General features: G+C 66.3%; 55 protein-coding genes and 1 pseudogene (1 of these 56 cut by a window edge). 34 read left to right on the top strand and 22 right to left on the bottom strand.

The annotated features are described in order from the left end of the window. Together BAC01S_RS05690 and BAC01S_RS05695 are read right to left on the bottom strand one after the other, a co-directional pair. Positions 1 to 958: the 5' portion of an MmgE/PrpD family protein gene (locus BAC01S_RS05690; protein WP_027793889.1), read on the bottom strand. 410 nt of this gene lie to the left of the window's left edge; the window shows 958 of its 1,368 coding nt (coding positions 1-958); its start codon is at positions 956 to 958; its stop codon lies off the left edge, out of view. Next, complete coding sequence (locus tag BAC01S_RS05695) at positions 955 to 1,863, bottom strand: NAD(P)-dependent oxidoreductase (protein WP_027793890.1); 909 nt, start codon at positions 1,861 to 1,863, stop codon at positions 955 to 957. Before BAC01S_RS05695 ends, BAC01S_RS05690 begins: the two co-directional genes overlap by 4 nt. Positions 1,864 to 2,229: 366 nt before the next feature. Between BAC01S_RS05695 and BAC01S_RS05700 the strand changes: the two genes are divergently transcribed. Both BAC01S_RS05700 and BAC01S_RS05705 read left to right on the top strand, forming a co-directional pair. Then, on the top strand, positions 2,230 to 3,006 hold the full coding sequence (locus tag BAC01S_RS05700; RefSeq protein WP_027793891.1) for a substrate-binding domain-containing protein: 777 nt from the start codon (positions 2,230 to 2,232) through the stop codon (positions 3,004 to 3,006). Positions 3,007 to 3,019: 13 nt separating this feature from the next. Beyond that, the gene (locus BAC01S_RS05705; protein WP_027793892.1) at positions 3,020 to 4,135 is read left to right on the top strand and encodes a DUF1176 domain-containing protein; all 1,116 of its coding nucleotides are present in this window, start codon (positions 3,020 to 3,022) and stop codon (positions 4,133 to 4,135) included. A gap of 63 nt (positions 4,136 to 4,198) precedes the next feature. Here BAC01S_RS05705 and BAC01S_RS33250 read toward each other — a convergent pair whose 3' ends face one another. Together BAC01S_RS33250 and BAC01S_RS05715 are read right to left on the bottom strand one after the other, a co-directional pair. After that, positions 4,199 to 5,419 carry a hypothetical protein gene (locus BAC01S_RS33250; protein WP_052408697.1) on the bottom strand — a complete coding sequence of 407 codons (1,221 nt, stop codon included), beginning with the start codon at positions 5,417 to 5,419 and terminating at the stop codon, positions 4,199 to 4,201. Positions 5,420 to 5,680: 261 nt separating this feature from the next. After that, positions 5,681 to 7,069: an aminotransferase-like domain-containing protein gene (locus tag BAC01S_RS05715; RefSeq protein WP_027793893.1), complete on the bottom strand. Its 1,389-nt coding sequence runs from the start codon at positions 7,067 to 7,069 to the stop codon at positions 5,681 to 5,683. 180 nt (positions 7,070 to 7,249) lie between these two features. On the opposite strand from BAC01S_RS05715, the gene BAC01S_RS05720 reads away from it, so the two are divergent. The 3 genes from BAC01S_RS05720 to BAC01S_RS05730 all read left to right on the top strand — a co-directional run bounded on the left by BAC01S_RS05720 (position 7,250) and on the right by BAC01S_RS05730 (position 10,509). Then, complete coding sequence (locus BAC01S_RS05720; RefSeq protein ID WP_027793894.1) at positions 7,250 to 8,536, top strand: hydroxymethylglutaryl-CoA reductase, degradative; 1,287 nt, start codon at positions 7,250 to 7,252, stop codon at positions 8,534 to 8,536. 75 nt (positions 8,537 to 8,611) lie between these two features. Continuing rightward, a complete protein-coding gene (locus BAC01S_RS30420; protein WP_043201310.1) occupies positions 8,612 to 9,130 on the top strand; it encodes a hypothetical protein in 519 nt (172 codons plus the stop codon). Then, entirely contained in the window at positions 9,127 to 10,509 is a 1,383-nt protein-coding gene (locus tag BAC01S_RS05730) for a tripartite tricarboxylate transporter permease (protein ID WP_027793895.1), read from the top strand. Before BAC01S_RS30420 ends, BAC01S_RS05730 begins: the two co-directional genes overlap by 4 nt. Positions 10,510 to 10,546: 37 nt before the next feature. Here BAC01S_RS05730 and BAC01S_RS05735 read toward each other — a convergent pair whose 3' ends face one another. Further along, positions 10,547 to 11,419, bottom strand: coding sequence for a LysR family transcriptional regulator (locus BAC01S_RS05735; protein WP_027793896.1), 873 nt, complete (start codon positions 11,417 to 11,419; stop codon positions 10,547 to 10,549). Between the two features lie 231 nt (positions 11,420 to 11,650). Between BAC01S_RS05735 and BAC01S_RS05740 the strand changes: the two genes are divergently transcribed. From BAC01S_RS05740 to BAC01S_RS30425, 6 genes are all read left to right on the top strand, one after another. Beyond that, entirely contained in the window at positions 11,651 to 12,616 is a 966-nt protein-coding gene (locus BAC01S_RS05740) for a sugar ABC transporter substrate-binding protein (RefSeq protein WP_027793897.1), read from the top strand. An 86-nt stretch (positions 12,617 to 12,702) separates the two neighbouring features. Then, complete coding sequence (locus BAC01S_RS05745) at positions 12,703 to 14,322, top strand: sugar ABC transporter ATP-binding protein (RefSeq protein ID WP_027793898.1); 1,620 nt, start codon at positions 12,703 to 12,705, stop codon at positions 14,320 to 14,322. 2 nt (positions 14,323 to 14,324) lie between these two features. Next, a complete protein-coding gene (locus BAC01S_RS05750; RefSeq protein ID WP_027793899.1) occupies positions 14,325 to 15,326 on the top strand; it encodes an ABC transporter permease in 1,002 nt (333 codons plus the stop codon). Positions 15,327 to 15,362: 36 nt separating this feature from the next. After that, the gene (gene rbsK, locus BAC01S_RS05755) at positions 15,363 to 16,301 is read left to right on the top strand and encodes a ribokinase (RefSeq protein ID WP_156954327.1); all 939 of its coding nucleotides are present in this window, start codon (positions 15,363 to 15,365) and stop codon (positions 16,299 to 16,301) included. Positions 16,302 to 16,467: 166 nt separating this feature from the next. Next, entirely contained in the window at positions 16,468 to 17,208 is a 741-nt protein-coding gene (locus BAC01S_RS05760) for an acetoacetate decarboxylase (protein WP_027793901.1), read from the top strand. A gap of 186 nt (positions 17,209 to 17,394) precedes the next feature. Further along, positions 17,395 to 18,006, top strand: a complete 612-nt coding sequence (locus BAC01S_RS30425; protein WP_052408698.1) for a thioredoxin fold domain-containing protein — start codon at positions 17,395 to 17,397, stop codon at positions 18,004 to 18,006. On the opposite strand, the gene BAC01S_RS34435 is transcribed toward BAC01S_RS30425, so the two are convergent. The 5 genes from BAC01S_RS34435 to BAC01S_RS05790 form a co-directional block, all read right to left on the bottom strand. Next, positions 18,000 to 18,143 (bottom strand): hypothetical protein, encoded by a 144-nt coding sequence (locus BAC01S_RS34435; protein ID WP_156954328.1) that lies wholly within the window; start codon positions 18,141 to 18,143, stop codon positions 18,000 to 18,002. The two genes, BAC01S_RS30425 and BAC01S_RS34435, sit on opposite strands and share 7 nt — an antisense overlap. A 113-nt stretch (positions 18,144 to 18,256) precedes the next feature. Further along, a complete protein-coding gene (locus BAC01S_RS05775) occupies positions 18,257 to 19,285 on the bottom strand; it encodes an alpha/beta hydrolase (protein ID WP_027793902.1) in 1,029 nt (342 codons plus the stop codon). Positions 19,286 to 19,322: 37 nt separating this feature from the next. Beyond that, a complete protein-coding gene (locus tag BAC01S_RS05780; RefSeq protein WP_027793903.1) occupies positions 19,323 to 19,748 on the bottom strand; it encodes an organic hydroperoxide resistance protein in 426 nt (141 codons plus the stop codon). A 241-nt stretch (positions 19,749 to 19,989) separates the two neighbouring features. Continuing rightward, positions 19,990 to 20,211 (bottom strand): hypothetical protein, encoded by a 222-nt coding sequence (locus BAC01S_RS05785; protein ID WP_027793904.1) that lies wholly within the window; start codon positions 20,209 to 20,211, stop codon positions 19,990 to 19,992. Positions 20,212 to 20,329: 118 nt separating this feature from the next. Continuing rightward, positions 20,330 to 21,157, bottom strand: coding sequence for a phosphate/phosphite/phosphonate ABC transporter substrate-binding protein (locus BAC01S_RS05790; RefSeq protein WP_027793905.1), 828 nt, complete (start codon positions 21,155 to 21,157; stop codon positions 20,330 to 20,332). 279 nt (positions 21,158 to 21,436) lie between these two features. Between BAC01S_RS05790 and BAC01S_RS30430 the strand changes: the two are divergent. Then, positions 21,437 to 21,928 (top strand): annotated as a pseudogene (locus BAC01S_RS30430) (fatty acid desaturase); the annotation flags it as partial. Positions 21,929 to 22,099: 171 nt separating this feature from the next. After that, entirely contained in the window at positions 22,100 to 22,612 is a 513-nt protein-coding gene (locus BAC01S_RS30435) for an SRPBCC domain-containing protein (protein ID WP_245616513.1), read from the top strand. A gap of 4 nt (positions 22,613 to 22,616) precedes the next feature. Here the strand turns inward: BAC01S_RS30435 and BAC01S_RS05805 are convergent, their stop codons facing one another. From BAC01S_RS05805 to BAC01S_RS34440, 4 genes are all read right to left on the bottom strand, one after another. Then, positions 22,617 to 23,963, bottom strand: coding sequence for an MFS transporter (locus BAC01S_RS05805; protein WP_027793907.1), 1,347 nt, complete (start codon positions 23,961 to 23,963; stop codon positions 22,617 to 22,619). Positions 23,964 to 24,652: 689 nt separating this feature from the next. Beyond that, the gene (locus BAC01S_RS30440) at positions 24,653 to 24,883 is read right to left on the bottom strand and encodes a hypothetical protein (RefSeq protein ID WP_043201317.1); all 231 of its coding nucleotides are present in this window, start codon (positions 24,881 to 24,883) and stop codon (positions 24,653 to 24,655) included. A 175-nt stretch (positions 24,884 to 25,058) separates the two neighbouring features. Continuing rightward, positions 25,059 to 25,250, bottom strand: a complete 192-nt coding sequence (locus BAC01S_RS05815) for a hypothetical protein (RefSeq protein ID WP_027793908.1) — start codon at positions 25,248 to 25,250, stop codon at positions 25,059 to 25,061. A 69-nt stretch (positions 25,251 to 25,319) separates the two neighbouring features. Next, on the bottom strand, positions 25,320 to 25,472 hold the full coding sequence (locus tag BAC01S_RS34440; RefSeq protein WP_156954329.1) for a VOC family protein: 153 nt from the start codon (positions 25,470 to 25,472) through the stop codon (positions 25,320 to 25,322). Positions 25,473 to 25,578: 106 nt separating this feature from the next. On the opposite strand from BAC01S_RS34440, the gene BAC01S_RS05820 reads away from it, so the two are divergent. The 7 genes from BAC01S_RS05820 to araD all read left to right on the top strand — a co-directional run bounded on the left by BAC01S_RS05820 (position 25,579) and on the right by araD (position 34,292). After that, positions 25,579 to 26,517: a dihydrodipicolinate synthase family protein gene (locus tag BAC01S_RS05820; RefSeq protein WP_027793909.1), complete on the top strand. Its 939-nt coding sequence runs from the start codon at positions 25,579 to 25,581 to the stop codon at positions 26,515 to 26,517. A 37-nt stretch (positions 26,518 to 26,554) separates the two neighbouring features. Continuing rightward, complete coding sequence (locus BAC01S_RS05825; RefSeq protein ID WP_027793910.1) at positions 26,555 to 28,135, top strand: aldehyde dehydrogenase (NADP(+)); 1,581 nt, start codon at positions 26,555 to 26,557, stop codon at positions 28,133 to 28,135. A 275-nt stretch (positions 28,136 to 28,410) separates the two neighbouring features. After that, a complete protein-coding gene (locus BAC01S_RS05830) occupies positions 28,411 to 29,523 on the top strand; it encodes an ABC transporter substrate-binding protein (protein WP_245616524.1) in 1,113 nt (370 codons plus the stop codon). A 76-nt stretch (positions 29,524 to 29,599) separates the two neighbouring features. Next, on the top strand, positions 29,600 to 30,679 hold the full coding sequence (locus tag BAC01S_RS05835; RefSeq protein WP_027793912.1) for an ABC transporter ATP-binding protein: 1,080 nt from the start codon (positions 29,600 to 29,602) through the stop codon (positions 30,677 to 30,679). Then, positions 30,676 to 31,557 carry an ABC transporter permease gene (locus tag BAC01S_RS05840; RefSeq protein ID WP_027793913.1) on the top strand — a complete coding sequence of 294 codons (882 nt, stop codon included), beginning with the start codon at positions 30,676 to 30,678 and terminating at the stop codon, positions 31,555 to 31,557. Before BAC01S_RS05835 ends, BAC01S_RS05840 begins: the two co-directional genes overlap by 4 nt. Before the next feature lie 146 nt (positions 31,558 to 31,703). Then, a complete protein-coding gene (locus BAC01S_RS05845) occupies positions 31,704 to 32,483 on the top strand; it encodes an ABC transporter permease (protein WP_245616525.1) in 780 nt (259 codons plus the stop codon). Between the two features lie 57 nt (positions 32,484 to 32,540). Next, positions 32,541 to 34,292, top strand: a complete 1,752-nt coding sequence (araD, locus tag BAC01S_RS05850) for an L-arabinonate dehydratase (protein ID WP_027793915.1) — start codon at positions 32,541 to 32,543, stop codon at positions 34,290 to 34,292. Positions 34,293 to 34,390: 98 nt separating this feature from the next. Here araD and BAC01S_RS05855 read toward each other — a convergent pair whose 3' ends face one another. After that, the gene (locus BAC01S_RS05855) at positions 34,391 to 34,780 is read right to left on the bottom strand and encodes a VOC family protein (RefSeq protein WP_027793916.1); all 390 of its coding nucleotides are present in this window, start codon (positions 34,778 to 34,780) and stop codon (positions 34,391 to 34,393) included. Positions 34,781 to 34,925: 145 nt separating this feature from the next. Between BAC01S_RS05855 and BAC01S_RS05860 the strand changes: the two genes are divergently transcribed. Next, positions 34,926 to 35,252, top strand: a complete 327-nt coding sequence (locus tag BAC01S_RS05860; RefSeq protein WP_027793917.1) for an antibiotic biosynthesis monooxygenase family protein — start codon at positions 34,926 to 34,928, stop codon at positions 35,250 to 35,252. A gap of 55 nt (positions 35,253 to 35,307) precedes the next feature. Here BAC01S_RS05860 and BAC01S_RS05865 read toward each other — a convergent pair whose 3' ends face one another. Further along, positions 35,308 to 36,135 carry an NAD-dependent epimerase/dehydratase family protein gene (locus BAC01S_RS05865; protein ID WP_027793918.1) on the bottom strand — a complete coding sequence of 276 codons (828 nt, stop codon included), beginning with the start codon at positions 36,133 to 36,135 and terminating at the stop codon, positions 35,308 to 35,310. A gap of 62 nt (positions 36,136 to 36,197) precedes the next feature. Further along, on the bottom strand, positions 36,198 to 37,502 hold the full coding sequence (locus BAC01S_RS05870) for an MFS transporter (RefSeq protein ID WP_027793919.1): 1,305 nt from the start codon (positions 37,500 to 37,502) through the stop codon (positions 36,198 to 36,200). A gap of 385 nt (positions 37,503 to 37,887) precedes the next feature. On the opposite strand from BAC01S_RS05870, the gene BAC01S_RS05875 reads away from it, so the two are divergent. From BAC01S_RS05875 to BAC01S_RS05890, 4 genes are all read left to right on the top strand, one after another. Then, positions 37,888 to 38,625, top strand: coding sequence for a ribonuclease activity regulator RraA (locus tag BAC01S_RS05875; protein ID WP_027793920.1), 738 nt, complete (start codon positions 37,888 to 37,890; stop codon positions 38,623 to 38,625). Positions 38,626 to 38,644: 19 nt separating this feature from the next. After that, positions 38,645 to 39,589 (top strand): SMP-30/gluconolactonase/LRE family protein, encoded by a 945-nt coding sequence (locus tag BAC01S_RS05880; RefSeq protein ID WP_043201320.1) that lies wholly within the window; start codon positions 38,645 to 38,647, stop codon positions 39,587 to 39,589. Between the two features lie 58 nt (positions 39,590 to 39,647). Then, positions 39,648 to 40,337, top strand: coding sequence for a FadR/GntR family transcriptional regulator (locus tag BAC01S_RS05885; RefSeq protein ID WP_027793922.1), 690 nt, complete (start codon positions 39,648 to 39,650; stop codon positions 40,335 to 40,337). Between the two features lie 73 nt (positions 40,338 to 40,410). Then, the gene (locus BAC01S_RS05890) at positions 40,411 to 41,466 is read left to right on the top strand and encodes a hypothetical protein (protein WP_043201459.1); all 1,056 of its coding nucleotides are present in this window, start codon (positions 40,411 to 40,413) and stop codon (positions 41,464 to 41,466) included. A gap of 130 nt (positions 41,467 to 41,596) precedes the next feature. Here BAC01S_RS05890 and phaP read toward each other — a convergent pair whose 3' ends face one another. The 3 genes from phaP to BAC01S_RS05905 all read right to left on the bottom strand — a co-directional run bounded on the left by phaP (position 41,597) and on the right by BAC01S_RS05905 (position 43,064). After that, the gene (gene phaP / locus BAC01S_RS05895) at positions 41,597 to 42,148 is read right to left on the bottom strand and encodes a TIGR01841 family phasin (RefSeq protein ID WP_027793924.1); all 552 of its coding nucleotides are present in this window, start codon (positions 42,146 to 42,148) and stop codon (positions 41,597 to 41,599) included. 309 nt (positions 42,149 to 42,457) lie between these two features. Beyond that, positions 42,458 to 42,727, bottom strand: a complete 270-nt coding sequence (locus BAC01S_RS05900) for a helix-turn-helix domain-containing protein (RefSeq protein WP_407667910.1) — start codon at positions 42,725 to 42,727, stop codon at positions 42,458 to 42,460. Between the two features lie 4 nt (positions 42,728 to 42,731). Continuing rightward, positions 42,732 to 43,064 carry a type II toxin-antitoxin system RelE/ParE family toxin gene (locus BAC01S_RS05905; protein ID WP_027793926.1) on the bottom strand — a complete coding sequence of 111 codons (333 nt, stop codon included), beginning with the start codon at positions 43,062 to 43,064 and terminating at the stop codon, positions 42,732 to 42,734. A gap of 252 nt (positions 43,065 to 43,316) precedes the next feature. Here BAC01S_RS05905 and BAC01S_RS05910 point away from each other — a divergent pair, with 252 nt between their 5' ends. The 3 genes from BAC01S_RS05910 to BAC01S_RS34445 all read left to right on the top strand — a co-directional run bounded on the left by BAC01S_RS05910 (position 43,317) and on the right by BAC01S_RS34445 (position 45,777). Beyond that, entirely contained in the window at positions 43,317 to 43,934 is a 618-nt protein-coding gene (locus tag BAC01S_RS05910; RefSeq protein ID WP_027793927.1) for a cytochrome b, read from the top strand. An 18-nt stretch (positions 43,935 to 43,952) separates the two neighbouring features. After that, positions 43,953 to 45,455: a glycosyltransferase family 2 protein gene (locus tag BAC01S_RS05915; RefSeq protein ID WP_027793928.1), complete on the top strand. Its 1,503-nt coding sequence runs from the start codon at positions 43,953 to 43,955 to the stop codon at positions 45,453 to 45,455. A gap of 136 nt (positions 45,456 to 45,591) precedes the next feature. Beyond that, a complete protein-coding gene (locus BAC01S_RS34445; RefSeq protein ID WP_043201322.1) occupies positions 45,592 to 45,777 on the top strand; it encodes a hypothetical protein in 186 nt (61 codons plus the stop codon). Positions 45,778 to 45,832: 55 nt separating this feature from the next. Here BAC01S_RS34445 and BAC01S_RS30450 read toward each other — a convergent pair whose 3' ends face one another. Then, positions 45,833 to 46,552, bottom strand: coding sequence for a DUF2459 domain-containing protein (locus BAC01S_RS30450; protein WP_043201324.1), 720 nt, complete (start codon positions 46,550 to 46,552; stop codon positions 45,833 to 45,835). Positions 46,553 to 46,829: 277 nt separating this feature from the next. Between BAC01S_RS30450 and BAC01S_RS05930 the strand changes: the two genes are divergently transcribed. The 6 genes from BAC01S_RS05930 (at position 46,830) to BAC01S_RS05955 (ending at position 54,477) form a co-directional block, all read left to right on the top strand. Beyond that, complete coding sequence (locus tag BAC01S_RS05930) at positions 46,830 to 48,236, top strand: circularly permuted type 2 ATP-grasp protein (protein ID WP_027793929.1); 1,407 nt, start codon at positions 46,830 to 46,832, stop codon at positions 48,234 to 48,236. Between the two features lie 74 nt (positions 48,237 to 48,310). Then, on the top strand, positions 48,311 to 49,264 hold the full coding sequence (locus tag BAC01S_RS05935; RefSeq protein ID WP_027793930.1) for an alpha-E domain-containing protein: 954 nt from the start codon (positions 48,311 to 48,313) through the stop codon (positions 49,262 to 49,264). Between the two features lie 50 nt (positions 49,265 to 49,314). After that, positions 49,315 to 50,115 (top strand): transglutaminase family protein, encoded by an 801-nt coding sequence (locus BAC01S_RS05940; RefSeq protein ID WP_027793931.1) that lies wholly within the window; start codon positions 49,315 to 49,317, stop codon positions 50,113 to 50,115. Between the two features lie 63 nt (positions 50,116 to 50,178). After that, positions 50,179 to 51,045, top strand: a complete 867-nt coding sequence (locus BAC01S_RS05945) for a proteasome-type protease (protein ID WP_027793932.1) — start codon at positions 50,179 to 50,181, stop codon at positions 51,043 to 51,045. A 138-nt stretch (positions 51,046 to 51,183) separates the two neighbouring features. After that, entirely contained in the window at positions 51,184 to 52,896 is a 1,713-nt protein-coding gene (locus BAC01S_RS05950; protein WP_027793933.1) for an acid phosphatase, read from the top strand. 216 nt (positions 52,897 to 53,112) lie between these two features. After that, positions 53,113 to 54,477 (top strand): sugar efflux transporter, encoded by a 1,365-nt coding sequence (locus tag BAC01S_RS05955; RefSeq protein WP_027793934.1) that lies wholly within the window; start codon positions 53,113 to 53,115, stop codon positions 54,475 to 54,477. 71 nt (positions 54,478 to 54,548) lie between these two features. Here BAC01S_RS05955 and BAC01S_RS05960 read toward each other — a convergent pair whose 3' ends face one another. After that, positions 54,549 to 55,028: a hypothetical protein gene (locus tag BAC01S_RS05960; RefSeq protein WP_027793935.1), complete on the bottom strand. Its 480-nt coding sequence runs from the start codon at positions 55,026 to 55,028 to the stop codon at positions 54,549 to 54,551. Positions 55,029 to 55,326: the final 298 nt, after the last annotated feature.

Raw genomic sequence — 55,326 nt, forward strand, 5'->3', positions numbered from 1 at the left:
GCTTGTTGCACAGATCCTTCACGAGCGGCGCGACGCGCAGCCGGATCGCGGCGATCTCGTCGGCTTTCAGCGCATGCTCGCGATGCAGTTGAATGCACGCGTCGATGGTCGGATGGATCACGATGCCGCAAGGGAACGGCTTATAGGCGTTGTACGAAAGATCGAACTCCGTACCGAAACCGTCGGTCACTTTGGCGAGGTCGTAGGCGCTGGCCTCGACCGCCGCGAAACCGCGCGGCCCTTCCAGCCCGTGCAGGCCCGCCGTGAAGTCGCGCTGCGCGAGCAGCGCCGCCATATAGCCGCTCTGCGCCGCGCGGCCGGGATGGAACGACTTCGCCATGGACCCGAACATCTCGCGTAGTCCTGAAGACTGGGTGGCCGCGAGGCCGATCGCATGGATCATCTGCGGCTTCGAGAGTCCGAGCAGACGCCCGATCGCCACCGCCGCGCCGAATACGCCGATCGAGCCCGTGCTATGCCAGCCGGCTTCGTAATGCGCCGGGTACGTCGCATTGCCGATGCGCGAGCTGACTTCGAAGCCAAGAACGAACGCATGTAGAAAGTCGCGTCCGCTCACCGGGTTCACGCTCGCATAGGCGAACAGCGCGGACGCCACCGGCGAACTGTTGTGAATGTAGTTGCGCGGCGTCGTATCGTCGTAGTCGTGTACATGAGTGCTGATGCCGTTCAGCAGGGAAGCGAACAGCGGATCGAAGCGCTCGGTGCGGCCGGGCACGCTGGCCGTGGGCGCCCCCGCATAGGTGCCCAATGCGCCGATGGCGATGTCCATGGCCGGATGCGTGCAGCCACCCAGCGCGCAGCCGGTGATATTGAGCAGGGCGCGCTTCGCTTCCGCGACCGTGGCCGCGGGAAGCGCGTCGGGGGTACTGTCGACCACGCAGGCCGCCAGTTGCGCGGTCACGTCGCGGGCGACGGCAGGCTGGGTCCTCGCATTCATGATCGACGGATCTCCACGCCGCCCAGGCGCTCGCTCATCAACGCCACGGCCGTATGATCGGTCTGCGGTCCCAGCAGCGCCGAGGCGCCGCCCCACAGCTCGCGGCACAGCGAAGCGAACGGCACGTTGATGCCGCGTTGCTGCGCGATATCGAGCGCGATCACGAGATCCTTCACCATCAGCTCGATCGAGAAGCCGGAATTGAACCCGCGCGAGATGACGTACTGCTTGAACTTCTTCTGCGTGCTGTTGTTGACGCCGGTGGAGGCATTGAGGATATCGACCATGTTTTCCGGGTCGATGCCGAACTTCGTGCCGATCAGCAACGCCTCGATGCCGATCAGGAAGCCGCCTGCCGAAACGAGATTGTTCAGCGACTTCATCGCGTGGCCGGAGCCGAGCGGCCCGGTGCGCATCACCGACCCCATCGCATTGAGTACAGGCATCATGTCGTCGATCACCGCGCGCTCGCCGCCGGCCATGATGGTCAGCTCGCCGCTCGTTGCGCGCGGCACGCCGCCGGACACCGGCGCGTCGAAGAGGCGGATGCCGCTTTCCGCAAGGCGCTTCGCAAACGCGATCGTCGCGTCCGGACGGCCCGACGTCATGTCGACGACCGTCGTGCCGGGCCGCATCGTTGCGGCCACGCCGTCGTCGGCGAACAGTACCTGCTCGACGACGGAACTGTTCGGCAGAATGTCGATCACCACGTCGCAACGTTCGCCGATCTGCGCGAGCGACGCGAGTTCCACGCCGCCGACTTCGGCGAGAAATTTCGCGCGATGCGGGGCGCGCACGTCGTACGGCGCCACCGGGTAGCCTGCTTTGATCAGGCACGAGGCCATGGGCCAGCCCATGGCGCCGAGTCCGATGAATCCGATCAACGGCCGGGTCTGCTCATTCATGGAGTAATCCCTATTTGCTTAGCATTGCTTCATAAAAACAGCGGAGATTGCAGACTCCGCACGTCACCGCTCAATTGCGGGCCCGTCGCGACGGCACTTCGTGCGTCGACCCTCACGATCTCCTGGGGGTGTCGGCCCGGCGGTCATCGAACTGGTGTTCGGAAACAATCATAGTCTTCGCCCTTGCCGTGGGGATGCTCATTTTCGGCATATCAGACTCGCCAGTTCCGGCATAGCTTGCGGCGGGCCGGCGGCACACCCCTCGGTCGGGCTTGGCGCTAGAATTGCCGCGAAACGGAAGTGATCCGGCTGGCCTCGCGGAACGTCTTGCAGGAAATGCCTTTCAATTTCTTCTTTGCCTCGAACATGAAAACTTTGCTAAAGAGTTTTGCCGCGCTGCTCTATGTTGCCGCTCTGCTGTCTCACGCCGCGCAGGCGGAAGAACTGCGCGTCATGACGTCCGGCGGTTTCACGGCCGCTTACGAGTTGCTGGGCCCGAAATTCACGGCGGCCACCGGCGACACGCTCGATACGATCCGCGGACCCTCGATGGGCAAGACGCCCCAGGCTATTCCGAACCGGCTCGACCGCGGCGAATCGGCCGACGTGGTGATCATGGTGGGCTATGCGCTCGACGACCTCATCAAGCGCGGCATGGTGGTTCCGTCATCGCGCGTGGAACTGGCGGACTCGCGCATCGGGATGGTGGTCAAGAGCGGGGCGCCGGTGCCCGACATCAGCACCGTGGAGGGCCTCAAGAAGGCGTTGCTCGATGCGCAATCCGTTGCGTATTCGGACAGCGCGAGCGGCGTCTACGTGCAGCAGCAGCTTTTCAGCAAGCTCGGCATTGCAGACCAGATGAAAGGGCGGGCCACGATGATCCCGCGGATTCCCGTGGCCAGCGTTGTCGCGAAAGGGGAGTATCAGTTGGGTCTGCAACAGGTGAGCGAGTTGCTGCCCGTTCCCGGCGTGACCTTCGTTGGACGGATTCCCGAGTCGGTGCAGTCGGTGACGCGCTTCGCGGCGGGCATTCCTGTCAACGCGCCGCATCCGGCCGAGGCCAAAAAGCTGCTCGACTTTCTTTCTTCGGCTGACGCCCAGACGGTGGTCAAGTCGACGGGCCTCGACCCTGTTGCTCACTAATCAGAACACCTACATGATCGCATTTTGCCGGTTGCTCATTCTCATCGCGTTGGCGGGGGTGTCGACGGTGGCGACGGCCGCCGCCAAAGGCGCTTCGTCCGGGCGCGATTTCAAGGGCTGGGAGGTCGTTTGCGACAACGTGAAGCGCTGCGCGGCCATAGGCGCCGATGAGGACAACACCCGTCTCGTCGTATGGCTGTGGCGCGACGCCGGCCCGGATGGCGCGATGAAGTTGCAGGTTGCGGCAGACAAGCCGCTGCGCGCGGATCAGATGCGGCTCGACGGTCACGCGTTCCGCTTCGACCCGTCGAAAGCGAAAGCGTGGCAGGACAAGACGGCGCAGACCTACGCATACCGGCTCGCCACGGAAGACCCCGCCACGATCTCGGCCTGGATCGAGGCCGCTCACGATGCGCACATGATGAGCTTTGGCGATCCGGCGGCATCGGGCACGCCGGGCGTTTCGCTGGCCGGCTTGAGCGCGGCGCTGCTGGCCATCGACGACATGCAAGGCCGCGTGGGGACCGTGACCGCGTGGCGTCGCGCGGGCGCGGCGCCCGCTTCGTCGGTGCCGGCCGCAAATCCGCTGCCCGTCGTCAAAGCGGCGCCGCCCGTACCCGATCTCTCCGCAGCCGAACAGCACCGGCTGATCGACGCCACCTACGCGAGCGTACATGCGGACGTCGAGCAATGCGACGCGGACAACGGCGCAACGGACGACACGAAGGGGCTCCATGACGGCAGCCGCGCCGTCGCGCTTTCGGCGAGCGAGGCGCTGGTCTCGCTCGCATGCGGCGACACCTCGGCGTATAACGACGTGAGCCTCTGGTACCGCGTGCGCCGCGCGCCGCCGTTTGCCGCGAAGCCGCTGGCGCTGCCCGGCAACACCGGGACCGGCGACGACGGCGATTCTGTGCCGCGGAACCAGTTGACGGGCGCGTTCTACAACACGAGCGAGGGCGGCCTCATCAGCTTCGATCGGGCTCGCAGCATGGGCGATTGCGGCGATTCGACGACGTGGGCTTTCGACGGTACGAATTTCGTGTTGGCGTCGGACCGCTTTGAAGGTGCTTGCATCGGTCTCCTGATGAATGACTGGCCGTCGGTGTATCGCACGAAGACGCAGTGAGGGCGCGAAGTGCATGCGTGTGCTTGCACGCACTTTCCGGTGCCGAAGTTAGTGAAAACGCACCTACTCCCATTCCTGATACCCGGCCGGCTGCGGCGAATTCCCGTAACCGGCGGGGTACGGCCGCCGCAGTTCAGGCGGCGTGTACATCTGGTTATATTCCTGCCAGCCAGGCGGGGGGGCTACGACGACAACCCGCTGGGCCACGGCTTGAGTGGGCGGCCTGGGTACGTAGGCGGGCTGCGCGTAAGCCGGCTGGTACTGGGCGGGCGGATACTGCGCAGGCCCGTACTGGTTGGCCTGAACGGTGCGGGGCGGCGGTGGCGGCGGCGCGTATTCCCGCCCGCCGTACTCCCCTGATTCCTGGGACTCGGTCGACGCCTGGTTGTAGGCCGGCGCCGCCGCGTATTGCTGGGGCTGCCGATTCTGATATTGCCGAGCTTGCCCATTCTGCGCCGCAGGAGACGGCTGAGTTTCCTGCTCCGCGCCGTATTGCGGCGCCTCGTCGGCCTGCCGATACTGCGGCACCGCCCGCCGGGCATTCTGCAAATCGTGGCTCTGCGTTACCTGCGCATTGTCCGTGTCTGATTTCGACTCCGGCAATGCCGTCACGGCTTGCGTCGGAACCAGTATCGGCGGCTCGGATTCGGGGCCAAACAGCTTCGACGGCCTGGCCCGCGTCGAAGCCTGCTTCAGCGGCACAGGTTGCGCCTCGGCCCGCCTGGTCGGTAAAGGCGGCTTTACCAACGCGACCGGCACCAGGACGTGTTTGGGCGGCACAGATTCGACCTGCGTGGAAACGCGCTTTACCGGCACAGGCTCGGCCCGCGCCAGGACTTGCCTTGGCGGCGTGGCTCGCGCCGCGGCAACCCGCTTCGGCGGCGTGGCCGGCGCGGAAACCTGCTTCAGCGGAGCCGCTTGCACGGCGACCCGCCTGGCAGGCGCAACCCGCGCGGCAGCCGGCTTTGGCGATACCGGCAGGGGCGCCGCGGCAAGCTGCTTCTGCGGATGCTTCACCTCGTCAGCCAGGTTCGCATAGGACTTCGAGTCTTCTCTGGCGCGCGCGTTATAGCCGATGAAATACGCATAGCGCAGGTCTTTCAGGCGCGCCTGATCGTTTTCATAAGTGGAGATGCGCTCTTCGCCGGGATCGAGAGAGGCGTCGACGCTCGAGTCCTCATAAGCTGAGGCCGCGGCATCGGCGGCGCGGGCGGATTCGAGATGCAGGGCGCCGAAAGAAGACATCAGCACGGCGGTTACCGCGACGAGCGTTTTCTTTTCCATACTTTCACCTCGGGATTCCGTGCGACCGTTCGCTCAGGATTCTCCAATCGCCGGATCGGACTTTCAGTGGTGCTTCCGGGATATCGGTTCTTTCTAGCACGTCCTGAAGGACCTGGAATAGTGTTTCCGGGTATAACCCAGGCGAAAAAGGCCATGCCAAACAACGCCGGCAGCACCGACGTCGTCGATCCGGAAATTTTTGCCTGCCCGGGCGGTCACATGGCACGCACCCGGCCCACATCCGGCCCACATCCGCCACGCTCAAGCCGATTCGATCGCCCTCAGCGCAGCGGCGAAGCGCGGGTCGTTCAGATACGCGACATTGAATCGAAACCACGGCGAGGGATGATCGCTCTGCGGGGAGAACACGGTGCCCGGCGCGAGGATCACACTGCGGTCGAGCATCGCGCGCGCGAGTTCGATCGAATCGTCGTGCCCCGGCAGCCGCGCCCATAGATACAGGCTTTGCTCGGTCGGCCGATAGATGGCCGCGCCCACTTCTTCGAGCGCCTTGATGCCGGCCGCCGTGGCGCGGCGCAGTTTGTCCTGCATGCGGTTGGTGTGCCGCAGAAAATGCCCTTCGCTCAGAATCACCTCCAGCGTGCGTTCGCAGTACTCCGAACTGCTGACGTGGGTGAGCATCTTGACGTCGGCGAGGTCGCTGGCCAGCTCCGCGTCGCAGGCGAGAAAGCCCACCCTGAGCGCGGCGGAAACGGACTTCGAAAAGCTTCCGATATAGATCGTGCGGCGCAGCTGGTCCAGCGTGGCGATGCGCGTCATGGGGCGCGGCTTGAAGTCGGCGAGCGCGTCGTTTTCGACGATGACGAGGTCGTGCGCCTCGGCCAGTTGCAGGATGCGGTGGGCCTTGGCGGCGCTCGTGTCGGTCGCGGTGGGGTTGTGTCCCACCGACTGCGTGAAAAAGAGCTTCGGCCGGTGTTGCTTCACGAGCGCCGCGAGCGTGTCGATGTCGGGGCCGTCCGTCATGCGCGGCACGCCCAGCATGACGGCGCCGCTCAGCTTGAGCTTGCCGAACAGCGTGTAGTAGCCGGGATCGTCCACGAGCACGGTGTCGCCGGGCCGCACGAAGTAGCGCAGCACAAGGTCCATTGCCTGGTTCGCGCCGTGCGTGAGGACGATCTGCTGCGGCGTGGCGTGAATCTCGTAGCCCGCCAGCTTGTGCTGCAGATGCTGGCGCAGCGGCAGGTAGCCGTAGCGGCTGCCGTAGCGGAACAGCGAACCCACGCCGGTTCGCACCACGCGCTGGTGGAACTGGTCCAGCCGCGTTTCCTCCAGCCACTTGATGGGCGGAAAGCCTTCGCCGAGATTCAGGTAGTCGGTCTTGCTCTGCAACTGCTCGCGCATGAGCCACACGATGTCCATGGCGTGATCGAGCGTCGACGCTTCGACATCCTCGGCTTGCGGGCGCGCCGCGCGGGCGACGAAGAAGCCGGCGCCGCGCCGCGGCTCGATCAGGCCGTTCGCCGTCAGCAGGTCGAATGCGCTGATCACCGTGTTCTTCGAGCAACCGTTTCCCTCAGCGTATTCCCTGATTGAAGGCAGCTTGTCGCCGGGCTTCAGGAGCCCGTCTTCGATCTGTCTGGTCAGATTGTCCGCGATGGAATGCACGAGGCTCGGTCCCGAGCGTGCCATGTCTGAGTCCTCGCTACGCAAAGGGGCGGGTGTCCAGGGTACACCTGCCTAACTGTTTGGCAAAAGTGTACCTTTCGTATGGGTACAGTCGGCCTATTATTCGCCCATTCCAATGTCATCCGCAAGCGGCCTCGGCAGCGCCGCCGCCGGGGCGACGGCCAATCCAGTCAGAGGATTCCGATGGGCATCGATTCGAAACTCCCCAATTTCCGCAAGCTCACGCCCACGCAGCGGCTGCAGCACGTCGCCACCGTCGCCGGCCTGTCCGACGCCGACCGGGTGCTCCTGTCCCGCCCCGGCGCGCTGCCGCCCGAGACGGCGGACGGCATGATCGAGAACGTGATCGGCACGTTCGAACTGCCGCTCGCGGTGGCGGGCTATTTCCAGGTCAACGGCCGTGACGTGCTGGTGCCGATGGCCGTGGAAGAGCCCTCTATCGTTGCGGCCGCATCGTTCATGGCGAAGCTCGCGCGCGAGAACGGCGGCTTTCGCACCTCGAGCACCGGGCCGCTGATGCGCGCGCAGATCCAGATCGTCGACGTGAGCGACCCTTACGGGGTGCGCCTGTCGATCCTCGCTCACCGGCAGGAGCTGATCGAGCTCGCGAACAGCCGCGACAAGGTGCTGGTCGATCTGGGCGGCGGCTGCCGGGACATCGAGGTGCACGTGTTTCCGGACACGCCGCGCGGCGCGATGGTGATCGCGCATCTGATCGTGGACGTGCGCGACGCGATGGGCGCGAACACCGTCAACACGATGGCCGAAGCCCTGGCGGGACGCATCGAGCAGATCACGCGCGGCAAGGTTCGCCTGCGCATCCTGTCGAATCTCGCCGATCTGCGCCTCGCCCGCGCGCAGGTGCGTTATCGGCCCGAGACGCTGGGCACGAGCGAATACTCGGGCCCGGAGGTGATTGCCGGGGTGATGGACGCGTACCTCTTCGCGGCGATCGACCCGTACCGCGCCGCGACCCATAACAAGGGCATCATGAACGGCATCGATCCCATCATCGTGGCGACCGGCAACGACTGGCGCGCCGTCGAAGCCGGCGCGCATGCCTATGCGAGCCGCAGCGGCCGCTATACGTCGCTGACCACGTGGGAGACGGCGGCCAACGGCGACCTTGTCGGCACCATCGAGATGCCGATGCCCGTGGGGCTCGTGGGCGGCGCGACGAAGACGCATCCGCTCGCGCGGCTGGCCTTGAAGATCATGGACGTGAAGTCGGCGCAGGATCTCGCCGAGGTCGCCGTTGCCGTGGGGCTCGCGCAGAATCTCGGCGCCTTGCGCGCGCTGGCCACCGAGGGCATCCAGCGCGGCCACATGGCGCTGCATGCGCGCAATATCGCGCTCGCGGTGGGCGCCACGGGTGCCGATATCGACCGGATCGTGCACCGCATGGTCGAAGCGAAAGACGTGCGCGTCGACTTTGCGGCGCGGCTGCTCGCGGAGCAGCGCGACGCGTAAGACGGACGGACAAGCAGTACGGGAAGGACCCCCGGCCCGCTCCGGGAAGACAATAACGCCCTCGATGGAGGAGACATGACAGCAGCAAGGGATCGCGGCCGCGAGGCCGCCGCGGGCGCTCGTCCGCGCTATGTGGAGGTATGGGGCGACACGGTCGATGCGGCGCAGCTCGGCTGGTCGGTGGTGCTGGGCGTCGTCATCAGCTTTGGGGCCTTTGAGCTGGCTCTGTGGCTCTTGCAGCCGGTCGTCGCCGAGGCAGCGATGGCGCGCGCGTATGCGATGCTCGCGGGTCTCGGCGGTTGTCTCCTGGCCGGCGCGGTCTGCGCGAAGCTCTTCAAGCCCAAGCGCATCGTGGTCGAAGAGGCCTCGGACGAAGGCCGGCGCGCGGAGCTGATCGAGCGGCTCGTCGCCGAGTCGGGCCCGCAGGGCGCCATCGAAACGCTGCCTCCCTACGTGGCGGCCGAGATGAAGGAAGTGGGCCTCTACGATCTCTTCGCCGGCGTCGAGGCGCGCCGCGCGGCGGCCCGGCCGACGGCCTCGCCGCAGGTCTCGCATGAAGCCGCACCCAGTCGCACCGGCGAGGTGGCACGATGACACCGCTCATTCACGACATCTGGGTCGCCGTGGCGATGGGCGTGACCGGCGCCATCGTGTTCGCGGCCATCGGCCTCGTTTCCGGCACCGACGAAACCACCACGATCGCGCCGCTCACGCTGCTCGTCGCGCTGCTGGGCGTGCCGCCCGCCGGCGTCTTCACGTTCTTCATGGCGGGCGCCGTGTCCAAGCACATGACGCATGCCATCCCGACCGCGCTGCTCGGCATTCCCGGCGACACGATGGCCGTGCCGCTGATGGACGAGGCCATCGCCTTGCGCAATCTCGGCGTGCCGCATATCGCGCTGCGCAAGATGGTCTCGGGCGCGATCGTCGCGGCCTTCGTCGCCGTGCCGCTCGCGGTGGCGTTTGCCTGGGTGCTCGCGCCGTTCGGCGCGAAGATCACGCCCATCGTGCCGTGGGTGTTCCTGATCGCCGCCGTCGCTATCGCGTATCTTTCGGCGGGGCGCTGGGCCGCGGTCGCGGCGCTCGTGCCGTTCGTGTTCGTCATCATGGGGCTGCAGGCCGTCACGGCGCACTATCACGTGAAGCTAGGCGTGAGCTACTTCCTCGGCATTGCGGTGGGGCCGCTCGTTACCGACCTGTTCGCGCTGCTCTCGCCCATGAGCCGCACGGCGATGCGGCGCGACGGGCCGCGCACGTTCTCGCTCGCGCCGGACATCAAAGGCTGGCGCGGGTACTTCCCGAATCCGCTGAAGGTGCTCGACCCGAGGCAGGCTCGCTTGACCGTAGGTGCCGCCGCGGTTTCGAGCGCGACCTTCGTCTTCAGTCCCGTCGCCATGACGGTCGTGCTGGGCGAAGCGGTGGCCTCGCGCATTCACCAGGCCTACCACCGGCTCACGACGGTCATCGCGGTGCGCAACGGCGTGACCGAAGCCACCTATATCGCCGAAGCGCTGATTCCGCTCATCGCGTTCGGTCTGCCGCTGAGCCCGGTGGCGGCGGGCCCGGCGGCGCCGCTGTTCAATGCGCCGCCGCGCTTCACCGTGAGCGGCGCGGACGGGCAGATCCACAACCTCCACACGCTGCTCACGCCGGGCGCGTTCCTTGGCTATGGCCTGCTGGCGATCGTGCTGGCGGCGGTGATCGCGTATCCGCTCTCGATGAACTTCGCGCATCGGGCCGCTTCGTTCGTTGCGCGGCGCCTGAGTCACGAGGCCATCATCGCGACCTTCGTCGGTCTGATCGTCGTGATCGGCTTCTGGGAGGGCCAGCTGGCCGGGCTGCTCGTCGTGGTGACGGTCGGGCTCGTGGGCGGCCTGCTGTCGCGGGCCTTCGGGCTCAATACGGGCGTGCAGTTCATGGGCTATTACACGGCCGTGCTGAGCGTGCCGGCTCTCACGAAGCTTTTTACGTGAGCCTCGGCGCCTCGGCCCGGCGGCGCGTTCACCGCCGTTAGCGGAAAATCTCCGCGAGCAGGTTCGCCACCGTGCGCATCCGGTCGCTGTCGCGCAGTGCCGGGTGCTGCACGAGCCACACGTCCTGGTCGAGCGACCGGATGTGCTTCTCCACGCAAACAAGATCGTTCGTCGTGCTGCCCGCCAGTTGCGCGAGCACGCCGAGCCCGGAGCCGCCCAGCACGCCGTCGAGCACGCCCATCCCGTAGCTCGTGCGCAGCGACGGCGCGCTCGCTCCCGGCAGGCTGCCCAGCCATTGCGCGACCGGGTGGTCGGCCTGGCGTTCGTCGGGCCCGACGAACGAGAGCTTCTCCCATTCCCGCCGCGCGATCGCCTGCTTGTGCCGCAGGAAGTAGTCGCGCGACGCATAGAGCCCGAAGCGGATCCGGCCGATGCGCCGCACGTAGAGGTCGCCTTCGTCGGGGCATTCCGTCCAGAGCGCGATGTCCGCTTCGCGCCGCGCGAGGCTGTAGCGCCGGCGCGAGGTCAGCACTTCGATCGCGAGGCCGGGCAGACGGTCCTGGAACGACCCGAGCAGCTTGAGCAGCATGTACGACGGCCATTCGGACGCGTTGATGCGCACCGTCCCGCGCGGCCCGGCGTGGCCCGTTGCGTCGCCCGCGCGCGCAATCTGGTTCGCGAGGTCTTCCATCTGCTCGGCCGCGGCCAGCACCTTCGCGCCGAAGGCCGTAGGGGTACACCCTGAGGGCACGCGGTCGATCAGGGGTTCCCCGAGGCGCCGCTCGAGTTCGGTGAGGCGGCGCGAGAGGGTGGGCGCGCTCAGGTCGCAGGCCTGGGCGGCCGCGCGCATCGTGCCTTCGCGGGCGATTGCCACCAGCAGCCGCAGATCGTCCCAGTCGATGTGTTCCATTTTTGTAACGGCAAGTTTTGAAATTTGGCATAGCATAACCCGATCCGCGGCGATAGGATTCAGTCCGGGGCGCCCTCATGCCGTTGCCGCCGCACGTGCTTTCGAGCGGGTTTGTGCAGAGGCAGCAGGCGACACGCCCGTGAATGGAAACGAACGCCAACAAACGGAAAACCGCCAGACGACTCGTCGGCTACCCCCGGGTAGAGACGCACGGGCGACACGGAGACAACCATGACTCAATCCTTCAAAGCCTCACGCCGCCGCGCCATCGTGGCCACCGCAACGCTCGTCGCCTGCGCGGTCCTGCCCGCGGCGCCGGCTCTCGCACAGACGCCCCACAAGCCCAAAGTCGCGCTCGTGATGAAGTCGCTCGCCAACGAGTTCTTCCTGACGATGGAAACCGGCGCGAAGGACTACCAGGCGCACAACAGCGGCAAGTTCGACCTCGTGACGAACGGCATCAAGAACGAGACGGATACGGCCGCGCAGATCCAGATCGTCGAGCAGATGATCGTCTCGAAGGTGGACGCGATCGTGCTGGCGCCGGCCGATTCGAAGGCGCTCGTGCCGGTGGTGAAGAAGGCGGTGGACGCCGGCATCATCGTCGTGAACATCGACAACCGGCTCGACCCGGACGTGCTCAAGTCGAAAGACCTGAACGTGCCGTTCGTGGGCCCGGACAACGCCAAGGGCGCCGAGAAGGTGGGCGACTACCTGGCGCAGAAGCTCAAGGCCGGCGACGAAGTGGGCATCGTCGAAGGCGTTTCGACCACCACCAACGCGCAGCAGCGCACGGCGGGCTTCAAGGCCGCGATGCAGAAGGTGGGCGCGAAGATCGACTCGGTGCAGTCGGGCGAGTGGGAAATCGACAAGGGCAATGCGGTGGCGTCCGCCATGCTCAACGAGTATCCGAACATCAAGGCGCTGCTGTGCGGCAACGACAACATGGCCATCGGCGCCGTGTCGGCGGTGCGCGCGGCGGGCAAGCAGGGCAAGGTGTACGTGGTCGGCTATGACGACATCGACGCCATCAAGCCGATGCTCAAGGACGGCCGCGTGCTCGCCACCGCCGACCAGTACGCGGCGAAGCAGGCCGTGTTCGGCATCGATACGGCGCTCAAGGCCCTGGCCGATCACAAGAAGCAGTCGGAGCTCGCCGGCGTGGTGGAAACGCCGGTCGATCTCGTGACGAAGTAATCTCCCCCTGGGTCCTGGCCGCGCCGCCACGCGGTGGCCGCCGTCCGGACCCTGTCTGAGCGCCATTCGTGCGCAGCGGTTACGCGATGTCCCTTCCTCTCAAGCCTTCCCACGACGCCGTGCCCGTGCTGAACGTGCAGGGTGTCGGCAAGACCTATGCCGCGCCGGTGCTGGCCGGCGTATCGCTGCAACTCCATGCGGGCGAAGTGCTCGCGCTGACCGGCGAGAACGGCGCCGGCAAGAGCACGCTTTCGAAGATCGTCGGCGGTCTCGTGACGCCGACCGAGGGCGCGATGACGCTGGGCGGTGAGGCCTATGCGCCGGCCAGCCGCAGCGAAGCGGAGGCGCTTGGCGTGCGCATGGTGATGCAGGAGCTGAACCTGCTGCCCACGCTGACGATCGCCGAAAACCTGTTTCTGAACCGCCTGCCGCGCCGCGGCCTGCTGGGTTCGCTTGGCGGCCGCATCGACCGCGCGACGCTGCGCGAGGACGCGCGCCGCGCGATGGCGCAGGTCGGGCTCGAGGCGATCCATCCGGACACGCTGGTCGGCGAGCTCGGCATCGGCCATCAGCAGATGGTCGAGATCGCGCGCAACCTGATCGGCGACTGCCGCGTGCTGATACTCGACGAGCCCACGGCCATGCTGACCGCGCGCGAGGTCGACCTGCTGTTCGCGCAGATCGCGCAGTTGAAGGCGCGCGGCGTGGCGATGATCTATATCTCGCACCGTCTCGAAGAACTGCAGCGCATTGCGGAACGTGCGGCGGTGCTGCGCGACGGGCGGCTCGTGCACGTGGGCGCGATGCGCGAGCTCACGAGCGAGCGTCTCGTCACGCTGATGGTGGGGCGCGACGTGGGCGAAGAGATCGACCTGGGCGAGCGGCGCCTGGGCGGCGCCGCGCTCAAGGTCGAGCACATGACGCGCGGCCATGCGGTGCGCGACGTGTCGTTCGAGGTGCGGGCCGGCGAGATCTTCGGCATTAGCGGCCTGATTGGCGCGGGCCGCACCGAGCTCTTGCGCCTCATCTTCGGCGCGGACCGCGCGGACGCCGGCACCGTGTCGATCGCGCACGGCGGCGCGCCGCTCGCACCCGTCACGCTGAACTCGCCCGTCGATGCGGTGAAGCGCGGCATCGCGCTGATCACCGAGGACCGCAAGGGCGAAGGGCTGCTGCTGCCGCAATCGATTGCGGCCAACGTGTCGCTCGGCAACGTGGGCGCGGTGGCGAAGCGCGGCGTGATCGACGGCGGCCGCGAGGCCGCGCTCGCGCAGAAGATGATCGACGCCATGCGCATCCGCACGTCGGGCCCCGCGCAGGCCGTGGCGGAACTGTCGGGCGGCAACCAGCAGAAGGTCGTGATCGGCCGCTGGCTTGCGCGCGACTGCACGGTGCTGCTGTTCGACGAGCCCACGCGCGGCATCGACGTCGGCGCGCGCTTCGACATCTATACGCTGCTGGGCGCGCTTGCGCGCGAGGGCCGCGCGATCGTGGTCGTGTCGAGCGACCTGCGCGAGCTGATGGCGATCTGCGACCGCATCGGCGTGATGTCGGCGGGACGATTGACCGGCATCTTCGAGCGCGGCGGCTGGACCCAGGACTCGCTGCTCGCCGCGGCTTTCGCGGGCTACGCAAGCAGCGAATCCATGACGCAAGCGGGCGCGGCCAATGCGGCGGCACCCGACGAGAACCTGATGGAGCATTGAGCATGACTACGCAAACGAGCCTGCCGACCGCGCAGCAAGAGCCCCCCGGCAAAACGAAGCCGGCGCGCGAGCGCGGCGGTTTTTCGAACTACCTCGGCCTGATCGGCGCGCTGGCGGGCATGATCGTCCTGTTCTCGCTGCTGAGTTCGCACTTCCTCACCTACGACACGTTCAGCACGATTGCGAACCAGATTCCCGACCTCGTCGTGATGTCGGTGGGCATGACGTTCGTGCTGATCATCGCCGGCATCGATCTCTCGGTCGGCTCGGTGCTCGCGCTCGGCGCTGCCGTGACGAGCGTCGCTTCGCTGCAATGGCACTGGCCCGCGATTCCGGCCGCGCTGTTCGGCATGGCGGGCGCGACGCTCACGGGCTGCGTGACGGGCACGATCACGGTGGGCTGGCGCATTCCGTCGTTCATCGTCTCGCTCGGCGTGCTCGAAGCGGCGCGCGGGCTCGCGTATCAACTGACGAACTCGCGCACGGCCTATATCGGCGACTCGCTCGACTTTCTCTCGAACCCGATCGCGTTCGGCATTTCGCCGGCCTTCCTGATCGCCATTGCCGTGATGCTCGTCGCGCAGTGGGTGCTCACGCGCACCGTGTTCGGCCGCTACCTCGTGGGGATCGGCACCAACGAGGAGGCGGTGCGGCTTGCGGGTGTGGATACGCGTCCGTACAAGATTGCGGTGTTCGCGCTGATGGGGCTGCTTTCGGGGCTCGCCGCGCTGTTCCAGATCTCGCGCCTCGAAGCCGCCGACCCGAACGCGGGCGACGGGCTCGAGCTGCAGGTGATCGCGGCCGTCGTGATCGGCGGCACGAGCCTGATGGGCGGACGCGGTTCGGTCACGAGCACCTTCTTCGGTGTACTGATCATTTCCGTGCTGGCCGCGGGCCTCGCGCAGATCGGCGCGAGCGAGCCGACCAAGCGGATCATCACCGGCGCCGTGATCGTGATCGCGGTGGTGGTGGACACCTATCGCAGCCGGCGCCGTGCCGCATAATCGGTCATGGGCGCAGACGCGCCAATGGACAGGAGAATGATTTTGTCTAAAGCAGAAAAAGCGGGCCGGGTCGTAGTGGTCGGCAGCATCAACACCGATCTCGTCGCGCGTGCGCCGCATCTGCCGCGTCCCGGCGAGACCATCGGCGGGCATGAGTTTTCGCAGGTGGCGGGCGGCAAGGGCGCCAACCAGGCCGTCGCGGCCGCGCGCATCGGCGCGCAGGTTTCGATGGTGGGCTGCATCGGCAGCGATGCGAACGGCGGCCAGCGGCTGCACGATCTCGAGGCCGAGGGCATCGACTGCGCGGGTGTCGAGGTAAGCCGGACGCAGCCGACCGGCGTGGCACTGATCACGGTTTCCGACGAAGGGCAGAACACGATCGTCGTCGTGGCGGGCAGCAACGGCGAGCTCACGCCCGCGCAGGTACAGCGCCACGAGGCGACGCTGCGCGCGGCCGACGTGGTGGTGTGTCAGCTCGAATCGCCGTGGGACGCCGTGCACGCGACGCTTGCGCTCGCGCGGCGCCTCGGCAAGACCACGGTTCTGAACCCGGCGCCGGCGACCGAACCGTTGCCCGCCGAGTGGATGCCGCTCATCGACTATCTCGTGCCGAACGAAGTGGAGGCCGCGATTCTGGCCGGCCTGCCGGTGGAATCCGAAAGCGGCGCGCGGCGCGCGGCCGCGGAACTGCAGCGCGCCGGCGCGCGTAACGTAATCGTCACACTCGGAGCGCAGGGCGCGTATCTGCTGCGCGAGGGCGGCGAGGGCGCGCACTTCGCCGCGCCGGAAGTGCGCGCCGTCGACACGACGGCTGCGGGCGACACCTTCATCGGCGTGTTCGCTTCGCAACTGGCGGCGCGTCAGCCGCTCGACGCCGCGATCGGGCTCGCGCAACGGGCGGCGGCGATTTCGGTCACGCGCGCGGGCGCCCAGCCTTCCATTCCGACTCGCGAAGAGGTCGATCGCTTCTCCTGAACGGGCTGGCGATATGCCCCTCGTTCTTAACATCCGTCAATTGCCGCGCTGCGGGCAGGCAACTTTACCGTTGAGGTAAAGTCAACGCAGATCACCGTGCCGGTCATGCCGGCACGGTGATCTTTGAAACCGCGTCGCATGCAACCCAGGCAAAAGGGGAATACGGATGAAGTCCAGTGAAGTGAGATCGAAAGCGTTTGCCATGCCGTTGACGAGCCCGGCGTTCCCCATGGGACCCTACCGCTTCGTCAATCGCGAGTTCCTGATCATCACGTATCGCACCGATATGGACCGGTTGCGCGAGATCGTGCCCGAGCCGCTCAAGGTGACCGATCCCTACGTGCATTACGAGTTCATCCGTATGCCGGACTCGACCGGTTTCGGCGACTACACCGAGAGCGGCCAGGTGATCCCGGTCGAATTCAACGGGGTGAAGGGCGGCTACACGCTCGCCATGTATCTGAACGACCATCCGCCCATCGCGGGCGGCCGCGAGTTGTGGGGCTTCCCCAAGAAGCTCGCCAATCCCACGCTCGAAACGCACATCGACACGCTGCTCGGCACGCTCGACTACGGTCCCGTGCGCGTCGCGACGGGGACCATGGGCTACAAGCACAAGGAACTCGACATCGTCGACCAGGCCAAGCGGCTTGCCGGTGCGAACTATCTGCTGAAGATCATTCCGCACGTAGACGGCAGCGCGCGCGTGTGCGAACTCGTGCGCTACTACCTCGAGGACATCACGATGAAGGGCGCCTGGACCGGGCCGGCTTCGCTTCAGCTTGCGCCGCATGCGCTGGCTCCCGTCGCCGATCTGCCGGTGCTCGAGATCGTGGAAGCTCGCCACCTGATGGCCGACCTGACGCTGGGGCTCGGCGAGGTGGTTCACGATTACCTCGCGCAATAACGGCCGCACAGCACGCGCCCCGCTCGTTTCGCGCGGGTGGGGCGGGCCGCATTCCCTGTCGATCCCGCCAGCTTCGCGTCATTTGTCCGCCCGGCGGTCCCTCGTAGGATAATCCGCTTGCCGCCGCCGTCTGCCATGCGGGTGGACCGGAAGGCGCATCACAACGGATTGATTTCAAGGTAGAGCATGAACAAGATTGCAGGTGCCCTGCTTGCGGCGGGCCTGATTGCGTTTTCGGCGTCGAGCCGCGCAGACAACCCCGAGCCGGCATGGCTGCCGGCCACGGCGGCAACCGGCTTCGAAAGTGCCCCGGCGATCGTCGAGGGCGCGCAAGGCAAGGACGTCAAGTCGACGATTTACGTCTTCATGGACCCGAACTGCATCTATTGCCATCTCGTCTGGAAAGCGCTGCGGCCTTACGAGGCGGCGGGACTTCAGGTGCACTGGATTCCGCTGGCGTTTCTCAAGCCCGACTCGGCGGGCAAGGCCGCCGCGCTGCTGCAGGCACCGGACAGCGCCGCGCTGCTCAAGAAGCTCGAACTCGGCTACAACGAGAAGGACGAGTCCGGCGGCATCGCCCCGCTGCCGACCGTTCCCGGCGCGACCCAGGCGAAGCTCGACGGCAACGCCAAACTCTTCCAGGACCTCGGGTTCCAGGGCACGCCGACCATCATCTATCAGGGCTCGGGCGGCCGTTGGGCCGACTACGGCGGCATGCCCAAGCTCGCCGCGCTGCCCGGCATGCTGAATCTGCCGGCTCAACCCGTTGCGGACCCGGAACTGAAGCAGTATCAGTAACGCGCGCTGTATGAGGCGGCCGGACCGTTGCTGCTCGCGACGGCCGGCGCGCCGAGCGCGGCCGTGGTTGCCACCAGCGCCACGGCAAACAGGTTTGCGCCGAGGATGAGCAGCGCGGGTAGGGCTCTCGATTTCATGGTTGGGGCTCCGTCGCTTGCCGAGGACTGGCGGGAAAAATAAGGATGACTAAACACATGCCCGCCGGACGATGCCGTTATCGCACCGCGCGGCGGGCAGTGTTCGCCGGGGCTTACTGCAGACGCGCCTTCAACTGGTCGGCGAGCTGCTTGATGGCCGTTTTCGTCGGCGCGTCGTCGGCCAGTGCGTTGAGCAGGCCGAAGTCGTGGATCGTGCCGTTGTAGCGCGTCGTCGTGACCTCGTCGCCGGCCGCATCGAGCTTCCTGCCGTAGGCCTCGCCCTCGTCACGCAGCACGTCGAAGTCGGCGACCTGGATCAGCGCGGGCGGCAAGCCTTTGAGCTCTTCCTGCGACGCGCGCAGCGGCGACGCATAAATCTGGCTGCGCTGCGCCGGATCCTTCGTATAGGCGTCCCAGAACCATTTCATCATGTCGCGCGTGAGGAAGTGGCCGTTCTGGTAGGCGAGGTAGGAACCGTCGTTGAAGTTCGCGTCCGTGACGGGCCACATCAGGCCCTGAAAGCGAATGGCCGGGCCTTGCTTGTCCTTCGCCATCAGGCTGACGACCGCCGCCATGTTGCCGCCCACGCTGTTGCCGACCACGGCAAGGCGGCTGCCGTCCACGCCGATTTCCCCACCGTGCTGGGCGACCCATTTCGTCGCGGCGTAGGCCTGGTTGATGGCCACCGGATAGTGCGCCTCGGGCGAGGGCGTGTAGTTCACGAACACGGCGACGGCGCCCGATTGCACGACGAGGTCGCGCACGAGGCGCTCGTGGGTGGGGAAGTCGCCGAGTATCCAGCCGCCGCCATGGAAGAACATGAACACGGGCAGCGTGCCGCTCGCGCCTTGCGGACGAACGATGGTGATCGGCACGCTGATGCCGTCCTCTTCGATGGTGCGGTTGGACACGTCGATACCCGAGAGATCGACCTTGACGCCGTTCTGCGCATCGATCAACACCTGGCGCGCCTTGGCGGGCGGCAGCGTATTGATGGCGGGACCGGTGCCGCTGTTCAGCGCGTGCAGGAACGCCGAGGTGACCTTGTCGGGCGTAGCGGGGGTGGCGGGCGCAGCGGCCGTGGCGAAGGCGGTATGCACGGCGAACAGCGCGGCGATGGTCAGGGGTTTGAGCGATTTCATGGTCGATTCCGTGATAAGAGGTCAGTAGTCCGTATCGTTAGGCGAGCGTGAGCGTCACGTCGATGTTGCCGCGCGTGGCATTCGAGTAGGGGCAGACAACGTGCGCCTTGTCGATCAAGGCCTGGGCGGCGTCGCGCGCCATGCCGGGCAGCGCGATCTTCAACTCGACTTCGATGCCGAAGCCGTTCGGGATCGCCCCGATTCCCACGCTGCCGTCGATCGACACGTCGGCCGGAAGCGCGATCTTGTCGCGCGCGGCGACGAACTTCATCGCGCCGATGAAGCAGGCGCTGTAGCCGGCTGCGAACAACTGCTCGGGATTGGCGCCGGCGCCGCCCGCACCGCCCAGCTCGCGCGGGGTGGTCAGCTTGACGTCCAGGCTGCTCTCCGGCACGACGGCGCGGCCGTCGCGACCGCCGGTGGCACGGGCATGGGCGCGGTAGAGAACGTTTTCGATCGACATGATGGGGTTCCTTTTTTCGATGATGGGACTGATCATGCATATCTATCTACTAGGTGATAGATATGCCGGCCTAAAAAATGGGCTTTCGCCCTCGCTTGCTTAAATTTATCTATTACTAGATAGATGTCACTGTGGAAACTCGCCGTCCATGCTTGCTTCCATGGCTCGAACTTTATCTATCGGTAGATAGAAAGTCAAGAACTATTTTTAGGTCGCCGAGCCGCCGCGAGGCCGGCCGATATCAGGCAGATGTTTGGTTCGACGCCTCGCCGCCTTGCACGCTATACCGCGCCAGCGCCGCCATATAGCAGCGGTGAGCATCGTTGTGCTCGCGGATCAACGCCATGATCCGATTGTCGTCCGGCATGTCGAAAAGCAGCGGCTGAACCTCGCGGTTCAGTTTTTCTCCTGCGAGCATCCAGGCTTCGTGGGCGGCGATAAATGCCTGCTTGTGTGAATCCATCGAATTCGGCTCTTCAGTCAGGAGCGTTAATCATTCAGTCCAGCCACGGGCCGGTGCTCTGCGGCGGACGCGATTATAGCTTGGGCCAGGCGTCCTGGCAGGGTGTTGGAGCGACCACTCAATTTAACCTGGGATAACCGAACGATGTTGCTGTATTCGCCATTGCCTCGATCGTGTCGTAGTCGTCGCGCGCGAGCCGCGCGAAGCCGCGCAGGCGCAGGAAGCGCGCTCGCTCGGGGTCGGCCGCGTGGGCCGCATCGAGTGCGTTGCGCAACAGCGCGGCTTGCCGTTCGTCGAGCGTGCGCGATGCAATGAAGGGCAGGCCAGGCGCGGACGCCGTCATGTCGACGACCTTCACGCCGGCGAGCAGATCCGGGCTTGCGTCGCGCAGCAGTGCGAGCGTGACGCAGTCGATGGCGGCGACGTCCGCCTGGCCGCCGGAGACTGCGCGCAGCGAGGCGAGGTGCGATCCGGTCCACGCAACCGAAGCGAAGAAGCGGCCTTCGCTCGCATGCGGCGCCACGGCGTGACGCAAGGCATTCATGCCGCTATGCGAGTCCTCGCCGTTGCAGGCAGCGTGTAAGCCACGGCAGGCCGCAAGGCTCGCTGCGCCGCGCGCCCACGCCGTGGCGGAGACGACGATGGCGCTGCAATAGCGCGGCCCTTCGCAGCCTTCGGCCTCGAACATGGGGGTTGCGATCAGATGGACCGTGTCGGCGAGGCCCAGCACGCGATACGGAAAGCCGCAGGTCTGCGAGAGCAGCAGGTTGTCGCGGCGCCAGAGCACCGTCAGGTCACCGAAGGGTTCGTCGAGGATCGTCGCATCTGCCACGCCGCCGCCCGTGCGAGCGAACACGTCGAGCGCATCGCGCAGCAGCGCGCGCCACGACTGCGCATGTCGCGGCGTCACGTTGTACATCGGCAGGGCGGCGATCCATGGGCTCATGCGGCCATTCTACGATGGCGGGAAAGCGGGTCGGAAGGGGCGCGATCAGTTCGGTCAGCGCGATAAGCAAATGCGAATCCGTTGTTTGGCCGGGTGACTTGTTTTGGTTATGGTGAGTGGCCCGGATTGCGCACGGTGGACCCCACGTGTTCCGACGCCTTCCGGGTTTTCCGTTTCTTCGTGCCCGTCAACAGGAACATGGCTGAGTATTTCGACGTCGATCATGCCCGCGAAATCGCCTCGCTGGCGGCGCGGTTCACCGCGCGCACCGAATGGCCGACCTGGCCCGCGCTCGGGCTCGCGATGGTCCGCTCGCTGTACGAGCATCGTGCGGCGCGCCACCCCAAGGCGCGTATCGCCATCAACGAGGCGGGGCCGCTCATGCGCCTGCTATTCCTGAACAACAACTACCACCTCGTGCACCACGACCTGCCTGCGTTGCCGTGGTTTCATCTGCCGCACGCTTATCGGATGCGCCGCGAAGCCTACCGGCGCAAGTGCGGCGGCTTCGTGATCGGCGGCTACGGCGCGCTGCTCCGGCGTTACGCGTGGCGGCCGACCGATGCGCCCGAGCATCCTTTCGCCGGCAACGCGGCGACGCTTGCCGCGGAGCGCGAGGTACGCATTGGCCCGCCGTCACGCGCCGCCCCGACGGCGTGCTGCGCGGCTATGAGACCGAACTCGCCACGCGGCGCGCGCTGGCGATGCTTGCGCGACGCTAACGCCGCCCGTTCCTTTCTACTACTAAAGGAGGTCCGATCTAACGACTGAAAACGTGCAAAAAACAGTAGTTTTCACTGTCGTGCCTGCTCTGGCATAGCCCGCACAATCACAGGCGCGGCATTGCCAGGACGTGCCGCCTTCGACCTCGGGGCAATGATGAGAACCGGCGCAGCAAGCAGGCCAGTCGCGACACCGAAGACCACCAGAACGCAAACCCGCGTGACCACCCGGCTCGCGCCAGGCTTCGGCATCGTGCTCGCGATGCTCGTGGCGCTCTCCGTGGTCGGCATGAGCGGCATGACCCGCATTCGCGACAAACTCGACGAAATCGTCCACGTCCACAACGCCGAAACGATGCGCGCCACCAACCTGCGCGACGCCGTGAGCGGCATTGCCATCGCGATCCGCAACATGGCGGTGATGACCAACGACGGCGACGTGCGCGCGGAAGTCGGGCACCGTTTCACGCTGGACATGGGCCAGTGGGGTCTGCAGCCATGCATGGTCATTGCCGTGGAATCCGAACGGTTGTTGTCCTATTCATTTGCACCCGGCATGCTGGACACGACGATCACATGGCGGCTCGCCGCCGAAGAAAGCGGAACGCGCCTGTCACTCGAACATAAAGGCTTCGATCTCGATTCGCCGCCCGGCAAGGCGGCATTTCACGGCATGGGCGGCGGCTGGCCCGCCGTCCTCGCACGGTTCGAAGGCACCCTGGCCGAGGCTTGACGGATCAGGCGGGCCGGGATGCGTGTCCGCTGTCGCCCAGCGCTCGTGCTTCGTCGTATTCCCGCGAAATGTCCTTGTTCGTGTGGTCGCCCATTCGCCAGACGGCAAAGAGGCTGACCACCGCGCACGCGAGTATATAGGCCGCGATCGCGTAGCCGGAACGGTAGTACGCGAAGAGCGCGGTCGCGATCAACGGCGCGGGACCGCCGGCGATCACGGAAGCCAATTGATAGCCCAGCGACGCGCCGCTGTATCGCAGCCGCCCCGTGAACGACTCGGCGATCAGCGCGGCCTGCGGACCATAGACCATGGCGTGCGGCACCAGCGAAAGCACGATGGCCGTGAAGATCCACGCCGGATTGCGCGTGTCGACCATGGCAAAAAAGAAGAAACCGAATACGCCGACGGCAGCGGCGCCGATCATGTACATTCGCTTGCGTCCGATCAGGTCGGACAGGTGGCCAAAGAGCGGAATGGTCACGAATTCCAGCACGGAAGCCGCCAGCACGGCCGTCAGCATGAGATCGCGCGAGGCGCCGAGCGTCCTGATGCCGTAAGTGAAGATGAAGGCCGTGAAGATGTAGAACGGCGCCTGTTCGACCATGCGCGCGAAGGCGGAAAGAAGAATGTCTTTCGGCTGGCGGCGTATGACTTCGAGGGTTGGCGTCTTTTCGATCTTGTGCTCGGCGAGGAGCCTCGCGAAAAGAGGTGTTTCTAGGATGTTCAGACGGATGTAGAGGCCGATTGCGACCAGCACGATGCTCAGGATGAACGGCACGCGCCAGCCCCAGGTGAGGAAATTGCTGCCGGAGATCTGGCTCATGGCCAGAACCGCGAGGTTGGCGAGGAACAGGCCCGCCGGCACGCCGAATTGCGGCCAGGAGGCGACGAAGCCGCGGTGCGCATTGGTGCGGGCCCACTCCATCGACATCAGGACCGAACCGCCCCACTCGCCGCCGACGCCCACGCCCTGGATGAACCGCAACACAGTGAGCAGGACGGCGCCCCAGATGCCGATCGACGCATACGCAGGAACAAAGGCCACGGCGAACGTGGCGAGCCCCATCAATAGCAGCGTGCCGATCAGCGTGGCCTTGCGGCCGATCCGGTCGCCATAGTGGCCGAACAGGGCGGCGCCGAACGGCCGTGCGATGAAGCCGACGGCGTAGATCAGGAAGGCCTGCAGGGTGCCGACGAGCGGGTCGGATTCGGGAAAGTACAGTTTGGCGAAGACGAGCCCCGTGACCGTACTGTAGAGGAAGAAGTCGTACCACTCTATCGTCGTGCCGACCGTGCCGGCAATCACCGCGCGGCGCATCTGGCGGTGGGCCTCTTCTTCCGGTAGGAGCATGGCTCCCGAGCGTTCGTCAGTTCGCTTGTCAGTCATCTGGCACCTCCAGAGCACAGGAGCCACATGATCCATAGACAGATTTTTCGGTGCATGGTTCTGGCAACGCTCAGGAGTCCGGTCTTGTCTGCAGATACCGTTCAACGGCTGTCTGCGGCAAGCCCGGAGGGCGATGCACATTTGCCGGATCGGGCAGGCCTGGGGTTTACCACCGCAATGAGCAGGAATACTCATTACTCCACGTTCCGTCGTTGCATCGCTGGCAGAGGTACTGCGGACATCCGGTAACCGTCTGGCCCGGGATGGCGCACCGGTGCACGATGGTGCTGTCCGCGACCAGGCTGCCGTCCGGAGTCTGGCAAGAGCCGGCCGGTTTGACGGCGGCGCTCTGAGAGGCTTGCGGCGCGGACCCTCCCACCTGTGCGCAAGCGGCGAGGGCGGTGCAAATGCCGAGGGTAGACCAAAGCTTCAAGCACCGAACGGATGACATGGCGCACCTCCAGTGGGTAGTCTCATCACCTACCCTGACCAACGGGATAATGCTACTCCCGCGGTGCGCTCACGGTACTTTCCGCCCATCCAAAGCGAGCCCGCAAAAAAGAAGGCCCGCCTGCTGGCGGGCCGATCCATGCTCGGGTGACATGGCGGGAAACGGGTAGGCATGCAGGACGTGCCGTGCATGCCGCTTGCACTCAGGCCGCGCTGCAAACCTCGCTACGCGTGGCGGTCAGAATGCGTTCGATCTGGTTCATCAGTGCGTCGATCGTGCGAAATTGGGCGTGCGAAAGCTGAGCGCTGTCGAGCAGGCTCGAGAGGCGCCGATACCAGTAATCCGGGGTCAAGATCGGAACGCCGCTGGCAGTCTCCAGTGACGGAATCATGACTCGCGTGATATGCGCGATTTCCTGGTCGATGAGTCTCATGAATGCCCCGCGATGCAAGTTCGGTCTTATATGTCCAGCTTCAATACCACTCTAGCCATCTGTTTCGGGCTGCATAGCTATCCGATCAGATAGGTCGGGCAATCCCCGGACGCGCGCCTTCCATTTTCTGAAAGGCGCTGTAAAGAAGATGAAAATATGGCGCGCGCGAAATTGCTTAGTGGTGCCATCCGCCGCCCCAGCCGCCGCCCCACCCGCCGACGTAGCCAACGCCGACGCTGACGCTCGGCGCCGCATAGTAGCCCGGGTAGTAACCGTACGCCGGTGCCGGCGCATAGGCGTAGGGTGGGGCAACCACGCATCCCGCGAGTCCCGCGATCAATGACAGTGCAAAGAAGAGTTTGATCATGATGTTTCTCCGACCATTCCATTCTCTGCTACCGGCCCGTTTTTATGCGCAACGATGTGTGTCGAAAAATTACTTTGCGTTTGCGCCGGTCGGGTCACACGCCTGACCTATGACGAGTCGATGACCGTCGGGTGTCGCGAGTGTCATCTCGCGCATGCCGTGGGGCTGGTCCGTGGGCGCCGCGAGCACGACGAAGCGCGGATCTTCGGCAGCGATTGTCATTCGCGCCACCCTACAAACCCTAACAAATACCAAAGTTGTTTGACAACAATGGGGGTGACTGCTACTGTGCGATCTATCGACAACCCACTAATCCGCACGAGGCCTCATGAACGTGTCCCCGATTGCCGAGAGCGAATTTGCCTCGACCGTGATGGCTGTGCCGCCGCTGGCACGCCGCTCCGACCTGACGCTCGACGTCGAAGAAAACCGTCGGCTGATCCGTCACATGGAGGCCGGCGGCATCCGCACGCTGCTCTATGGCGGCAATGCCAATCTCTATCACGTCGCCGTCAGCGAATACCGCGAGTTGCTTGACATGCTCGCCGACCTGACCGGGCCGCAAACGCGCGTGATTCCCGCCATCGGTCCTGACTTCGGCAAGATGCTCGACCAGGCGCGCATTCTCGCGCAGACCTCGTACCAGACCGCGATGGTGCTGCCGCTCGGCGGCTTCACCACGCCGGCCGGCGTCGAGGCGGGCCTGAAGCGTATCAGCGACACGGCGGGCATTCCGCTCACGCTCTATGTCAAGAGCGAAGACTACGTGGATGTCGACACGCTCGCGCGCCTCGTCGAGAGCGGCACGCTGGCCGCCGTGAAGTACGCGATCGTGCGCCAGGATCCCGCGAACGATCCTTACCTGCGCCGCCTGCTCGAGCGGGTGCCGGCCTCGAAGGTGGTCTCGGGCATGGGGGAGCGTCCGGCGCTCGTCCACGTGCGCGACTTCGGCCTCGCCGCCTGGACCACGGGCTCGGGCTGCATCGCGCCGCGCGCCGTGATGGGGCTCCTCGCTGCCGCGAAGGCGGGCCGCGCGGAAGATGCGCAGCGTCTGTACGACCACTTCATGCCGCTCGAAACGCTGCGCGACGACATCTCGCTGATCCGCGTGCTGCATGACGCCGTGACGCTCTCCGGCATCGGCAACATGGGTCCGATCCTGCCGCTCCTGAGCGGTTCGCCCGAGTCGGCGCTGCCCGCCATCGAGCAGGCCGCCCGTGCGCTGCTCGCGTTCGAAAACTCGCTCGCGCAGGCGGCGTGCGCGTAACGCGCACGTGTCCGTCAAAGGAATTCACGGAGCGAACATGCAGATATCCGGAACCATGCTGTTGGGCGCCGACGCTGTGCGCGGCACCCAGGGCGAAATGCGCGCCTTCGCGCCCGCGCTGGGCGCAGAGATCGAGCCTTCGTTCGGCCTTGGTGGCAGCGCTGATGTCGAGCGGGCCTGCACGCTGGCCGCGCAAGCCTTCGATCCTTTCCGCGCCGCGCCGCTCGAAACGCGCGCGCGTTTGCTCGAAGCGATCGCCGAACGCATTCTCGGCATTGGCGACGCGCTGATCGAGCGCGCGCATCTCGAATCCGCGCTGCCGAAGGCCCGCCTCGAAGGCGAGCGTGGCCGCACCGTCGGTCAGCTGCGCCTCTTCGCGTCGCTCGTGCGCGACGGCCGCTGGTGCGGCGCCGTGCTCGATTCGGCGCTGCCCGAGCGCAAGCCGCTGCCGCGCTCCGATCTGCGCGCGCAGCGCATCGGGCTCGGCCCCGTGGCCGTATTCGGCGCCAGCAATTTCCCGCTCGCGTTTTCGGTGGCGGGCGGCGATACCGCTTCTGCGCTCGCGGCCGGTTGCCCCGTGGTCGTGAAGGCGCATCCGGCTCATGCGGGCACCTCCGAACTCGTGGGCCGCGCGATCCGGCAAGCGGTAGCCGACGTGGGCTTGCCCGCTGGCGTGTTCTCGCTGTTGTTCGGCGGCGGCAATGCGCTCGGCGAGGCGCTGGTCGCGCATCCGGCCATCAAGGCGGTGGGCTTCACGGGCTCGCGCGGCGGCGGTCTCGCGCTCGCGCGCATTGCCGGAGAGCGTGCCGAGCCCATTCCCGTCTATGCTGAGATGAGCAGCATCAATCCGATGTTCGTGCTGCCGGCAGCGCTGGCCGCGCGCGGCGAGGCGTTGGCGAAGGGCTTCGTCGAGTCGCTGACGCTCGGCGTCGGGCAGTTCTGCACGAATCCGGGCCTCGTGCTTGGCTTCGACGGCCCCGACCTCGACCGCTTCGTAACGCAAGCCGCAGCAGCGCTCGGGCAGAAGAGCGCGCAGACCATGCTGACGGCCGGCATTGCCGCGAGTTACCGCAAGGCCGTGGAGGCGCGCGCGCAGCAGCCGGGCGTGGAGCGTGTGGCAGAGGGCACGCAGTCGGACGCGCACTGCGCCGCGTTGCCGATGCTGTTCAAGACGACGGCCGGGCAGTTCCTCGCGCAGCACGCGCTGGCGGACGAGATCTTCGGGCCGGTGTCGCTGGTCGTGGCCTGCCGCGACGAAGCGGAACTGCTGCGCGTGGCGGAACACCTGGAAGGCCAGTTGACCGCGACGCTGCATATCGACAGCGGCGACTACGCCCAGGCGCGGCGCCTCTTGCCGGTGCTCGAGCGCAAGGCCGGCCGCATTCTCGCGAACGGCTTCCCGACGGGGGTGGAGGTGTCTTACGCGATGGTGCACGGCGGGCCGTTCCCGGCCACCTCGGACGCGCGCACGACTTCGGTGGGCGCGATGGCGATCGAGCGTTTCCTGCGTCCGGTCTGCTATCAGGATCTGCCGGCCGACCTGCTGCCGCCGGCGCTGCAGGACGACAATCCGCTCGCGCTCTGGCGCTTGCGCGACGGCGAACTGGTGCGCGCCTGAGCGCACCGGCGGAGGCTGGCGGTGAGGCCGCCAGCCTGGTAACCGGGCAGCCGCCGCACCGTTGCCGACAAGGCGATGATATTCGTGACATAAAGCCCGACGTTGCTTGACAACTTACGGCGTGGTTCTGCATCCTGTGCTGCGAGCCCGCGCTGAGCGCAGTTCACGAACGGGCCGCAGAGAATAAATCCCATAATCAGATGTGAGGAGATGCGATGTTCGAAGGACGCTTGTCGGCCAGACTCCTGGCCCTGTGTGTGTCGGCCGCTGCTGTGATGACGCTCGGTACGGGCGCGGCGCAGGCCGATCCGGTTTCCCTGAACATAGTCGACGTGGCGGGCGATCTGCAGCTCACGCAGAAAGCCTTCGAAGCCTTCAAGGCGAAGTATCCGAACCTCGTCTCCAATATCACCTACACCAACGCGCCCGCGCCGCAATTGCCGGGCAAGATCAAGGCGATGCAGGCTGCGGGCCGCGCCGACATCGACCTCGTGCTGACCGGCACGGACGCGCTTGCGGCCGGCATCGAACAGAACCTCTGGGTCAAGCTGCTGCCCGACAACGCGGCCGCGCTGCCCGGTGTGCTCGACCACTACGCGCCCGGTCCGCGCAAGATGCAGGACCTGGCGCAAGGCTACGGCCTCGAAGTGGCGTACATGCCCGCCGGCCCGCTGCTCGAATACAACCCCGCGAAGGTGCCGAATCCGCCGCATACGCCCGAGCAGCTGCTCGCGTGGTGCAAGGCCAATCCGGGCAAGCTGATCTACGCTCGCCCCGCCAATTCGGGCCCGGGCCGCACCTTCCTGATGGGCCTGCCGTATCTGCTCGGCGACAAGAATCCGCAAGACCCGGTCAACGGCTGGGACAAGACCTGGGCCTTCCTCAAGGAACTGAACGCGTGCGTGCCGTACTACCCGGGCGGCACTTCGGCGGTAATGAAGGAACTGGGCGAAGGCACGCGCGACATGACCGTGACGGTGACGGGCTGGGACATCAACCCGCGCGCGCTCGGCATCGTGCCGGCCAACTTCAAGGTGCAGGCCTTCGACAACATGACCTGGGTGAACGACGCCCAGTACATGGTGATCCCGAAGGGTGTTTCCAAAGAGAAACTCGCGGTGCTGATCAAGCTCATGAACTTCATGCTCGAGCCGCAGCAGCAGGCCATGACCTATGACGACGGCTACTTCTATCCGGGCCCGGCCGTGGCGGGCGTCACGCTGAACATGGCGCCGAAGGAGAGCCAGGACGTGATCGCGAAGTACGGGCGCCCCGAGTACGCGAAGTGGCTCGCGGCCTATCCGCACGTCGTGCCGCTTTCGGCGCAGGCGATGGTGGCGGCTTTCCAGAAATGGGACCGCGAAGTCGGCGCGGCCAAGTCCCAGTAACGCAAGCGGGCGAGCACGGCGGCGGGATCGATCCTGCCGGCCGTGCCGTTCCCTCAAGGCTGATCAGGAACGTGACATGAAGCATTCTTTCGATCGTCTGCGTCTGGACTCGGTGTGCCGCAGCTTCACGAGCGCCGAGGGCGCACAGCTGGCCGCGCTGCGCGGACTCGATCTCGAGATACGCCGCGGCGAGTTCATCGCCTTGCTCGGGCCGTCGGGCTGCGGCAAATCGACGGCGCTGAACTGCATCGCGGGCCTCATGCCGCTCACGAGCGGCAGCATCTGGCTCGACGAAACGCGTATCGACGTGCTGCCGCCCGAGAAGCGCGGCTTCGGCATGGTGTTCCAGAACTACGCGCTCTTTCCGCACATGAGCGTGCTGGAAAACGTGGGCTTCGGCTTGAAGATGCAAGGCGTGCCGCGCGACGAGGCGAAGCGCCGGGCGCGCGAGGCGCTGCAGCTCGTGCAGCTCGTTGGCCACGAAAACAAGCTGCCGGGCCAGCTTTCGGGCGGCCAGCAGCAGCGCGTGGCGATTGCGCGCGCGATCGTGATCGAACCGCCGCTCGTGCTGATGGACGAGCCGCTCTCGAACCTCGACACGAAGCTGCGCATCGAGATGCGCGCCGAAATCCGCCGCATTCACGGCCAGCTCGAACGCGCGACGATCTACGTGACGCACGACCAGGACGAGGCGCTTTCGATGGCCGACCGCATCGTCGTGATGAAGGAGGGCGTCGTGCAGCAGGTGGCCACGCCGAAGGAGATCTACGGGCGTCCCGCGAACCTGCACGTTGCGCGCTTCATGGGTTATCGCAACGTGCTGCCGTTTTCCATCTCGGGCGAGCGCGGCGATCACGTTGCGTTGACGGCAGCCGGCGTCACCCTGACCGGCGTGGCGATGGACGAGGTGGACGCGAACGGCATGTCGGTGGCGATGCGTCCCGAAGATTTCGAGCGCGCCACACCGGGCGACGCGAACGCCTTCGACGTGGAAGTGGAGCTGGTCGAATACGGCGGCCGCGATTCGCTGCTGCTCGCCAACGCGCCGTTCGGCAAGCTGTGGGCGCGCGTGGCCGGCGAATTCGAGGCGGGCGAGCGTGCCACGCTGCGCGTCGCGCCGTCGCGCGTGCTCGCCTATGCGGAGCGTGCCGCATGAGCACGCTGGTTTCCACGCTCGCCCGCCAGCCGCGCGATGCACGCGGCTGGCTCGTCACGCCGGCGCTCGGCTTCATTGCCGCGCTGTTTCTCTATCCGTTCGCGTATGGCCTCGTGCTTTCGTTCAAGCCGATGAACGGCGGCGGCATGCTGGCCAACTACGTGCAGTTCTTCACCGACCTTTCGCTGTGGCCAACGGTGTTCGTCACGCTGAAGCTCGCGGTGCCGGCGACGGTGATCAACGTCGGGCTTTCGATACCGGTGGCGTTCGCGCTGCGCCGCAGTTCGCCCTGGCAGAAGTTCGCGACGACGCTGCTCGTGATCCCGGTGACGCTCGGCACGGTGCTGATCGCCGACGGCATGCTCAGCTACTTCGGTCCGAACGGCTGGTTCCCGCAGGCGCTGCATGCGGTGCATCTCTACACCAGCGAGGAAATCCGTCTCACGCACAACTACTGGGGCGTGCTGATCTCGCTGATCGTCTCGGGCTTTCCGTTCGCCTTTTTGCTCACGCTCTCGTACGTCACCGGCATCGACCCGACGCTCGCGCGCGCCGCGTCCACGCTCGGCGCGGGACCGTGGCAGCAGTTCCGGTTGATCTATCTGCCGCTGCTCGTGCCGGGCCTCACGATGGCCGCCTGCCTCTCGTTCGTGCAGGCCTATTCGGTGTTCCCGTCCGCCGTGCTGCTCGGCGCGCCGGCGGGCCCCACGCGCGTGATCTCGATTGCCGCCGCGGAAGCCGCGTTCGAGAGCTACGACTATTCGCTCGCCTCGACCATCGCGATCGTGATGGGCTTCGTGCAGCTCGTGGTGGTGGCGGCGATGCTGGCGGCGCGGCGGATGTTCTACGCGGGTCCGGTGAGCGGAGGGAAGGGCTGATGAGCGCACATCACCGCAATGCCGCCGGTCTCTCTGCCGGTGCGCCGCTCTCGGGCGATCGTCCGGCCGCGTCGTCTGCCGCCGTTTCGTCGAAGCCCCCTGTGCGCCTCGCCGACCGGCTGTGGAAATGCCTCGTCTGGGGCGGCATGGCGTTCTTCCTCCTGAACGTGCTGCTGCTGATCGCCACCGTCGGCGTGAACTCCATCGCCACGCGCTGGTTCGGCACGCCGCTGCCGCAGGGCTTTACGCTGCACTGGTACGCACAGGCGTGGCGCGACTTCCAGCTTTCGAGCGTGCTGTGGGTGACGTTCGAAGTGGTGGGCGCCGTGGTGGTGCTGTCCATCGTGCTCGGCGTGCCCGCTGCTTATGCGCTCGCGCGCGCGCAGTTCCCCGGCAAGCGCATCGCCATGCTGGTATTCCTGCTGCCGCTGATGGTGCCGCCCGTCACATACGGCATCCCGATGGCGACCGCGATGTACCGCTTCGGCCTCGCGGGCACGCTGCCCGGCGTGATCCTCGCGAACCTCGTGCCCGCGCTGCCGTTCGTGATTCTCGTGATGACGCCGTTCATCGAGCAGATCGATCCCAACCTCGAATCCGCCGCACGCATCTTCGGCGCGAACACGCTGCGCTATTTCCGCTACGTGCTGCTGCCGCTGCTCGTGCCGGGCATGCTGGCGGCGGGGCTGCTCGTGCTGGTGCGCACGATCGGCATGTTCGAACTCACTTTTTTTACCGCCGGACCCGACACGCAGACGCTCGTCGTCGCGCTGTACTACGCGGTGTTCTCGACGGGCGTTCGCGCGCCGCAGTCGATCGACGCCATGGCGATGATCTATATGGCGATTACGCTCGCGTGGGTGCTGGTGGCGCTGCAGTTCGTGAGCCCGACACAGCTCGTGTCGCGTGTGAAAGAGCAGCGCTGACCGGCAAAGGCGCCCCACCCCACAGGAACGACCTGGCAGACTCTGGAGCAAAGCAAGATGAGCAACAAGCGTAAAACCCCCGAAGAACTGCGCAGCCACCGCTGGTACGGCGTGAACGACCTGCGCTCGTTCGGCCATCGTTCGCGCACGGCGCAGATGGGCTACAGCCGCGAGGAATATGCGGGCAAGCCGGTGATCGCCATCCTCAATACGTGGAGCGAGATCAACCCCTGCCACACGCATTTCAAGCAGCGCGTGGAAGAGGTCAAGCGCGGCATCTGGCAAGCGGGCGGCTTTCCGATCGAGCTGCCGGTGCAAACGCTCTCCGAGCCGTTCCAGAAGCCCACGACCATGCTCTACCGCAACTTCCTCGCCATGGAAGTGGAAGAGACGCTGCGCTCCTATCCGGCCGACGGCGTCGTGCTGATGGGCGGCTGCGACAAGACCACGCCGGCGCTGCTGATGGGCGCGATCTCGATGGACCTGCCGGCGATCTTCCTGCCGGCGGGCCCGATGCTCAACGGCAACTGGAACGGCGTGACGCTCGGCTCCGGCTCGGACACCTGGAAGTACTGGGCCGACCTGCGCGCGGGCAAGATCACGGAGCAGGACTGGAAGGGCGTGGAAGGCGGTATCGCGCGTTCGCCGGGCCACTGCATGACGATGGGCACGGCCTCGACGATGACGAGCGCGGCCGAGGCGCTGGGCTTCACGCTGCCGGGCTTCGCCTCGATTCCCGCGGCGGACTCGCGCCACGCGCAGTACGCGGCGAAGACGGGCATGCGCATTGTCGACATGGTGTGGGAAGACCTCAAGCCCTCGGACATCCTCACGCGCAAGTCGGTGGATAACGCGGTGACGACCTGCCTCGCGCTCTCGGGCTCGACGAATGCGATCGTCCACATGATCGCGCTCGCGCGCCGCGCCGGGGTGGACCTGACGCTCGCGCAGTACGACGACATCGCGCGCCACACGCCGGTGCTCGCGAACGTGCGCCCCACCGGCAAGTATCTGATGGAGGACTTCTACTACGCGGGCGGTCTCGTGGCGATGCTCAAGGAGCTGGGAGACCTGATCGACGGCACGCAGATGACCGTGAACGGCAAGACGCTCGGCGAGAACATTGCCGAAGCGCAGATCTTCAACGACGAGGTGATCCGCCGCCGCAGTGCGCCGCTGATGCCGGACACGGGCCTCGCCGTGCTGCGCGGCAATCTCGCGCCGGACGGCGCCGTGATCAAACCGGGTGCGGCCGAGAAGCAGTTGCACGTGCATACGGGCCGCGCCGTCGTGTTCAAGGACTATAACGACATGGCCGCGCGCATCGACAGCGAAGACCTCGACATCGACGAGACCTGCGTGATCGTGCTGCAGCACGCGGGCCCGATTGGCGCGCCGGGCATGCCCGAGTGGGGGCAACTGCCGATCCCGCAGAAGATCCTCAAGAAGGGCGTGCGCGACATGGTGCGCATTTCCGACGCGCGCATGAGCGGCACGAGCTATGGCGCATGCGTGCTGCACGTTGCGCCGGAATCGTTCATCGGCGGGCCGCTCGCACTGGTTAAGGACGGCGACATGATCGAGCTGAACGTGCCCGGGCGGCGCCTGAACGTGCTGATTTCCGACGAAGAACTCGCGCGCCGCAAGGCCGCGTGGGTCGAGCCCGAACCGCGCTTCACGCGCGGCTATGGCGCGATGCATCAGATGCACGTGATGCAGGCGGACAAGGGCTGCGATTTCGACTTCCTGCAGCGTGACGGCGCGCTCGGTGCTTGCGAGAGCAGCGGCGGCGAGCCCGAGATTCACTAAGCAGGTCTTAACAAGATCACGTAGTCGTTGTCAGGTTGACGGCGGCGCCGCGAGGTGGCCGCCGTTTTTTTTTGCGGGATCGAAAACGCGAGCGAGCGTTACACGTCTTCGCGGGCGAAGTTCAGCTCGACGCCGTTGCCCGCCGGATCGGAGAAAAAGATCTGCCGCTGCCCGGTTTGCGGCACGTCGGCACAGGTGAAAGGCACGTTGAACTGCTGCAGTTTGGCCATCGTCGCCTGCAGGTCGGTGCACGCGAAGGCGACGTGATCGAACGTGTTTCTTGCCGCGATGTCGCGTTTTTCTTCCGGCCCTGCTTCCGAGAGATGGAGAACGTCTTTGGCTCCCGCATAGAGCCAGTAGCCGTAGTTGGAGAAAGGCGGGCGCTCGCCTGTCCGCAGGCCCACGACGTTCACGTAGAAGTCGCACAGCCCTTCCAGCGTCGCGCGGTCTGCACGCAGGTTGTAATGACTGAAGGCGGTGACGGTCATGGCAGAGGAGTCCCGATTGGTTCCGGACTTCCATTCTATAGCGACGAGCGTTGCCGTTTCACGGCTGCCATTCGTACCCGGATTCGTACCCGGACTTCGCAGTAAGATACCGCTCACCGGCTCCTTGCCCAGCGGAGAACGCACGATGTCGATTGCCCGAACGCCCACCCCGCCGTATTACGCCGTCATCTTCACGTCGCTGCGCACGGAGGGCGACAACGGTTACGCCAGCATGTCCGACGCCATGGTCGAGCTCGCCGGCACACAGCCGGGCTTTCTCGGTGTGGAGTCGGCGCGCGAGGGCCTGGGCATCACGGTTTCGTATTGGGAGAGTCTCGAAGCGATTGCGGCGTGGAAGAAAAACGCCGAGCATCGGATTGCCCAGCGCCGGGGCCGCGAGCAGTGGTACGAGAGCTACCAGATCCGGATCTGCCGCGTCGAGCGCGATTACGGGTTCGAGCGCGGCGAGTAGCGGGAATGGCGGCGAATAGCTGCGAATAGCGGCGGGAAAGCCCGCCGCCGGCCGTTCAGCCGCCGCGCTTGCCGCGCGCTTCGAACGGGGTGAAATCGAAGCTGGCGAATCCGCCGCCTTGGTAGCGTTGAGCCACGGCGTCGAGCGGATTTTGCTTCTTCAGGATTGCTTCCGCATAGTCCTCCGCGTTCTGCTGCGGGCGATAGCCGAGCCGTTCGGCATCGTTGTCCGCGCCGCTCTGCACCCAATAGCTGCGCGTGTTGTTCGACACGCCCCACACCACCGCGAAGCCGATCTCCGGCACATTGATGACGCGATCGATGAGCTGCAGCAAATCGTCGTGACCGAGCCATGTGCTCAGATGGCGGAACTCGGTCGGCTTCTCGACGCAGCTGCCGATGCGCACGCAAACCGTCTCGATGCCGTGCTTGTCCCAGTAGAGCCGCGCGAGCGATTCGCCCCACGCCTTGGAGAGGCCATAGAAACCGTCGGGGCGGAACGCGCAATCGAGCGTGAGCTTGTCTTCCACGGGATACATGCCGATCGCGTGATTCGAACTTGCGAACAGAATGCGCTTCACGCCGTGGCGGCGCGCTCCTTCGTAGACCTCGACGAGTCCGCGCAGGTTGTTCTCGATGATCTCGGGCAGCGGGCGCTCGACGCTCGTGCCGGCCATGTGGATCAGCACATCGACGCCGTCGAGCAGGCGATCGACCACCTCGCGCTCGCGCAGGTCGCCGTGCATGACGTCTTCGCCGGCAACGATCGGCTCGAGCGGCTTCGAGCCGGCCGCGGAACGCAGATTCACGCCGCGCGCAAGGAGCGCGCGGCGCAGCACGGTGCCAAGCTGGCCGGCCGCGCCGGTCAATGCAACTTTCTTCACGGTGGAGTTACCTCGCAGAAAAACGGCAAAAGCCGGCGCCCCGCAGGGCGCCGGCCGAAAACTCAGGCCTTCACGCTGTGCGTGCCGTCCACCCTGGCAGTCGCGGCGTCGGCTTTCTGCTGGTCGGAGACCAGCCGCCAGGCCACGATTGCGCCGACCACGTCGAAGAGCATCAGGCAGACGAACAGCGGGTTGTAGCCGATGGTGCCGGCCACCGCCCCGACGATCAGCGAAAACACCGTGGCGCCAAGATACCCGAACATGCCCGAGAGACCCGTCGCGGTGCCCACCTCGTGCTGGCCGAAGACGTCCGAGGCCAGCGTGAACAGGGCGCCCGAGATGGTCTGGTGCGCGAACGTGCCGACGCAGAAGAGCGCGATCGCGGCATAGGGGCTCGCGGCGAGGCCGACGCAGGCCGGGCCGATCATCAGGCACGCGCCGGTGGTGATGACGAGCTTGCGCGAGGTGATGAGCGAGCAGCCGAACCAGCGCATGAAGAGCGGGGCCAGATAACCGCCGACGAGGCAGCCGAGGTCGGCGGCAAGGAACGGCATCCACGCGAAGAGCGCGATCTCCTTCAGGTTCATGTGGCGCACGGTGACCATGTAGAGCGGAATCCACGCGCCGAAGGTTTGCCACGCGGGTTCGGCGAGCATGCGCGGAATGCCGATGCCCCAGAAGCGGCGCTGCCTGAGCACTTCCTTCCACGAAGGCTTGCCGGCCGGCGAGTGCTGGGCGGCCGTCTGGCCCGCGCGAATGTAGTCGGCTTCCTCGGTCGAGAGCATGGGATGCTCGGCGGGCGTGCGGAAGAACACGAGCCACAGGCCGACCCAGATCAGCGCCACGCCGCCGGTCAGCACGAAGGCGAACTGCCAGTCGTACTTGAGAATGCACCAGACGACGAGCGGCGGGGCGATCATGGCGCCCACCGAGGTGCCGGTGTTGAGCCAGCCCGTGGCGACCGAGCGCTCCTTCGCGGGGAACCACTGGCTGATCGCCTTCATGCCGGCGGGGAAGATCGCTGCTTCGCTCACGCCGAGCAGGCCGCGGAAGAACGCGAGCGAGGGCCAGCTGGTGGCGAGGCCGTGCAGCATGTTGGAGATGGCCCAGCCGAACGCGAAGATCGCGAAGCCGATCTTGACGCCCAGCGAATCGAGCACGAGGCCGGCGATGGGCTGTGCGAGCGCGTAGCAGGCCTGGAACGCCGTGACCACGTACGAATACTGCTGCGTGGTCATGTGCATGGTCTGCGTGAGCGTGGGCGCCGCCACCGAGAGCGAACTGCGCGCAAGGTAGTTGAAGATGGTGCCGATCATGATGAGGCCGATGATCCACCAACGGAGCCCCTTGATAGTCTTGCGTTGCACTGCGTGTCTCCTTCGTCTGGCGTCGCTTGTAAAACCTCGTCGGGTCGGGGGAGTCCTTTGGCCCGGCATGTAAGACATCATTCTATTTGCGGTAAAGTTGTAAAGCAAATCTGGCGTGGGTCGGGATTTGCCCTGGTGTTCGCCGAAATTCGCCGAAAAATGGGGCGCCCCATTGGCGGGCGCGCCGTGCAAAACCATGAGGAATGACTGCGGGATGGGGCTCGGCAGGCATTTCGCCCGATTCGGCGCGCGCGCCGCCTAGCCGTCGGAAAGTCGCTGGTTGACAATTTTCTGGTTGTATTACAACAATGCGGGCACACTGCTGGAAACCCGCACGGGCCGGCGGCTCGCGCGGCCCATACCCCACGACACTGGACGAGACACGATGAATTCCCCCGCTATCCCCGTGAGCGAATCCGCTCTCGAAAAACTGCGCCACGTCTCGAACGCGACGCTCACCACGCAGCTCTTCAAGCGCGGGCTGCGCAATGTGTTCCTGGAGGGCGTGAAGCCGCTCGTCGCGCCGGCGCCCGGCGCGCCCAATCTCGTCGGCCCCGCCTTCACGATGCGCAACATCCCGGCGCGCGAGGATCTCGACCAGCTGAGCGCGTTCCAGAACCCGGAGCACCCGCAGCGCAAGGGCGTCGAGACGGTGCCGGCCGGCGCCGTGCTCGTGCAGGATTGCCGCGGCGAGCGCGCGGCGGCGTCGGTCGGTTCGATCCTCGCGACGCGCCTGAAGGTGCGCGGCGTGGCTGGTATGGTCTCCGACGGCCCCGTGCGTGACAGCGCCACCATTGCCGCGCTCGGGCTGCCGGTTTTCTGCGCGGGCGCCTCGGCGCCGCTGAACCTCACGAAGCATCACACCGTCGACCTGAACGTGCCGATCGGCTGTGGCGGCGTGGCCGTGTATCCGGGCGACATCATGGTCGGCGATGCCGATGGCGTGGTGGTCGTGCCGCGTCATCTGGCCGAGGAAGTGGCCGAGGCCGCCTGGGAGCAGGAAGAGCTCGAACGCTTCATCACCGTGCGCATCGAGGCGGGCGCCGCGCTGCCGGGCACCTATCCGCCCAACGAGGCAACCCTGGCGGCCTTCGCCGAGTGGCGCAAGACCCGGCACGGCTGAACGCGGCGAGGAAGATGCGATGACGATCGAACAGGAGCGCGCGCCGGTGCGGCCGCTGGAGGCGCGCAATGCGCGCCGCTCGTCGGTGGGCGAATGCCCGGTCTGGCGCGCGCAGGAGAATGCGCTGTACTGGGAGGACATTCCGGCCCAGACGCTCGTGCGCTACGAACTGGGCGCGGGGCGGCGCACCGAATGGCATCTGCCGGAGCGCATCGGCTGCTTCGCCTTCGCGCGCGACGGCAAGGTGCTGGCCGCGCTCGAAACCGGCCTCTTCGCGCTGACGCTGCGCGAGCCGCAGGCGGCGGGTGCGGGTGAGGGGGCGCAACACGGCGCGCTCGACGCGCGCCGCCTCGCGAGCGTCGCGCACGAAGCGCCGCGCATGCGCTTCAACGACGGCCGTTGCGACCGTCAGGGCCGCTTCTGGGCCGGGACGATGGTGCAGGACGCGGCCGGGCCGCAGCCGGCCGGCAAGCTCTATCGCTACACGGCGGAGGACGGACTTTCCGCGCCGGTGGTAGAGGGCCTGTGCACACAGAACGGTCTCGCCTGGTCGCCGGACGGCCGCACGATGTATCTTTCGGACTCCCATGCATCGAGCCGCCTGATCTGGGCGTTCGACTACGACACCGACGAAGGCGTGCCCGCGAATCGCCGCGTGTTCGCCGATCTGCACGACTACGCGGGCCGACCGGACGGCGCGGCGGTGGATGCAGACGGCTGCTACTGGATCTGCGCCAACGACGCCGGCCTGCTGCTGCGCTTCACGCCGCAGGGCAGGCTCGACCGGCGCGTGGAGGTGCCGGTGTCGAAGCCGTCGATGTGCGCGTTCGGCGGACCCGGGCTGGATCAGTTGTTCGTGACGACGATCTGTCCTCCCGAAGTAGGCGACGAGGACGGCCTCGTGTTCGTGCTCGAGACGGGCGTGCGCGGATTGCCCGAGCCCTCGTTTGCCGGCGTGCTCTGAGTGCCGTATGACTTACAATTGACAACATTCCTGACAACTCGACAGCGTGCGTCCGAACATGGCTGAGCAGAAGGCGCCGAACATGCCGGCGCGGATTTACAGCGACATCCTGAACCGCATCATCGAAGGCGAATACAAGGAAGGGGAGCGCCTGCCGACCGAGCACATGCTCGCGGAGCGCTTCGCGACCTCGCGGCCGACGGTGCGCGAGGCGCTCGCGCAGCTGCGCGCGGACGGCATCATCGCAACGCGCCACGGATCGGGAACCACGGTGATGCGGCGGCCGGACCCCGACGTGCGCCGCTTCGCGCCGCTCGAAAGCTTGTCGGACATCCGCCGCTGCTACGAGTACCGCATCGTGGTGGAAGCGGGCGCGGCGGCGCTGGCTGCGCAAAAGGCCGACGACACCGACGTCGAGGCCATCCAGCGCGAGTGGGACAACCTCCAGACGATCATCGAAACCTCGGGCATCGGCGCGAAAGACGACTTCGCGTTTCATCTCGCCGTGGCCCGCGCGTCGAAGAACCCGTTCTTCATCACCGCGCTCTCGGGCATCCAGGAGCAAATGGTGTTCAGCATGAACCTGTCGCGCAATCTCTCGCTCGTGAAGTCGATCGAACGCCAGCGCGTGGTTCAGCAGGAGCATCTCGAAGTGCTCGAAGCGGTGCGCGCGCGCGATGCCGAGCGCGCGTCGCAGGCGATGCGCGCGCACCTCGAGCGCGCCGTCAACCGCATGTTCGGCTCCTGATCCGCGCGCGGAGCGGACTATTCTCTTCGGCTTCTTGAGCGTTCCGGTCGTGTTTTCGCGAGGCGTGGCGCCGATGCGGCGTTCGAAATTCCTGCGGGGCATGGCGCTGGCTGCGGCACTCGCCGCGGGGCCGGCGCTCGCCGCGGCCGCGGCCGTTCCGCCGCTTCACGCCGTCAAAGTGATCGCCTCCGCGCGCCTGCCGATCAATACCCCGCAAGGCCGCGCCGAGTTTCCGCTCTATGTGAGCGCGGACTGGACGATTCCGCAGCCGCATGTGACGCGCGCGGTGATCGTGCTGCACGGGCGTCTGCGCAATGCGGACGTCTACTTCGGTTCGCTCGAAGCGGCCCGCGCGGCCGCGCACGCCGACCCCGCGACGACGCTGCTGATCGCGCCGCAATTCCTCGCGAGCGTCGACACCCGCGCGTTTGCTTCCCCCGCCAACCTGCTGCGCTGGCATGGCGACGCCTGGATGGACGGCGGCCCGGCGGCGGGCGCCGTGCCGGTGAGCTCGTACGCGGTGCTCGACCGGATCGTCGAGCGGCTCGCCGACCGGCATCTCTTTCCCGCGCTGAAGTCGGTGGTGCTGGCGGGGCACTCCGGCGGCGCCCAGTTCGTGCAGCGTTACGCGGAGGCGTCCCGCGCGGCGGATGCCCTTGCGGCGGCCGGCATCGACGTGCGTTATCTGGTGGCCAATTCCTCGTCCTATGCCTACTTCGACGCGCTGCGCCCCGACGCGAGCGGCGCGCCGGCGCCGTTCGACGCGTCGCGCTGTCCCGGTTTCGATCGCTGGAAATACGGTATGGAGGAGCGCCCGGCATTCATACAGGACCGCACGCCGGCGCAGATCGAGGCGGACTACGCGAAGCGGCGCATCGTCTATTTGATAGGCGGCGACGATACCGACCCGGCGCAGTCCGCGCTCGACAAGCGTTGCGAAGCCGAGGCGCAGGGGCCGCAGCGCATGGCGCGCGCGCAGGGCTTTTTCCGCTATCTACAGGGGCGGCATCCGGAGGGGCTGAATCAGTCGATGGAGATCGTGCCGGGCGTGGGCCACGACGGCAGACGCATGCTCACATCCGCGTGTGCGCTGGCGACGATGTTCGATACGGGAAGTTGCGCTGACTGACTGGCGATCTGCAAGGATGGCCGGCAGACAGGCGTTGCGGGGGATGGGGAGAGGGGAGCGGGTCGCCGAGGGCCGGTTTCATGCGAAACCGGCCCGCCTCTGACGACCGCCGGTACTGACTGCTTCCGGCTTACGCCGTTTGCTTCGTGGCGCGTGCCGATGCCTTCGCGGCGACCTTGGTGGCAGCCTGGAAGTTGCTTTCGGCGAGTTCGACGGCCTGCTTCGCTGCCTTGTTCACCGACTCATAAGCCGAGTTGGCGGCGTTGAACGCCGTCTTGATCGCGGCGACGGCGCTTTCCGAGCCAGCCGGTGCGTTCTTTGCCGCGCTTTCGACGAGCGACTGGACGGAGCGCTGCTGCTCGGCGAGGTGCGATTCGGCGGCGCGGGTGAATTCCGACTGGGCGGCCGACACGATGTCGTACACGCTGCGGCCGTAAGCCAGGGCCTTTTCCGCGGCGGGCTGCGCAAGGTTGGCCTGCACGGCGAAGAAACCTTGCGGATCCTTGGCGGAGAAGGCTGCCTGAGCCTGTTCCTGGCCTTGCGCGAAAGCGTCGCGCGCGGTCTGGAGGTTCAGTTCGGCGAGCTTGACGGCGCTGTCGAACGCCTTGTTCGTGAGACCGAAAAGGGTCTCGAGGCTGGCTTTCTGGCTGGCGGCGAATTGCTCGGGAGTCGGCAGAGTCATGTCTTCGTTCCTGATGACGAACCGGCGCGGCGGTTCCGTTTGGAAAATGGGAAAACGTTCGAATCGATCGCCGTCCCGCCGGTTTGTGCGTTGCAGCAATCTGGACTCCATGATAGCGCACCAGAATGGTGTGTCAAGAAATATTTGTGCGATGCAACATTGGCCCAGATAGCTGATTTGTATGGAAAATGCGCCGTGCATGAGATGCTGGCGGCAGCACCCTGGGGAGGGTGCTGCCACTTCGTTCCGGCCGTCAGCCTGGTTTCCGGAAGGGCTTTTCGTTGGCCGATCGCTTGTGCCTGCGGCAACTCATACCAGCGAAATCCGCAGTGTCTTGCCACATGCCGCAGCGTACCGGCGGAGCGTATCGAGGGAGGGCGAGTGCTGGCCGGACGCCAGTGCGCGCTCGAGGCGTGTCACGGCGGGCGCCTTGGTGCCCATGCGCTCGGCCACCTGTGCCTGGCTAAGGCCGGCTTCATGGCGGGCTGCCAGCATCTGATCGAGCAGGGCAAACTCTTCGCGATTCAATCGGTCGTACTCGGCCCGTGCTTCGGGATCGGCGAGAATCCGTTCGCGCATTGCTTTAAACGTTCCCACTTTTGATCTCCTGCAGTCGTTTGCGGGCAATTTCCAGTTCCTTGCGCGGTGTTTGCTGCGCCTTCTTCACGAAGCAATGAAGCATTACGATGCGTCGATCCACAACGGCGCAGTAGAACACCCTGGCGATACCTTCGGGGCTCTTGAGTCGTAGTTCGAACAAGCCTTCTCCCATCGCGTTGGTGTGGGGCTCGCCGAGATTCGGCCCGTACGTTTCCATGCGCTCGGCAAGGGCAACGAAGCGAACTGCAAGCATTTTGGGGAGAGCGTAGATACTGTGCTCAACCCGTTCGCTATAGAAGTCGATCAGGTATCTCATGCCGATTATAGTAACAAATATGTTATTTCGCTAGTCGGGGCCGAAATACTCCGATTTGAGTGACGTCAAGCTTGTGAGCAACCTTCCAGCGTTTCGAACGCCCGCGGTCCGAAGCCCCTAAGGCCCGCCACCGCTTTCTGCAGCACAAACCGCCAGGGCGCATAATGCGGCTCGTCGGCGCGCGGCATGAAGGCATGGAATAAACCGCCCGCGCCGCGCGTTAACCTCACTGAACCGCCCGGGCGAGCCCACGTGAAAACCTCCCTTTCCGCTGAATCCGGCTTCAACGACGTCACCGCCGCCGCGCAGAAGTACACGCGCGTTGCCGTGCTGCTGCACTGGCTGATCGCGCTCCTGATCCTCACCAATGTCGTGCTGGGCCTCACTGCGGCGCTGTTGCCCGACGGCACGCTCTCCGACACGAACATCCGCCTCGTGATCGACACGCACAAATCGATCGGCATCACCGTGCTCGGCCTCGCGATCGTGCGCGTGCTGTGGCGCTTCACGCATCGCCCGCCGCCGTTGCCTGCGGAATTTCCGGGCTGGGAGCGCGCGGCGGCGCATGCCGCCCATATCGCGCTCTACGTGCTGATCTTCGCAATGCCGCTCACGGGCTGGCTGCACGACTCCGCGTGGGTCGCCGCGGCCTCGCATCCCATGTATCTCTACGGCCTCGTGCCCTGGCCGCGCATCGGCTTCATCATGAACCTGGACCCGGCCACGAAGGACCAGCTGCACACGCAGTTCGGCGCGCTGCATACCGCCTGCAGCTATGCGCTCTACGGCGTGCTCGCGTTGCACATTGCGGGCGCGCTCAAGCATCAATGGATCGATCGTCATTCGGTGCTGCGCCGGATGATGCCGTAAGCCACGCAAGGGAAAGTCTTGAACAACACGCTTGAACAGGCGCTCGCGCGCACTTCGCCGCGCCTTGCTCCGCCGCCCACGCCGCTCGCGAGCATCGTGATCCACCTGGGCGTCATGGTGCTCTGGCTCGTGCTGTTCGCCCGAGCGTTTTTCCTGCAGGGTGTCGTTGCGTGGTCAACGGGTATTGCCTATGTCGTGTACGACACGCTGCTGCTGCTGTTCGTGGCGTGGAAGGCCGCCGTGCTGCTCAAGCCGGCGAACGCAATTGCGGCGACCGCTGCGGCGGCCGACACGGCGACAATCGCAACCGCCGGCGGCCCGCTGCCCACGCTCGGCGTGATCGTCGCGGCCCACAACGAGGCGGCGGTGCTGCCGATCACGCTCGACGCCTTGTTCGCGCAGACGCTGCCGCCGCAGCAGATCGTGATCGCCGACGACGGATCGACCGACGGCACCGCGGCGCTGCTGACCGAACGCTACGGCCTGGCCGACCCGGGCGAAGGCCGCCTGAGCCGGCCTTCCGCGCAGTATCCGAACCTGCGCTGGCTGAAGCTGCCGCACGGCGGCAAGGCGCATGCGCTGAACGCGGCGCTCCTCGCGGTCGATACGGACACGCTGATGACCGTGGACGCCGACACGCTCCTCGAACCCGATGCCTGCGCGGCGATGGCCGGGGCGTTCGGCCGCGAGCGCGGGCTCGTGGCCGCGGCGGGGCTGCTCACGCCGGTGTGCAACACGTCGCTTTCCGGCCGCTTCTTCCAGTGGTTCCAGACCTACGAATACATCCGCAACTTCATCTCGCGCTTCGCCTGGATGCGCGCGGACAGCCTGCTGCTGGTCTCGGGGGCATTCGCCTGTTTCCGTCGCGACGCCGTGACGGCGGTGGGCGGCTTCGATCCGCACTGCCTTGTCGAGGACTACGAACTGATCCATCGGCTGCGCCGCCATTCGGCGCGCGAGGGCTTGGGTTGGGACGTGCGCGTGATCGGCGCGGCCCGCGCGCGCACCGACGCGCCGGGCACGCTTGCGAGCTTTCTGCGCCAGCGCCGCCGCTGGTTCGCGGGTTTTCTGCAGACGCAGTACTGGTATCGCGACATGACGGGCAACCGCCGCTACGGAAAGCTCGGTCTGCTGATGCTGCCGGTCAAGGCGTTCGATACGGTTCAGCCCATCTACGGGCTTACTGCGTTTGCGCTGCTGCTCGGCTTTCTGTTCGACGGCCGCTTTACGATCGTGCTGCCGGTGCTGGGCGTGATCGTCGGCAAGATCGTCATCGACCTCGCGTTCCACCTGTACTCGGTTCACCTGTACCGGAAGTGGAGCGGCGACCGCAGGAGTTCGAGCTTCGGCATGGCCTTCCTCGCCGCGATCTTCGAGCCGTTCTCGTTCCAGTTGATGCGCCACACCGGGGCGGCGCTCGGCTGGCTGCATTTCCTGCTGCGCCGCCGCAAGTGGGGCGTGCAGGAACGCACGGGCCTCACCTCGCCGGGCAACGGCGAGCGGCCGGCGCCGTTGCGCTGAGGGCTCCTGGTTTTCTGCGCGAAGGGGTGATGCTCCCCGTATTCGTCTGACTTGAGCGGCATCCGGCTTGCTGCCCGAAAGGTGCTGTCGTCACGCAACGGAGCGTGGCGGCTGCAGCCGATCCCGGAGAGTATTCATGCGACGCTCGAGCCTCATTGCCTTTGTTTTGCCGCTTACGCTGGCGGGTTGCCTGTCGTTCAGCAGCAGCGACCCGAATCCCCCGCCGCGTCAGACGGTGGTCGTGCCGCAGCCAACTGCGGTGCCTGCGCCTCCTGCCGACACGGCGCCGCCGCCGGGTACGACCTGCGCCGCGCCATGCTGATCGCCGTATCGTTTTTCCCGCTGGCGCGTTCATGCCGGCGGCGGCAGTCAGGGCTTTAGGGACTGGCCGCCTGCGGTTTAGGGCGGGCGTCGTCGGGGGCGTGCGATACAGCCGCGCGCGTTTCGTTCATCAAATGCCCCGCGAATGGCGTGTCCGCCACGCTTGCCAGTCCCGCCGAGCGCAGGGCGCGCGCCGTCCACGTATTGCAGGTGTGCAGGGCGTCGTAAGTGCCCGTCGCCGCGAAGTACAGGCTGCCCGGATAGGGGCCGTCCGCGAGGCGTTGCGGCTCGTCCATGCCGTCCGTTTCGATCGAATCGCGCAGGAAACGCTGCAGGCCTTCGAGGCCCGCGTCCCCCACAGGCGCTTCGACCACGTTCTCCTCCCCGAACGCCGCTTCGGGCGTGGCCCGCAGCACCGTCATCAGGATCGCCGCGCGGCTCGGCAAGAGTGCGCCGAGCATCGTGAGCGGGTCGTGCCTGCGCTCGACCACGTACTGCCGTTCCCCGAAGCCGAAACACAGCACGGTCGCCCCGTCGAAGCCGTGCGCGAGGCCGAGCGCCCAGGCGTTGGCGTCGCGCGTGCGCAGGCATACGTCGGTGTGCCAATCGCGTCGGACGACGGCAACGAACGTGCGCGCGGTGTCGGCATGGCCGGGATCGACGGCGGCCGGCATCGGCGTGTCGACCGACGCGCATGCGCCCGGCAATAGGCTCAGGAGAGCCACGCATGCGCTCTGCGCAAACAACGCGAGCCAGCCCGCGCGACGTTCATCCATAAGAAAAAGACTTCTCTCGCGAGACGCCAGGCGCGCCGCACGCGCCATACCCGCCTGCCATATGCACCAGATTGAGGCGGACGCGTCACGCATGCGCCGAAGCGGACGCGTTCGACTTATCATCGTCATCGACGTTGCACCATTCCTGCGCAGAATTTGCGATCGCGGATGGCATATCACTTGCTTTTCTGGCAGGACCGCAGCGCGCATGGCATGAAGTCGCAATCGAGCGACGGCATGCGGAAACGCGGCTGCATTCACGCGCGAGAACAAGCCGATGCAAGTCTATGACGAGATGCGCGAAGCGGGTGGAGCACGCCCGCACTACGAGCGGTTCCAGCGTTGGCTGGATCGCCAGACCGCCGAAACGACGACACGCAAGCGCGCGGAGGCGGACCTGCTGTTCAGGCGGGTCGGCATCACGTTCGCGGTCAACGGCGACCTCTCCGGTACCGAACGGCTCATCCCGTTCGATCTCATCCCTCGGGTCATACCGCCCGGCGAATGGGCGTTGCTGGAAAGGGGCCTGCGCCAGCGCGTGCGGGCGCTCAACCTGTTCCTCCACGACGTCTATCACGAACGCAATATCGTGCGCGCCGGCGTGATTCCGGCGGAGCAGGTCTATACGAACGCGCAGTATCGGCCCGAGATGCAGGGCATCGATCTTCCGCTCGGCATCTATGCGCACATTGCGGGCATCGACATCGTGCGTGACGGTCGCGATGGCGCGTTCTACGTGCTCGAAGACAATCTGCGCGTGCCGTCCGGCGTCTCTTACATGCTCGAGAACCGCAAGATGATGATGCGGCTCTTTCCCGAACTGTTCGTTCAGCACAAGATCGCGCCCGTCGCGCACTATCCCGACCTGCTGCTCGACACGCTGCGCACCGCGGCGCCCACCGGCGTGGACGATCCCGTCGTCGTGCTGCTCACGCCCGGCATGTACAACTCGGCGTACTTCGAACATACGTTCCTTGCGCAGCAGATGGGCGTCGAACTCGTGGAGGGCAAGGATCTATTTGTAGAGGATAACTACGTATTCATGCGAACGACCCAGGGGCCGCGGCGCGTGGACGTGATCTACCGGCGCGTGGACGACGACTTTCTCGATCCGCTCGCGTTTCGCGGCGATTCGGCGCTGGGCGTGCCCGGTTTGCTGACGGCGTATCGCGCGGGCCGCGTCGTGCTGGCGAACGCGATGGGCACGGGCGTAGCCGACGACAAGTCGATCTACCCCTATGTTCCCGACATGATCACGTTCTATCTCGGCGAGAAGCCCATCCTCAACAACGTGCCGACGTGGCAGTGCCGCCGCCCGGACGACCTCGCCTGGACGCTCGATCATCTGCCGGAGCTCGTGGTGAAGGAGGTGCACGGCGCGGGGGGCTACGGCATGCTGGTGGGGCCGGCCTCGACGCGCGCGGAAATCGAGGCGTTTCGCGAGCGGCTGCTCGCGCGCCCGGGCAACTACATCGCGCAGCCTACCTTGTCGCTTTCGGCGTGCCCGACCTTCGTCGAGGCGGGCATCGCGCCGCGCCACATCGATCTGCGTCCGTTCGTGCTCTCGGGCAAGACGATCCAGATGGCGGCCGGAGGACTCACGCGCGTTGCGCTCAAGGAGGGTTCGCTCGTCGTCAATTCCTCGCAGGGCGGCGGCACCAAAGATACCTGGGTGCTTGAGTAACGTCGCGAATAGCTTCGCGAATAACGTTGCGAACGAGTTCGCACGCGCAACCCCGACCCGTATAAGGACCGACCATGCTGAGCCGTACCGCCGATCACCTGTTCTGGATGGCCCGCTACATGGAGCGGGCCGAGAACACCGCGCGCATGCTGGACATCAATCTCAAGGCGCTGCTGCTGCCTCGCAGCGCGGACAGCGAGGCGCGCACGCACCGCGCGATGCTGCGCATCTCCGAACTGGAGCCCGCATTCGACGCGCGCCACGAAGAGGTGACGAGTTCCAACGTGCTGCAATTTCTCGTCGCCGATCCGACGAATCCTTCGAGCATCTATTCCTGCCTGCTGGCGGCGCGCGAGAACGCGCGCGCCGTGCGCGGCACGCTCACGACCGAATGGTGGGAGACGATCAACGAGTCCTGGCTGCAGTTCGCCGAACGCCTGCGCGGCGACGAGCTCTCGGTCCACCCCGAGACGCTGTTCGAATGGGTCAAGTTCCGCTCGCATCTGTCGCGTGGCGTGACGCTCGGCACGGCGCTGCAGGACGATGCGCTGTTCTTCACGCAACTGGGCACGTTTCTCGAACGCGCCGACAACACGGCGCGCATACTCGACGTGCGCTTCGTGGAGGTGCAGGAGGCCGACTCGCGCTCGGCGGCGCGCCAGCTCGAAGACTTCTATTACTGGACTTCGATCCTGAGTTCCGTCTCGGCCCTCGAAATCTATCGCAAGGTCTATCGCGACGTGGTGACGCCTGCACGCGTGGTCGAACTGCTGATCCTCAACCAGCAGATGCCGCGCTCACTGCTGGCATCCATGGAGGGCGTCTGCACGAATCTGGCCATGCTGCGCACCGGCGCCTCGCACGAAGTCGAGCGCACGGCGGGCAAGCTGCGCGCCGAACTGCTCTATGCCGATCTGCGCCAGATTTTTTCGGTAGGAGTGCACACGTTTCTCACGCAGTTCCTCGCACGGGTGTACGAACTGGGCAACCAGGTCGCGCGCACCTATCTGATGATGCCGGCAGGGTAGGCGCGCAGCGCCGGTCGTTCCCGTCACTGTGGAGCAAGAGGATTCTCGTCATGCAGCTCGCCATTCGCCACGACACCGTTTACCGCTACGAAGCGCCGGTGCACTATTCGATCCAGCAACTGCGGCTCTCGCCGCTCACCACGCCCGCGCAGATCGTCACGCAATGGCTCGTGGACGCGCCCGGCAAGCTCGAGGCAGGGCGCGACGCCTACGGCAACGCGCTGATGACGCTCGTGCTGACGCGCCCGCACCGGGAAATCCGCTTGCGCGTGCAGGGGCAGGTCGAGACGGTGCCGTTGGCGGATGGGCGCCTGCCGGAGGGCGAGGGACCCATACCGATGCAGCACTTCACGTCGCCCACCCGGCTTACCGAGGCCGACGCGGTGCTGACCGATTTCGCCCACAGCCTGCCGGCGCTCGGCGACGCCGGCGCACTGCTCGACGCGGCGGCGCGCGTGGCGGAGCGCGTGCGCTACGAAGCGGGCGTGACGGACGTGACACACTCGGCCGCCGACGCGTTAGCGCTGGGGCGCGGCGTGTGCCAGGACCACGCGCACGTGATGCTGGCCCTGTGTCGCGCGCGCGGCGTGCCGGCCCGCTACGTCAGCGGCTACGTCGACCCCGGCGACGTGCCCGAGATGGCGAGCCACGCCTGGGTCGACGTCTGGCTCGACAACGGCTGGGTGACGGTGGACGTCACGCACGCGTGTTTCGCAAGCGAAAAATATTGCCGGATCGCGGTGGGGCGCGACTACGAGGCGGCAGCGCCGGTGCGCGGACGGCGCGTGGGTGGCGTGGGTGAAACGATGGACGTGAGCGTGCAGGTGAACGTCGAGGCGTCGCAACAATAGTTTTCTCGCTATAACAATGGAAACCGCCGCAAGGGCAAGGCGGGAGTGGGGCGGAGGCCAGGTATGACGTATTGCGTTGCGATGGCGGTGGAAGAGGGGCTCGTGTTCCTGTCGGACACGCGCACGAATGCGGGTGTCGACCACATCAGCACGTCGCGCAAGATGACCGTGTTCGAGGACCCGGGCGAGCGCGTGCTGGTGCTCCTCGTGGCCGGCAATCTCGCGATCACGCAGGCTACGCTGCAGGTGCTCACCGAGCCGCACGACGGCACGTGCCCTACGCTATGGAATGCGCCCACGATGGTCGAGGCCGCGCGCATTGTCGGCGACGCGGTGCGCGAGGTGCACCGGCGCGACGCCGAGGCGCTCAGGAACTTCAACGTCGATTTCAATTGCAGCTTCATCCTGGGCGGCCAGTTGCGCGGCCAGCCGATGCGGATGTTCCAGATCTACGCGGCGGGCAATTTCATCGAAACGTCGAACGTCAATCCGTACTTCCAGATCGGCGAATCGAAGTACGGCAAGCCGATCATCGACCGTGTGCTGACGCCGGACACGCCGCTCGGCGAGGCTGCGAAGTGCGCGCTGATTTCGATGGATTCCACGCTGCGCTCGAATCTTTCGGTCGGCCTGCCGCTCGACCTGCTGGTCTATGAGCGCGACTCGCTGCGCGTCACGCGCTACGCGTTGCTCGACCAGGACAACGAGTACCTCCAGATGATCCATTCGACGTGGGGGGCGCGCTTGCGGCAAGTCTTCGGCGAGATTCCCGATCCGCTCTGGGCCGAGGCGGCGAATGTGCCGCGCGGCGAGCGCGCGAGCCTGCCGGCGGTGCCGCGGCCGCTGTCGGATGGGCAGGCGCCGCAGGCACGTCCGGCGCAGACGCTTGCGCAAGCGCAGCCGCAGCGGGGCGCGCCGGGCCAGGACTGACGCGATGGCCAGCAGGCTGCCGCGAAAAGTTCATGCAAGCGGCTGGCATGCAGCCTGTATGGGTACGAACGGAAACGGTATGCTCACTCTCCTGAACCGTGGCGCGCTACGGCACGCGTGATCAGGAGAGACCGCCCGATGAAGCAAAACGACTCGCACCCCGGCAACGACAACGAGCCGCGCTCGCTCGACGCGCAATCCGCGCCCGCGGGCCCCGACGATCCGGCGCGCCGCCGGGTTCTCACGGGTCTTGCAGCGGTTGGCGTAGGGATTGCGCTCGGCGGCTGCCAGACGGCCGAAGACAGTGCGGCGGCCGCGCCGCGCAGTGCGGCCGACTTGCGTGTCGACGCGGCGCTGCGCGACCAGGTGCGCCACATCGTGGTGATCTACGCGGAGAACCGCAGCTTCGTCAATCTGTACGGCAATTTCCCGGGCGTGCAGCATCCGCTGGCAGACGTGAGCGCCGAGCGCTACACGCAGCTCGACCGCGACGGCAAGACGCCGCTCGCGCAGTTGCCGAAAATCTGGGGCGGGCTCGTGCCGCAGGCGCAGGAACTGGACGGCAAGCGCTACATGATCGCGGAGCATGCCATCACCGGACTGTCGAACGCGCCGTTTCGTATCGTAGACGCGCAGGGTCAGCCGTTGCCGAACGGAATCATCACGCGCGATCTCGTGCATCGCTTCTATCAGAACCAGATGCAGATCAACGCGGGCCGCAACGATCAGTTCGCGGCATGGGGCGATTCCGGGGGCCTCGTGATGGGCTATTACGAGAACTCCGCGCAGACGCTGCGGCTCTGGCGCCTCGCGCAGCAATACACGCTGTGCGACAACTTCTTCATGGCAGCCTTCGGCGGATCGTGGCTGAACCATGTCTTTCTGATTTCGGGCCAGGCGCCTTACTATCCGGACATCCAGAACAGCCCGGCGAAGCACCTCGTTTCCGTGGTCGAGGGCGACGATCCGCGCGGCACGCGCCTGAAGCCGGCGCCGAACTGCCCCGCGTCGGCGCTCGACGGGCCGCCGAAGTTCGTTCGCGACGGCCTTTTCACGCCCGACGGCTACGCGGTGAACACGATGGCGCCGCCGTACCAGCCGAGCAGCGTGCGGCCCGCCGAGGACGGCGATCCTGCTCTCGCCGATCCGTCCGACCCGCGCGTGCTGACGCCGCAGACGTACGCGACGATCGGCGACCGGCTTTCGGCGAAGGGCATCGATTGGGCCTGGTACAGCGGCGCCTGGCAGTACGCGCTCGACCATCGCTACACCGGCGCGGTGCCCGATTTCCAGTATCACCACCAGCCGTTCAATTACTTCGCCAACTTCGCCCCGGGCACGGCGGCGCGCGCGCAGCACCTGCGCGACGCGGGCGTGGGCGACGATCCGTCGACCAACCGCCTGCTCGCCGACATCGACGCCGGACGGCTGCCGGCCGTCACGTTCTACAAGCCGCAGGGCAACCTCAACATGCACGCGGGGTACGCCGATGTCGCATCGGGCGACCGGCACGTGACGACGGTGATCGAGCACCTGCAGCGCAGCCCGCTGTGGGCGAACACCGTGATCGTGGTGACGCACGACGAGAACGGCGGCTGGTGGGATCCGGTCGCGCCGCCCATCGGCGACCGCTGGGGTCCGGGGTCGCGTGTGCCCGCGCTCGTGATTGCGCCGTTCGCGAAAAAAGGCTACGTCGATCACGCGATGTACGACACGACTTCGATCCTGCGCTTCATCACGCGCGTTCACGGCTTGACGCCGCTCGAGGCCGTGGCGGCGCGCGATCGCGCGTTTGCGTCGCGAGGGCAGACGCCGCCGGGCGATCTTACGGGGGCGCTCGATCTGGCTTGAGCGGGGGGAGACTGTGGGCGGAAGTTATCCCCAGGGTTTTGCACCGATTCTGTGGAAAACTCATCGAGCGTTCGCGAACCCGCGTCAATACCATGTGGATAACGCGGCCCCGTTTGTTGCGCGCTCACGCGATTCCGCCCGATAATCGCTGCTGATACGGCGCCTGACGCGGCAGCGCGCGTTGCCGGTCCACCCCACGCCATTCTCTGTCGCGCCGTGCTCAACTACTCGCGCTTTGCCGGTCTCCTGCGTATCCCCGGATTCCTGCCGCTCGCCGGCGCCACGCTCATGCTCGGCGTGGCCATGTCTTTTACCGCCCCCTATCTGTCGCTCTTCGGCGTCGAACGTGCCGGCATGTCGCCGCTCAGGCTCGGTATCTTCATGACGGCCATCGCCACGAGCGGCGTGATCGCCAGCACGGCCGCGGGCCGCTACAGCGACGCGACCGGCAAGCACCGGCTGCTGCTGCTGGTTTCGCTGTGCGCGGCGACGCTGGGCTATCTGAGCCTGTGCATCGTGCGCGACTACCGCATGCTGCTTGCCGTCGGCATTGCGTTCATCGGGGCGGGCGGCTGCGCGCTGTCGCTCGTGTTCTCGTTCAGCCGCGCCGCGCTGCCCGCCGCCGACGACGTCGAGCGGACGTTTGCCAGCGCGACCTTGCGCACGATCCTCTCGGCGGCGTGGGTGTTCGGGCCGGCGGTCGGGGCGCTCGTGCTGGCGGCCGCCGGGTTCTACGGTCTCTTTCTGTTCGCGGCCGCGAGCTTCGCAACGTGCGCGACGATCGTCTGGCGCATGCGCGAGCCGCGCATGGACGAGCACGCCACCCAGCATCTGATGCCGCGCCCGGTGAGGCAAGGCGAACAGGACGACTTGCCTTACGAGGGCCAGCCGCTCACGCAGGCCGAAGTCGAGCCGGGGCATGTCCCCGCGCGCGCAAGCGGGCGCGCGGCGGCGAGGCGTCACGCGCCGATGCCCGAGGTGTCCTCGAAGGACATCATGCGCGCCGTCGTGGCGCTGACGCTGATCGGCCTCGCGGCCAATGCCACGATGATCGTGCTGCCGCTCTATATCGTCCACGGGCTACAGGGGACGAGAATCGACGTCTCGATCATGCTGGGCCTCGGCGCGCTCATGGAGATTCCCATGATGCTCGCGCTCGGCGCGCGCGCTTCCGTGCTCAACAAGCCGCGCTGGCTCGCGGCCTGCGCGGTCGTGCATGCGGTGTACTTCGTCGCGATGGCGTCGGCGCCCGGCGTGTATGCGCTGATTCCCATGCAGATGCTCAACGCCTTCGTGGTGGCCGTCACGTCGTGTCTCGGCATGACCTATGTGCAGGATCTCATGCCGGATTCGCCGGGCCGCGCCACCGCGCTCTTCTTCAACGCGGCGCGGCTTGGCTCGATCCTCTCCGGCGTGCTTTCGGGGCTGCTCGTGCAGGCGCTCGGCTATCGCGGCACGTTCCTGTTCTGCGGCTTGCTGGCGCTCTGTGCGCTCGTGCTGTTCGCGGTGCCCGGCGAGCAGTATCCGCACATCGCGCGCGCGGTGCTGCGATTCGTGAGAGAGCGGGGCGCGAAGCGCTGAACCTGGATTTCATCGCCGGCGGCTCGGTCACACGGCCGCAATCGACGAGGTCCACAAGTCGATGCGCAGTGCTAGTGCATATAGGTGACGCGGCGCGGCCGCTCGGAGAGGCGCAGGCCCGCGTCGAGCAGGGCGATTGCGAACCAGCGCGCCGACTTGAGCATGCCCGGGACGCTCGGCATGGGCAGCCAGTCGTTGAGCAACTGAACCGCCGCCTCGCTGCGCGTCGACTGCAGCAGCGCGAGGGTGCGCAGCAGCGAGGCCTCGTCGGTGGCGAGTTCGGAGGCGCACCGGCAGCGTGTGTCGAGCGGGCGGCACGAGGCGCGGCATAGCGTGCCCATCAGCAGGTCGAAATGGCCGACGCCGTCTGCGCCGAGCCCCGCTTCGGCGAGAACCCCCCGCCAGCTCTCTTCCTTGCCGTAGGCGTCGCAGTGCGGGCGCAGCCAGGTGCGGACCGCGCGCAGTACGGTCTGCTCGGCGCTGTCCGGATGCTGGACGAACGAGTCTTCCAGCAGCGTGTCGTTGCGGTGAAAGCGGGCGATGGGGTGCATGGAGCCTCCGGCGAACGCCGGGCTGGCCGGCACGGGTTCCATGATGAGGCACTAGCGCCACAAATGCAAATGATTCTCATTTAAATTGTGTGGATCAGATGCGGGGCGCAACGGGACTTGCGATGCGGCAACCAGGATAAGCACCGCGGCCCGGAGAAAGGACTCTTCCACGCGCGGTGCTTAATGGAAGGAGCGGAGGCGGCTACAGTAGAAACCAGTGCGTTGCGAAGTCCCTGGCGCACAGTGAGAGTTTGGCTCCGATCCTTTTCGATCGGGGCCTTTTTTATTTCGTGGCGGC

The sequence above is a fragment of the Paraburkholderia acidipaludis NBRC 101816 genome, from assembly GCF_000684975.1.
Taxonomy (GTDB): Bacteria; Pseudomonadota; Gammaproteobacteria; order Burkholderiales; family Burkholderiaceae; genus Paraburkholderia; species Paraburkholderia acidipaludis.

Bases quoted from the DNA above. Each gene is read 5' to 3' on its own strand.
- araD (WP_027793915.1), top strand. From the start codon at position 32,541: ATGAGCAACAAGCGTAAAACCCCCGAAGAACTGCGCAGCCACCGCTGG.
- BAC01S_RS05835 (WP_027793912.1), top strand. From the start codon at position 29,600: ATGAAGCATTCTTTCGATCGTCTGCGTCTGGACTCGGTGTGCCGCAGC.
- BAC01S_RS05715 (WP_027793893.1), bottom strand. From the start codon at position 7,069: ATGGCACGCTCGGGACCGAGCCTCGTGCATTCCATCGCGGACAATCTG.
- BAC01S_RS05935 (WP_027793930.1), top strand. From the start codon at position 48,311: ATGCTGAGCCGTACCGCCGATCACCTGTTCTGGATGGCCCGCTACATG.
- BAC01S_RS05945 (WP_027793932.1), top strand. From the start codon at position 50,179: ATGACGTATTGCGTTGCGATGGCGGTGGAAGAGGGGCTCGTGTTCCTG.
- BAC01S_RS05720 (WP_027793894.1), top strand. From the start codon at position 7,250: ATGGGCATCGATTCGAAACTCCCCAATTTCCGCAAGCTCACGCCCACG.
- BAC01S_RS30425 (WP_052408698.1), top strand. From the start codon at position 17,395: ATGAACAAGATTGCAGGTGCCCTGCTTGCGGCGGGCCTGATTGCGTTT.
- BAC01S_RS05780 (WP_027793903.1), bottom strand. From the start codon at position 19,748: ATGTCGATCGAAAACGTTCTCTACCGCGCCCATGCCCGTGCCACCGGC.
- BAC01S_RS30440 (WP_043201317.1), bottom strand. From the start codon at position 24,883: ATGAGACTCATCGACCAGGAAATCGCGCATATCACGCGAGTCATGATT.
- BAC01S_RS34440 (WP_156954329.1), bottom strand. From the start codon at position 25,472: ATGACAATCGCTGCCGAAGATCCGCGCTTCGTCGTGCTCGCGGCGCCC.
- BAC01S_RS05950 (WP_027793933.1), top strand. From the start codon at position 51,184: ATGAAGCAAAACGACTCGCACCCCGGCAACGACAACGAGCCGCGCTCG.
- BAC01S_RS05930 (WP_027793929.1), top strand. From the start codon at position 46,830: ATGCAAGTCTATGACGAGATGCGCGAAGCGGGTGGAGCACGCCCGCAC.
- BAC01S_RS33250 (WP_052408697.1), bottom strand. From the start codon at position 5,419: ATGGAAAAGAAAACGCTCGTCGCGGTAACCGCCGTGCTGATGTCTTCT.
- BAC01S_RS05760 (WP_027793901.1), top strand. From the start codon at position 16,468: ATGAAGTCCAGTGAAGTGAGATCGAAAGCGTTTGCCATGCCGTTGACG.
- BAC01S_RS05700 (WP_027793891.1), top strand. From the start codon at position 2,230: ATGAAAACTTTGCTAAAGAGTTTTGCCGCGCTGCTCTATGTTGCCGCT.
- BAC01S_RS05830 (WP_245616524.1), top strand. From the start codon at position 28,411: ATGACGCTCGGTACGGGCGCGGCGCAGGCCGATCCGGTTTCCCTGAAC.
- BAC01S_RS05875 (WP_027793920.1), top strand. From the start codon at position 37,888: ATGAATTCCCCCGCTATCCCCGTGAGCGAATCCGCTCTCGAAAAACTG.
- BAC01S_RS34435 (WP_156954328.1), bottom strand. From the start codon at position 18,143: ATGAAATCGAGAGCCCTACCCGCGCTGCTCATCCTCGGCGCAAACCTG.
- BAC01S_RS05750 (WP_027793899.1), top strand. From the start codon at position 14,325: ATGACTACGCAAACGAGCCTGCCGACCGCGCAGCAAGAGCCCCCCGGC.
- BAC01S_RS05740 (WP_027793897.1), top strand. From the start codon at position 11,651: ATGACTCAATCCTTCAAAGCCTCACGCCGCCGCGCCATCGTGGCCACC.
- BAC01S_RS05845 (WP_245616525.1), top strand. From the start codon at position 31,704: ATGGCGTTCTTCCTCCTGAACGTGCTGCTGCTGATCGCCACCGTCGGC.
- BAC01S_RS05735 (WP_027793896.1), bottom strand. From the start codon at position 11,419: ATGGAACACATCGACTGGGACGATCTGCGGCTGCTGGTGGCAATCGCC.
- BAC01S_RS05745 (WP_027793898.1), top strand. From the start codon at position 12,703: ATGTCCCTTCCTCTCAAGCCTTCCCACGACGCCGTGCCCGTGCTGAAC.
- BAC01S_RS30420 (WP_043201310.1), top strand. From the start codon at position 8,612: ATGACAGCAGCAAGGGATCGCGGCCGCGAGGCCGCCGCGGGCGCTCGT.
- rbsK (WP_156954327.1), top strand. From the start codon at position 15,363: ATGATTTTGTCTAAAGCAGAAAAAGCGGGCCGGGTCGTAGTGGTCGGC.
- BAC01S_RS05840 (WP_027793913.1), top strand. From the start codon at position 30,676: ATGAGCACGCTGGTTTCCACGCTCGCCCGCCAGCCGCGCGATGCACGC.
- BAC01S_RS30450 (WP_043201324.1), bottom strand. From the start codon at position 46,552: ATGGATGAACGTCGCGCGGGCTGGCTCGCGTTGTTTGCGCAGAGCGCA.
- BAC01S_RS05730 (WP_027793895.1), top strand. From the start codon at position 9,127: ATGACACCGCTCATTCACGACATCTGGGTCGCCGTGGCGATGGGCGTG.
- BAC01S_RS05880 (WP_043201320.1), top strand. From the start codon at position 38,645: ATGACGATCGAACAGGAGCGCGCGCCGGTGCGGCCGCTGGAGGCGCGC.
- BAC01S_RS05705 (WP_027793892.1), top strand. From the start codon at position 3,020: ATGATCGCATTTTGCCGGTTGCTCATTCTCATCGCGTTGGCGGGGGTG.
- BAC01S_RS05940 (WP_027793931.1), top strand. From the start codon at position 49,315: ATGCAGCTCGCCATTCGCCACGACACCGTTTACCGCTACGAAGCGCCG.
- BAC01S_RS05860 (WP_027793917.1), top strand. From the start codon at position 34,926: ATGTCGATTGCCCGAACGCCCACCCCGCCGTATTACGCCGTCATCTTC.
- BAC01S_RS05820 (WP_027793909.1), top strand. From the start codon at position 25,579: ATGAACGTGTCCCCGATTGCCGAGAGCGAATTTGCCTCGACCGTGATG.
- BAC01S_RS05905 (WP_027793926.1), bottom strand. From the start codon at position 43,064: ATGAGATACCTGATCGACTTCTATAGCGAACGGGTTGAGCACAGTATC.
- BAC01S_RS34445 (WP_043201322.1), top strand. From the start codon at position 45,592: ATGCGACGCTCGAGCCTCATTGCCTTTGTTTTGCCGCTTACGCTGGCG.
- phaP (WP_027793924.1), bottom strand. From the start codon at position 42,148: ATGACTCTGCCGACTCCCGAGCAATTCGCCGCCAGCCAGAAAGCCAGC.
- BAC01S_RS05815 (WP_027793908.1), bottom strand. From the start codon at position 25,250: ATGATCAAACTCTTCTTTGCACTGTCATTGATCGCGGGACTCGCGGGA.
- BAC01S_RS05785 (WP_027793904.1), bottom strand. From the start codon at position 20,211: ATGGATTCACACAAGCAGGCATTTATCGCCGCCCACGAAGCCTGGATG.
- BAC01S_RS05790 (WP_027793905.1), bottom strand. From the start codon at position 21,157: ATGAGCCCATGGATCGCCGCCCTGCCGATGTACAACGTGACGCCGCGA.
- BAC01S_RS05855 (WP_027793916.1), bottom strand. From the start codon at position 34,780: ATGACCGTCACCGCCTTCAGTCATTACAACCTGCGTGCAGACCGCGCG.
- BAC01S_RS05825 (WP_027793910.1), top strand. From the start codon at position 26,555: ATGCAGATATCCGGAACCATGCTGTTGGGCGCCGACGCTGTGCGCGGC.
- BAC01S_RS05695 (WP_027793890.1), bottom strand. From the start codon at position 1,863: ATGAATGAGCAGACCCGGCCGTTGATCGGATTCATCGGACTCGGCGCC.
- BAC01S_RS05960 (WP_027793935.1), bottom strand. From the start codon at position 55,028: ATGCACCCCATCGCCCGCTTTCACCGCAACGACACGCTGCTGGAAGAC.
- BAC01S_RS05890 (WP_043201459.1), top strand. From the start codon at position 40,411: ATGCGGCGTTCGAAATTCCTGCGGGGCATGGCGCTGGCTGCGGCACTC.
- BAC01S_RS05885 (WP_027793922.1), top strand. From the start codon at position 39,648: ATGGCTGAGCAGAAGGCGCCGAACATGCCGGCGCGGATTTACAGCGAC.
- BAC01S_RS05805 (WP_027793907.1), bottom strand. From the start codon at position 23,963: ATGCTCCTACCGGAAGAAGAGGCCCACCGCCAGATGCGCCGCGCGGTG.
- BAC01S_RS05900 (WP_407667910.1), bottom strand. From the start codon at position 42,727: ATGCGCGAACGGATTCTCGCCGATCCCGAAGCACGGGCCGAGTACGAC.
- BAC01S_RS05775 (WP_027793902.1), bottom strand. From the start codon at position 19,285: ATGAAATCGCTCAAACCCCTGACCATCGCCGCGCTGTTCGCCGTGCAT.